Origin of the sequence: Methylobacterium sp. Leaf88 (genome assembly GCF_001422795.1) — a bacterium.
Classification (GTDB): Bacteria; Pseudomonadota; Alphaproteobacteria; order Rhizobiales; family Beijerinckiaceae; genus Methylobacterium.
In genome coordinates, this window is the sequence record NZ_LMMK01000019.1 from 2513 (window position 1) to 48850 (window position 46338).

At 69.1% G+C, this 46338-nt stretch carries 40 protein-coding genes; 20 read left to right on the top strand and 20 right to left on the bottom strand.

The genetic code is table 11. The features are described from left to right. The 6 genes from ASF20_RS11490 to ASF20_RS11515 all read left to right on the top strand — a co-directional run. A partial coding sequence (locus tag ASF20_RS11490; RefSeq protein WP_244476405.1) for a TonB-dependent receptor occupies window positions 1-1705 on the top strand: 1705 nt, incomplete at its 5' end. Between the two features lie 387 nt (window positions 1706-2092). Further along, a complete protein-coding gene (locus ASF20_RS11495; protein WP_244476406.1) occupies window positions 2093-3640 on the top strand; it encodes an ABC transporter substrate-binding protein in 1548 nt (515 codons plus the stop codon). A gap of 177 nt (window positions 3641-3817) precedes the next feature. Next, window positions 3818-4771, top strand: a complete 954-nt coding sequence (locus ASF20_RS11500) for an ABC transporter permease (protein ID WP_056221348.1) — start codon at window positions 3818-3820, stop codon at window positions 4769-4771. Further along, window positions 4771-5700 carry an ABC transporter permease gene (locus tag ASF20_RS11505; protein ID WP_082501296.1) on the top strand — a complete coding sequence of 310 codons (930 nt, stop codon included), beginning with the start codon at window positions 4771-4773 and terminating at the stop codon, window positions 5698-5700. The genes ASF20_RS11500 and ASF20_RS11505 overlap by 1 nt, the downstream gene beginning before the upstream one ends. Continuing rightward, the gene (locus ASF20_RS11510; protein ID WP_056274299.1) at window positions 5697-6758 is read left to right on the top strand and encodes an ABC transporter ATP-binding protein; all 1062 of its coding nucleotides are present in this window, start codon (window positions 5697-5699) and stop codon (window positions 6756-6758) included. The genes ASF20_RS11505 and ASF20_RS11510 overlap by 4 nt, the downstream gene beginning before the upstream one ends. Then, window positions 6755-7780: an ABC transporter ATP-binding protein gene (locus ASF20_RS11515; RefSeq protein ID WP_056274302.1), complete on the top strand. Its 1026-nt coding sequence runs from the start codon at window positions 6755-6757 to the stop codon at window positions 7778-7780. Before ASF20_RS11510 ends, ASF20_RS11515 begins: the two co-directional genes overlap by 4 nt. A gap of 49 nt (window positions 7781-7829) precedes the next feature. On the opposite strand, the gene ASF20_RS11520 is transcribed toward ASF20_RS11515, so the two are convergent. From ASF20_RS11520 to ASF20_RS11550, 7 genes are all read right to left on the bottom strand, one after another. After that, the gene (locus ASF20_RS11520) at window positions 7830-8153 is read right to left on the bottom strand and encodes a hypothetical protein (RefSeq protein WP_056274305.1); all 324 of its coding nucleotides are present in this window, start codon (window positions 8151-8153) and stop codon (window positions 7830-7832) included. Window positions 8154-8282: 129 nt separating this feature from the next. Further along, window positions 8283-9173 (bottom strand): ABC transporter permease, encoded by an 891-nt coding sequence (locus tag ASF20_RS11525; RefSeq protein WP_056274308.1) that lies wholly within the window; start codon window positions 9171-9173, stop codon window positions 8283-8285. Between the two features lie 2 nt (window positions 9174-9175). Continuing rightward, complete coding sequence (locus ASF20_RS11530; protein ID WP_082501297.1) at window positions 9176-10126, bottom strand: ABC transporter permease; 951 nt, start codon at window positions 10124-10126, stop codon at window positions 9176-9178. Between the two features lie 70 nt (window positions 10127-10196). Continuing rightward, window positions 10197-11471: an extracellular solute-binding protein gene (locus tag ASF20_RS11535; protein WP_056274311.1), complete on the bottom strand. Its 1275-nt coding sequence runs from the start codon at window positions 11469-11471 to the stop codon at window positions 10197-10199. Window positions 11472-11500: 29 nt separating this feature from the next. Beyond that, complete coding sequence (locus tag ASF20_RS11540) at window positions 11501-12493, bottom strand: ABC transporter ATP-binding protein (protein WP_056274314.1); 993 nt, start codon at window positions 12491-12493, stop codon at window positions 11501-11503. A gap of 124 nt (window positions 12494-12617) precedes the next feature. Continuing rightward, window positions 12618-14039, bottom strand: a complete 1422-nt coding sequence (hydA, locus tag ASF20_RS11545) for a dihydropyrimidinase (protein ID WP_056274316.1) — start codon at window positions 14037-14039, stop codon at window positions 12618-12620. 4 nt (window positions 14040-14043) lie between these two features. After that, window positions 14044-15150, bottom strand: a complete 1107-nt coding sequence (locus ASF20_RS11550; RefSeq protein WP_056274319.1) for a ring-opening amidohydrolase — start codon at window positions 15148-15150, stop codon at window positions 14044-14046. 388 nt (window positions 15151-15538) lie between these two features. Between ASF20_RS11550 and ASF20_RS11555 the strand changes: the two genes are divergently transcribed. From ASF20_RS11555 to ASF20_RS11615, 13 genes are all read left to right on the top strand, one after another. Continuing rightward, window positions 15539-16792: an ABC transporter substrate-binding protein gene (locus tag ASF20_RS11555; RefSeq protein WP_056274323.1), complete on the top strand. Its 1254-nt coding sequence runs from the start codon at window positions 15539-15541 to the stop codon at window positions 16790-16792. Window positions 16793-16800: 8 nt separating this feature from the next. Beyond that, a complete protein-coding gene (locus tag ASF20_RS11560; RefSeq protein ID WP_056221764.1) occupies window positions 16801-17673 on the top strand; it encodes a branched-chain amino acid ABC transporter permease in 873 nt (290 codons plus the stop codon). Next, entirely contained in the window at window positions 17670-18761 is a 1092-nt protein-coding gene (locus ASF20_RS11565) for an urea ABC transporter (RefSeq protein WP_056274327.1), read from the top strand. Before ASF20_RS11560 ends, ASF20_RS11565 begins: the two co-directional genes overlap by 4 nt. Continuing rightward, entirely contained in the window at window positions 18758-19501 is a 744-nt protein-coding gene (locus ASF20_RS11570) for an ATP-binding cassette domain-containing protein (RefSeq protein ID WP_056221390.1), read from the top strand. The genes ASF20_RS11565 and ASF20_RS11570 overlap by 4 nt, the downstream gene beginning before the upstream one ends. Next, window positions 19498-20211 (top strand): ABC transporter ATP-binding protein, encoded by a 714-nt coding sequence (locus ASF20_RS11575; RefSeq protein ID WP_056274330.1) that lies wholly within the window; start codon window positions 19498-19500, stop codon window positions 20209-20211. The genes ASF20_RS11570 and ASF20_RS11575 overlap by 4 nt, the downstream gene beginning before the upstream one ends. 40 nt (window positions 20212-20251) lie before the next feature. Beyond that, window positions 20252-21796, top strand: a complete 1545-nt coding sequence (locus ASF20_RS11580; RefSeq protein ID WP_056274333.1) for an amidase — start codon at window positions 20252-20254, stop codon at window positions 21794-21796. A gap of 440 nt (window positions 21797-22236) precedes the next feature. After that, window positions 22237-22989 carry a DeoR/GlpR family DNA-binding transcription regulator gene (locus ASF20_RS11585; RefSeq protein ID WP_056274336.1) on the top strand — a complete coding sequence of 251 codons (753 nt, stop codon included), beginning with the start codon at window positions 22237-22239 and terminating at the stop codon, window positions 22987-22989. After that, window positions 22964-24262, top strand: a complete 1299-nt coding sequence (locus tag ASF20_RS11590) for a Zn-dependent hydrolase (protein WP_056274338.1) — start codon at window positions 22964-22966, stop codon at window positions 24260-24262. Before ASF20_RS11585 ends, ASF20_RS11590 begins: the two co-directional genes overlap by 26 nt. After that, the gene (locus tag ASF20_RS11595) at window positions 24259-25221 is read left to right on the top strand and encodes a phosphotransferase (protein WP_056274341.1); all 963 of its coding nucleotides are present in this window, start codon (window positions 24259-24261) and stop codon (window positions 25219-25221) included. Before ASF20_RS11590 ends, ASF20_RS11595 begins: the two co-directional genes overlap by 4 nt. 28 nt (window positions 25222-25249) lie before the next feature. Further along, a complete protein-coding gene (locus ASF20_RS11600) occupies window positions 25250-26188 on the top strand; it encodes a phosphotransferase (protein ID WP_082501298.1) in 939 nt (312 codons plus the stop codon). Between the two features lie 47 nt (window positions 26189-26235). Further along, on the top strand, window positions 26236-27039 hold the full coding sequence (locus ASF20_RS11605; RefSeq protein WP_056221413.1) for an inositol monophosphatase family protein: 804 nt from the start codon (window positions 26236-26238) through the stop codon (window positions 27037-27039). 404 nt (window positions 27040-27443) lie between these two features. Beyond that, window positions 27444-29525: a PAS domain-containing sensor histidine kinase gene (locus ASF20_RS11610; RefSeq protein ID WP_056274348.1), complete on the top strand. Its 2082-nt coding sequence runs from the start codon at window positions 27444-27446 to the stop codon at window positions 29523-29525. Between the two features lie 258 nt (window positions 29526-29783). Further along, entirely contained in the window at window positions 29784-30047 is a 264-nt protein-coding gene (locus ASF20_RS11615; protein ID WP_056274351.1) for a hypothetical protein, read from the top strand. Window positions 30048-30387: 340 nt separating this feature from the next. Here ASF20_RS11615 and ASF20_RS11620 read toward each other — a convergent pair whose 3' ends face one another. Next, window positions 30388-31005 (bottom strand): TetR/AcrR family transcriptional regulator, encoded by a 618-nt coding sequence (locus ASF20_RS11620; RefSeq protein WP_056274384.1) that lies wholly within the window; start codon window positions 31003-31005, stop codon window positions 30388-30390. 69 nt (window positions 31006-31074) lie between these two features. Between ASF20_RS11620 and ASF20_RS11625 the strand changes: the two genes are divergently transcribed. After that, window positions 31075-31995, top strand: coding sequence for a DMT family transporter (locus tag ASF20_RS11625; RefSeq protein ID WP_056274354.1), 921 nt, complete (start codon window positions 31075-31077; stop codon window positions 31993-31995). Window positions 31996-32322: 327 nt separating this feature from the next. On the opposite strand, the gene ASF20_RS11630 is transcribed toward ASF20_RS11625, so the two are convergent. From ASF20_RS11630 to urtB, 12 genes are all read right to left on the bottom strand, one after another. Beyond that, window positions 32323-35268: a PAS domain S-box protein gene (locus ASF20_RS11630; RefSeq protein WP_082501299.1), complete on the bottom strand. Its 2946-nt coding sequence runs from the start codon at window positions 35266-35268 to the stop codon at window positions 32323-32325. Window positions 35269-35465: 197 nt separating this feature from the next. Further along, window positions 35466-36110: an NAD(P)-binding domain-containing protein gene (locus ASF20_RS11635; protein ID WP_056274357.1), complete on the bottom strand. Its 645-nt coding sequence runs from the start codon at window positions 36108-36110 to the stop codon at window positions 35466-35468. Window positions 36111-36266: 156 nt separating this feature from the next. After that, window positions 36267-36713 (bottom strand): Rrf2 family transcriptional regulator, encoded by a 447-nt coding sequence (locus tag ASF20_RS11640; RefSeq protein ID WP_056274360.1) that lies wholly within the window; start codon window positions 36711-36713, stop codon window positions 36267-36269. 127 nt (window positions 36714-36840) lie between these two features. Beyond that, window positions 36841-37893, bottom strand: a complete 1053-nt coding sequence (locus tag ASF20_RS11645) for an aliphatic amidase (protein ID WP_056274363.1) — start codon at window positions 37891-37893, stop codon at window positions 36841-36843. A gap of 83 nt (window positions 37894-37976) precedes the next feature. Beyond that, window positions 37977-39413, bottom strand: coding sequence for a carbohydrate porin (locus ASF20_RS11650; RefSeq protein WP_156648047.1), 1437 nt, complete (start codon window positions 39411-39413; stop codon window positions 37977-37979). Between the two features lie 184 nt (window positions 39414-39597). Further along, entirely contained in the window at window positions 39598-39921 is a 324-nt protein-coding gene (locus ASF20_RS11655) for a zinc ribbon domain-containing protein (protein WP_056221483.1), read from the bottom strand. Window positions 39922-40224: 303 nt separating this feature from the next. Further along, entirely contained in the window at window positions 40225-41454 is a 1230-nt protein-coding gene (gene fmdA / locus ASF20_RS11660; RefSeq protein ID WP_056221485.1) for a formamidase, read from the bottom strand. A 122-nt stretch (window positions 41455-41576) separates the two neighbouring features. After that, entirely contained in the window at window positions 41577-42593 is a 1017-nt protein-coding gene (locus ASF20_RS11665) for an alpha/beta fold hydrolase (protein ID WP_056274370.1), read from the bottom strand. Between the two features lie 11 nt (window positions 42594-42604). After that, window positions 42605-43294 (bottom strand): urea ABC transporter ATP-binding subunit UrtE, encoded by a 690-nt coding sequence (urtE, locus tag ASF20_RS11670; protein WP_056221777.1) that lies wholly within the window; start codon window positions 43292-43294, stop codon window positions 42605-42607. Window positions 43295-43369: 75 nt separating this feature from the next. Next, the gene (gene urtD / locus ASF20_RS11675; protein ID WP_056274373.1) at window positions 43370-44155 is read right to left on the bottom strand and encodes an urea ABC transporter ATP-binding protein UrtD; all 786 of its coding nucleotides are present in this window, start codon (window positions 44153-44155) and stop codon (window positions 43370-43372) included. An 8-nt stretch (window positions 44156-44163) separates the two neighbouring features. Continuing rightward, entirely contained in the window at window positions 44164-45312 is a 1149-nt protein-coding gene (urtC, locus tag ASF20_RS11680) for an urea ABC transporter permease subunit UrtC (RefSeq protein WP_056221495.1), read from the bottom strand. 14 nt (window positions 45313-45326) lie between these two features. After that, window positions 45327-46253, bottom strand: coding sequence for an urea ABC transporter permease subunit UrtB (urtB, locus tag ASF20_RS11685; RefSeq protein ID WP_056221498.1), 927 nt, complete (start codon window positions 46251-46253; stop codon window positions 45327-45329). Between the last annotated feature and the right edge of the window lie 85 nt (window positions 46254-46338).

Below are 46338 nucleotides of genomic sequence, written 5' to 3' on the forward strand. Positions count from 1 at the left end.
TCTGAGCAACTATTTCACGGTCGGCGGCGTCAGCGGTCCCGTCGAGATCAGCCTGTTCGCCAGCGACGTCCGCGCCGGCGGCTACCAGGATCACAGCGCCTACGACACGCAGACGATCAACCTGCTGGCCAGCTACACGCCGACGCCGGACAACCGCTTCACCCTCAAGGTGATCAACAACCAGCTGCAGGCGGACCTGCCGGCGCGCGCCTCCCTCGACCAGTATCGAATCAACCCCGAGCAGCGCGGCTGTGCCAAGGCGGCGACGGCCGCGCCGGGCTGCACCCTGACGAACCTGTTCGCCAACGGCGCGTTCGGCCGGACGGTGGGCGTGACCGCCACGGAGGGCGGGTTCGGACGCGACGACCGTCGCACCGTCGTGGCCCTGCGCTGGGAGCACGACCTCGACGCGCAGACCACCTGGCGCACCCAACTCGGCTTCGACGAGCGCAACTTCGACCAGCCGTTCTACACCTCCGCCGTCCGCGGCAGCTACCCGTCCCTGACCTTCCTCAGCGACCTCACCCGTCGCTACGACCTGATGGGCCTGCCGGCCGTGGGCTACGTGGCCTTCACCTCCGAGATCCTCGACAACCACGTGACCACGTTCAACCGGGCGCCGGGGGCGGGACGACCGGCCCTGGGCGCCCTGATCGGAGACTTGCGCGGCGACCAGACCAATCTCGGCGGGCGCGCCCGCACGGAGGTGGCACTTTCCGACCAGTGGAGCGGGCTCCTCGGACTCAGCGCGACGAACACCACGATCACCGGACGCAACAGCGCCTATACCTATTCGGAAGCCGGACGGACGGCCTCGGTGGTCGATGCCGCGCGCAGCTTCCTCAACGTCGCGCCGGAACTGGCCGTGGTCTATCGGCCCCGGGACGCCTGGAGCGTCCGCGGGCGCGTCGCCACCGGCTACGCCACGCCGACGGGCAGCAACCTGTTCGTCACCAGCGCGGGGCTGCCGGGCAACAACACGCAGCTTCAGGCACAGAAGAACCTCGGCTTCGACCTCGGCGTCGACTGGACGCCGGTGGACTCCCTGCGGATCAGCCTCACGGGCTTCTACGAGTTCTTCCGCAACGAACTCCTGTCGCAATCACCGGGTGGGGGCCGGCTGAGCTACTTCATCAACGCCCCGGCCTCGGAGCATCGCGGCGTCGAACTCGGCGGCGACTGGGCCTTCGCGCCGGGCTGGCGCGGAACGCTGGCCTACAGCTTCGACGATCAGATCTACACGCGGTTCACCGAGCTGCTGAGCGCCGGTGCCGTCACCGCCCGTTTGGACCGGGCGGGCAAGTCCATTCCCGGCGTCCCCGCGCACCAGCTCCTGGCGCGGGTCGGCTACGATCAGGTCGGCGGCCCCCTGGACGGGCTCGGCGCCTTCGTGGAGACCGTGGTTCAGGACGGCGTCCTCATCGACAACGGAAACCGCCTGAGGACCCCCGGCTACGCCATCCTCAACGCGAACGTCCACTACGCCACGGAGCTTACCGGGGGCTACGCCAAGCGCCTCAGCCTGTACCTGGAAGTCCGCAACCTGCTCGACACGACCTTCATCGCCTCCGCCCTGAACCTGACGAGCACCCTCAGCCGGACCACCGGTCTGGAGAACGGGGCAGCCACCCTGGCGGGCACGGCTGGATCCATCCTCGCGGGCGCGCCGCGCAACGTCGTTGGCGGGCTGAAGCTCACGTTCTGAGAACCTGCGGCCCGCGAGTCTGCGACTCCGGCGGGCAGAGCGCGGGATTGCCTATATATTAGGCGTGTGATGGGAGGTTTCTGGAGAGCGGCAAGGTCTCTGCGTGTCTTTGAGGCAATGCCTGGCCGCGTACCCGGCGACCCGGACAGCATCGTGGTGTCCTCGGCCGGTGCAGCACAGAATCGGGATCGTGGGCGGCAAGACATGATCAAGCGGCGTGTTCGTCTCGGGCGACCGGGAGCGGCGCGAGGGGTTGGCCGATGGATTGCATTCACGGTTCCGTCACGCCGTCTCCAGCCCATGGAAACCCGTCCGCGCATGTTTGCTTCCGTTTCCCGATGGTCGAAGTCCCGCCTTCTCGCCGCCGCCCTGCTGTCCGGGGTGCTGATGCCCACGGCCTTCGCGCAGGGCGTCCTCAAGATCGGCATGACGGCCTCCGACATCCCGCTCACCACGGGCCAGGCCGACAATGGCGGCGAGGGCATGCGGTTCATGGGCTACACCGTCTATGACGGGCTCATCAATTGGGACCTCTCCTCCGCCACCAAGCCCTCCGTGCTGGTGCCGGGTCTCGCCACGCGCTGGACCGTCGATCCCGCCGACAACACCAAGTGGACCTTCAAGCTGCGCGAGGGCGTGACCTTCCACGACGGCTCGCCCTTCACCGCCGAGTCGGTGGTGTGGAACCTCGACAAGCTCCTGAAGACCGACGCGCCGCAATTCGACCCGCGCCAGTCGGCCCAGGGGCGCTCGCGCATCCCGGCGGTGGCGAGCTACCGCGCCATCGACCCGACCACCCTCGAAATCATCACCAAGAACCCCGACGCGACGCTGCCCTACCAGATCGCGTGGATCATGATCTCGTCGCCGGCCCAGTGGGAGAAGGTCGGCAAGAGCTGGGACGCCTTCGCCAAGACCCCGGCCGGCACCGGCCCGTGGAAGCTCACCCTGTTCGCCCCGCGCGAGCGCGCCGAGATGGTGCCCAACACGGAGTACTGGGACAAGGCCCGGGTGCCCAAGCTCGACAAGCTCGTGCTCGTGCCGCTGCCCGAGGCCAATGCCCGCGTGGCGGCCCTCCGTTCGGGTCAGGTCGACTGGATCGAGGCGCCCCCGCCGGATGCCGTCGCGTCCCTGAAGGCCGCCGGCTTCGGCATCGTCACCAACGCCTACCCGCACAACTGGACCTGGCACCTCTCCCGCGTCGAGGGCTCGCCCTGGAACGACATCCGCGTGCGCAAGGCCGCCAACCTCGCGGTGGACCGCGAGGGCATGAAGGAGCTGCTGAACGGGCTGATGATCCCGGCGCAGGGCTTCATGCCGCCGGGCTCGGCCTGGTTCGGCCACCCGACCTTCAAGCCGACCTACGACCCCGAAGCCGCCAAGAAGCTCCTGGCCGAGGCCGGCTACGGCCCGAACAAGCCCATCGTCACCAAGATCCTGATCGCGCCGTCGGGCTCGGGCCAGATGCAGCCCCTGCCGATGAACGAGTTCATCCAGCAGAACCTCGCGGATGTCGGCATCAAGGTCGAGTTCGAGGTGGTCGAGTGGAACACGCTCATCAACCTGTGGCGCGCGGGCGCCAAGTCCGACATGTCGCGCAAGGCGACGGGGATGAATTTCTCCTACTTCATCCAGGACCCCTTCACGGGCTTCATCCGCCACCTCCAGTGCAACCTCGCCGCGCCCAACGGCACCAACTGGGGCCATTACTGCGACCCCGAGATGGACAAGCTGTTCGACCAGGTCCGCACCACCTTCGACCCGGCCGAGCAGACCAAGGTCCTGGAGAAGGTGCACGAGAAGTACGTCGACGACGCCCTGTTCCTGATGGTGGCCCACGACACCAATCCGCGTGCCATGAGCCCCAAGGTGAAGGGCTTCGTGCAGGCGCAGAACTGGTTCCAGGACTTCTCGCCGATCTCGATGGGCAAGTGATCGGGCAAGTGGTTGAGCAAGTGACGATGAAGGTCGCGGTCATGAACCCTCCCCCGCTGCGGGGGGAGGGTGGTCGCGCAGGAACCGGGGGAGGGGCATGCCGCATCCGGCAAAGTCGCCTCCGCTCCCGCCTGCTCCGCAGGTACCCTCTTCCGCAGAGGAGAGAGGGCTGAGAACATGCTGAAGTTCATCCTCAAGCGCCTGCTCACCGTGACGCCGGTGGCGCTCGGCGTGAGCGTCGTCTGCTTCATGCTGGTCCACCTCGCCCCCGGCGATCCCTTGAGCGCGGTGCTCCCGGTGGACGCCACGCAGGAGACCATCGACGCCATGCGGGCGGCCTACGGCTACGACAAGCCGCTGCCCGTCCAGTACGTGATCTGGCTCTGGCACGTGCTTCAGGGCGATCTCGGCATCTCCATCGCCACCGGCCGCCCCGTGGTGCAGGAGGTCGGGCGGGCCGTGGTGAACAGCCTGATCCTGGCCTCCGTGGCGACGCTGATCGGCTTCACCTTCGGGTGCCTGTTCGGCTTCGTGGCCGGCTACTTCCGCAACTCGGTCCTGGACCGGCTCGCCTCGGCGGTCTCGGTCTTCGGGGTGAGCGTGCCGCATTACTGGCTCGGCATGGTGCTGGTCATCGTGTTCTCGGCCCAACTCGGCTGGCTGCCGCCCACCGGGGCCGGGCCCGACGGCTCGGGCAACTGGCGGCCCGATCTCGACCACCTGCGCTACATCATCCTGCCGGCCCTCACGATGTCGGTGATTCCCATGGGCGTCATCGCCCGCACCATCCGGGCGCTGGTGGGCGACATCCTCGCGCAGGACTTCGTCGGTGCGCTCCGGGCCAAGGGCATGAGCGAGTTCGGCGTGTTCCGGCACGTCGTCAAGAACGCGGCCCCGACGGCGCTGGCCATCATGGGCCTGCAACTCGGCTATTTGCTGGGCGGCTCGATCCTGATCGAGACCGTGTTCGCCTGGCCCGGCACCGGCTTCCTCCTCAACGCCGCGATCTTCCAGCGCGACCTGCCCCTGCTGCAGGGCTCGATTCTCGTCCTGGCGATGTTCTTCGTCGCCCTCAACCTCATCGTCGACGTCGTCCAGACGGCGCTCGACCCGCGCATCGAGAGGGGCTGATGGCACGCGCGACACAGGCCGCCACACCGATCCTCGACATCGCCGGCGGGGCTGCCCCGGCGCCGACGGGGCCGGACGCCTTCGTGCCCTCGCGGGGGTTCTGGGGGCAGGTCGGCCACAAGCTCCTGCGCGATCCCGTAGCGATGGCCGCCGCCGGCATCATCCTGGCGATCGTGGCGGTGGCGCTGCTCTCGCCCTGGATCACCCCGATGGACCCCTATCGCGGCTCGATGCTGCGGCGCCTGAAGCCCATCGGCGACGCCACCTACCTCCTGGGCTCGGACGAACTCGGCCGCGACATGCTGAGTCGCCTGATGATGGGCGGACGCCTGTCCCTGTTCATCGGGGTCACCCCCGTCATCCTCGCCTTCGTCATCGGGTCCGGCATCGGCATCCTGGCCGGCTACGTCGGCGGCTGGGTCAACACCGTGCTGATGCGCACGGTGGACGTGTTCTTCGCGTTCCCCTCGGTGCTGCTCGCCATCGCGCTCTCCGGCGCCCTGGGCGCGGGCATCTTCAACTCGATCGTGTCGCTGACCTGCGTGTTCGTGCCCCAGATCGCCCGCGTGGCCGAGAGCGTGACCACCCAGATCCGCGCCCGCGACTACGTCGACGCCGCCCGCCTCTCCGGCGCCTCGACCCTGACGATCCTGCGCGTGCAGGTGCTCGGCAACGTGCTGGGGCCGATCTTCGTCTACGCCACCAGCCTCATCAGCGTATCGATGATCCTCGCCTCCGGACTCTCCTTCCTCGGCCTCGGCGTGAAGCCGCCGGAGCCCGAGTGGGGCCTGATGCTGAACACCCTGCGCACGGCGATCTACGTGAACCCGATGGTCGCGGCCCTGCCGGGGCTGGCCATCTTCATCGTCTCGATCTCGTTCAACCTGTTCTCCGACGGCCTGCGATCCGCCATGGAGGTGAAAGCATGAGCCAGCCCATCGGCCTCGCCACCGTCCCGATCGCCCGCGACCGGGGCGGCCCGGCTCAGCCCCTCCTCACCGTCGACCGACTGGTGAAGCACTTCCCCGTCAAGAAGGGCATCGGCGGCACCAAGGCGGTGGTGCGAGCGGTGGACGGCGTCGATTTCGAAATCCTGAAGGGCGAGACCCTCGGCGTGGTCGGCGAGTCGGGCTGCGGCAAGTCCACCACCGCCCGGCTCATCATGGGCCTGATCCGCCACGATTCCGGCGACCTGCTGTTCGACGGCGAGCGCATCGGCAGCCGGGCGCTGCCCCTGCGGGACTTCCGGGCCCAGGCCCAGATGGTGTTTCAGGACAGCTACTCCTCCCTGAATCCGCGCATGACCGTCGAGGGGTCCATCGCCTTCGGGCCGCAGGTGCACGGGATCCCGAAGCGCCAGGCCATCGAGCGCGCCCGCAGCCTGCTCGCCCGGGTGGGGCTGGAGCCGGCGCGCTTCGCGGCGCGCTACCCGCACGAGCTCTCAGGCGGCCAGCGCCAGCGGGTGAACATCGCCCGGGCGCTCGCCCTCGAACCCCGCCTCGTGGTGCTCGACGAGGCGGTCTCGGCCCTCGACAAGTCGGTGGAGGCGCAGGTGCTGAACCTGCTGATGGATTTGAAACAGGAGTTCAACCTCACCTACCTGTTCATCAGCCACGACCTCAACGTGGTGCGCTTCATCTGCGACCGGGTGGCGGTGATGTATCTCGGTCAGGTGGTGGAGATCGGCCCCGCCGACACGGTGCTGGCCGCTCCGGCTCATCCCTACACGGCCGCGCTCCTGTCCTCGATGCCCTCGATGGACCCGGATGCGCGGACCACGGTGGCGCCGCTTGCCGGCGACCCGCCGAACCCCATCGACCCGCCCGCCGGCTGCCGCTTCCACCCGCGCTGCGCCCTCGTCGAAGAGGTCTGCCGCGGCACGGTCCCGCCCCTCGACGGCCGCGATGCGCGCCACCGCGTCGCCTGCCTCGCCCGCCAGCCCGGCTCGGGCCATTCCACGTCGCCCAGCCTGACGGTGGCCGCATGAGCGTATCGGCACCCGAGCCGGCCGTCGCGATCCGCGGCCTGACGGTGGTCTTCGGCGGCGTGGTCGAGGCCGTGGACGGGGTCGACCTCACCCTGGAGCGCGGCCAGGCCGTGGCGCTGATCGGCGAGTCCGGCTCCGGCAAGAGCGTCACCCTTCGGGCGATCATGCGCCTGAACCCGGAGCGCCGGACGCGGATCGGCGGCACGATCCGGGTTGGCGGCGCGGACGTGATGGCCCTGTCGCCCAAAGCCCTGCGGGCCCTGCGCGGCCGGGCCGTGGCGATGATCTTTCAGGAGCCGCTCCTGGCCCTCGATCCCGTCTACACGGTGGGCCAGCAGATCACCGAGGCGATCCGCCAGCACGAGCGGATCAGCGCCGGGGCGGCCCGCCAGCGCGCCCTGGCCCTGTTCGAGCGGGTCCGCATTCCGAGCCCGGAGCGGCGCCTCGACGCCTATCCGCACGAGATGTCGGGGGGCATGCGCCAACGCGCGATGATCGCTCTGGCGCTCGCCTGCCGGCCGCAGGTCCTGCTCGCCGACGAGCCGACCACGGCGCTCGACGCCACCGTTCAGATCCAGATCCTGCTGCTCCTGCGCGAATTGCAGGCGGAGCTCGGCCTCTCGACGATCTTCGTCACCCACGACCTCGGCGCCGCCGTGGAGGTCGCGGACCGGATCGCGGTGATGTATGCCGGCCGCATCGTCGAGGAGGGCTCCGCCCGGGACGTGGTGCTCGCTCCCCACCACCCCTACACGATCGGCCTCCTGCGCAGCCGCGCCGTTGGGGCGCTCGCCAAGGGCACGCGCCTGAAGACGATCCCCGGCAGCCCGCCTGATCTGGCCAACCGCCCGCCGGGCTGCCCCTTCGCCCCGCGCTGCTTCCTCGCCGAGGCGCGCTGCCGGGTCGAGGCGCCTCCTTACGTCAACGTGAAGCCGGACCACCGCGCTGCCTGTTGGCGTACGGAAGCGGCGCACGCAGCGTTCACGGAGGACAAGGCGCAGGTGCTGGAAGCGGCTGTGTAGCGTCGCGCGTCGGCTCCGACCTTCGGGGGCCGCTTTGACGTCGGCTCGGCTAGGCCGCCGCACGAGTCAAAAGCACGAAGAGATAGAAGGCTTGGCCGCCCGTCACGATGACGATCGCGGGGAGAAGGTCTCTGACGGCCCGTGCACCGTCGTGATCGTATCGGCGTGGGATCAGGATCGATGCCATCACGAAGCATCCGATCATGGGACCGAAGCTGAGCGCCATCCACTTCGGGGCGTACCATGTCGGGCGACCGTCGATCCCCCACTGCATCGGGAGGAAGCTCGCCTCACTGAATCGAACGCTCGCGACCCAAGACAGGCAAGTGAGAACAGCGACCGTCGCCGCGACGATCAGATAGGCACGCCTCATCGGTTGGTAAAACTCCAGGCTTCATCGGCGACAGATGATAACCTGGAGGTGTTTCTTTCGAATGACCCAGGTGTGCGAGATTCGAAGGTTGTCCGAAATCGCCGGTCTGACGAAGCTCCCGGACTGACGTCACCCCAGCCGCAAGCCCGCTTTCGCCTTGCGCCGCTGCAGGTACAGGCTCGTCCCCAGCGCCAGTCCAATTACCGCAAGGGACAGGCCGGTGGTGAGGGTACCGAGCGCATAGATCTCCGGCGTGGTCACGGTGGTGGTCAGGCCCTGCAGCTCCAGTGGCAGGGTGTTGCGGCCGCCGATGGCCTGGCTGGTGCGAGCGAGCTCGTCGAAGGACAGGGTGAAGCCGAACAGCGCGACGCCGACCAGCGAGGGGCCGAGGATCGGCACCACCACGTGACGCAGGGTCTGAGACCCGGTGGCGCCGAGGTCGCGGGCGGCCTCCTCGTAGGCCGGGTCGAACCGGTTGAAGACCGCGAACATGATCAGGAGGCCGAAGGGCAGAGTCCAGGTGAGGTGGGCGCCCAGCGCCGAGGTGTAGAGCCCCATCAGGGTACCGTGCTCCTGCAGCCAGCCCCATCCGGTCTCGGCGGCGGCCCATTTCACCGCCTCGTCGAGAAGCCGGAATTCCAACCCGATGCCGAGCGAGACCACGATCGAGGGGACGATCAGGCTCGCGACCGCAAGGGTGAACAGCGCGCCCTCGCCGCGAAAGCGCTTGCGGAAGGCGAGGCCGGCGAAGAACGCGATGACGACGGTGAGCCCCATCACCACGAGGCCAAGTCGCAGGGAGCGCCAGAGGGCGCCCCAGATGTCGACGATCCCGAGCCCGGCCCAGAGCTTGCCGAACCAGTGCGTCGAGACCCCGTTCATCGGGAAGGTGAGGCCCCCCTGCGGCCCCTGGAAGCTGAGGACGAGGATGGTCAGCGTCGGCCCGTACAGGAAGGCCACGAAGAGGGCGAAGAACGCCGCCAGGGCGTAGAAGGCCGGGGAGCGGGGGCGGTCGCTCACGTCTAGAGTTCCTTCCGCAAGTCAATGAGCCGGGTCATGGCCACGATCATCAGCATCACGGCGCCCAGCAGGACCACCGCGTTGGCCGCGGCCGCCGGCAGCTGCAGGGCCGACATCTGGACCTGGATGACCTTGCCGACCGAGGCGATCTGCTGGCCGCCCATGACGCCGACGGTGACGAAGTCGCCCATCACCAGGGTCACCACGAAGATCGACCCGATGGCGATGCCGGGCTTGGCCAGGGGCACCACCACGTTCCAGAGGGTCTGCCAGCCGGTGGCGCCGGAATCATAGGCCGCCTCGATCAGCGACCGGTCGATGCGCGCCATGCTGTTGAAGATCGGCACGATCATGAAGACCGTGTTGAGGTGCACGAAGGCGAGCACCACCGAGAAGTCGGAATAGAGCAGGCCCTCGATGGGCGTCCTGATCAGCCCCATCCCCATCAGGGTGTCGTTGACGAGGCCGTTGCGGCCCAGCAGCGGGATCCAGGAGATCATCCGGATCACGTTCGAGGTCCAGAACGGGATGGTGCAGACGAGGAACAGCGCCATCTGCATGGTGCGCGAGCGGACGTGGAAGGCGACAAAGTAGGCCACCGTGAAGCCGATCCCCAGGGTGAAGGCCCAGGTCAGCGCGCAGAATTTCAGGGTCGAGAGGTAGGTCCGCACGGTGGTGCAGGCATCCGCCGTGTTGAGGCAGCCCTCGAACACGTCGATGTAATTCTGCACCGTGAAGGCGGGAATGATCTCGTACTCGTTGTACTCCCAGAAGCTGACGATCAGGGTCAGGCCCAGGGGCACCACGAAGAACACCAGGAAGACGAGCGCCATCGGCGCGGCCTGGAGGTAGGCCAGCGCCTGCCGGCGGCGGGTCCTCGTCGTGAGGCTGACGGCGGGGGCCTTGGCGGGCGGCGCCTCCGTCACGGCGGCGGGAAGGGCGATGTCGGTCATGGCGCAACCCTCGTGACAGGCGAAACCCTCCCCCCCTCTGCGGGGGAGGGCGTTCGCATCGTCGCCCCGCTTACGCGGCGATGAACTCGTTCCACTTGCGGACCATGTAGGTGTTCTCGTCCATCACGGCGTTCCAGCAGGCGACGCTGCCCATGCGGGTCTCGAAGGAGCCGCCGTCGCGGGTGGCGCCGGCCTTCTCCAGCACGCTGCCGTCCGGTCCCTTGATGTCCTTCTCGGCGGGCTTGCCCTCCATCCAGTACGCCCACTCGTAGGGCTCCATGTGCGCCTTGGCCGTCTCCAGCACGGCCGAGTAGTAGCCCTGTCGGTTGAGGTAGGCGCCGGCCCAGCCAGAGAGGAACCAGTTGATGAAGTCGTAGGCCGCATCCAGCTTGCGGCCCGTCAGGGTCTTGGGCAGGCCGAAGCCGGTGGCCCAAGCCCGGTAGCCCTCCTTGAGGGGCTGGTAGGTGCAGGCCACGCCCTGGCTGCGGACCTTGGTGACGGCGGGCGACCACATCGACTGGATCACGGTCTCGCCCGATGCCATCAGGTTCACGGATTCGTTAAAGTCCTGCCAGAAGGCGCGGAACTGACCGGCGCGCTTGGCCTCGATCAGCACCTTGATGGTGCGATCGATCTCGGCCTTCGTCATGTTGCCCTTGTCGGGATAGGTGTAGTCGCCCGTGGCCTCGATCACCATGGCGGCATCCATGATGCCGATGGAGGGGATGTTGAGGATCGAGGCCTTCCCCTTGAATTCGGGGTTCAGGAGTTCCTTCCAACTCGCGATCGGGCGCTTGATCAGGTCCGGGCGGATGCCGAGCGTGTCGGCGTTGTAGGTGGTCGGGATCAAGGTGATCCACTCGGTGGGCGAGCCCGCGAAGGTCTTCGCGTTTTGCCCCTCGAGATAGAAGACCTTCTTGGGCGCCGTGCCCTGGTTGCCGATCGTCTTGCCCCCGACCTGGCCCTTGGTGAAGACCGGGGTGATGTTGTCCGCTTGCTTGATTCGGCGAGCGTCCATGCCCTGGATGTTGCCCGAGGGGATAAGCTTCTTCAGACTGAAGAACTCGGTGTCGAGGAGGTCAAAGGAGTTCGGCTGCGTCACCACGCGCTTCGTCACCTCGTCGGTGACGACGGGGATGTACTCGATCGTGATCCCGAGATCCTCCTTCACCTTGCGGGCGATGTCGCCGGACTGGTTCACGGCGGTGCCGAGGTAGCGCAGGGTCACGGGTTCGGCCGCGATCACGTTGGGAAAGCCGGTGATCGGACCGGCGCCGAGGGCCAGTCCGGTGGCACCCGCGCCCTGGAGCAAGGTGCGGCGGCTCAGCTTGATCGTGGTCGTCATGCAGGCTCCTCTGAGGAAACGCGGTCGGGTCAGGCGCTCAGGCTATGGGCGGCGTCGGCGTCCCAGCCCAGCGGCACGGTCTGGCCGAGGGCGAGGGGGGCGCCCGCATAGGCCGCGTCGTCGATCACGGCCGTGAGGGCGGTGGCGGGCGCGCCGCCGAGGCCCTCCGCCTCGAAGCCCACATGCACGCTGGTGCCCTGGTACTCCACCGAGACGACGCGGGCCGGCACCGCGTCCGGGCCGGCTTGCGCGCCGAGGCGCATCCGGTCGGCGCGCACCGCCACCTCGCTCGCGTCGGCCAGGCGGATGACGTTGTGGCCGCCGATGAAGCGGGCGACGAAGGCGGTGGCCGGGCGTTCGAACACGGTGCGGGGGGCGGCCGCCTGCTCGATGCGTCCACCATTCATCACCACCACGAGGTCGGAGAGCGCCATCGCCTCCTCCTGGCTGTGGGTGACGTGAATGAAGGTGATGCCGAGTTCGGCCTGGAGCCGCTTCAGCTCGGTCCGCATCCGCACCCTCAGGAACGGATCGAGGGCCGAGAGCGGCTCGTCGAGGAGCAGGACCTTGGGTCCGGTGACCAGCGCGCGGGCGAGCGCCACGCGCTGCTGCTGGCCACCGGAGAGTTGCGCCGGCAAGCGCTCCGCCAGATGGGCCATCTGAACGAGGTCGAGCATCGCCATCGCCTTGGCGCGGCGCTCGGCCTTCGCGATGCCGCGCATCTTCAGGCTGAAGGCGACGTTGTCACGGCAATTCAAGTGGGGGAACAGGGCGTAGCTCTGGAACATCATCGCCGTGCCGCGCTCGGCCGGCGTGGCATCCCCCACGGAGCGCGGGCCGATGACCACGTCGCCGCCGGACACGGTCTCGTGGCCGCCGATCATCCGCAGGGTCGTGGTCTTGCCGCAGCCCGAGGGGCCGAGCAGGCAGCAATAGGCGCCCGAGCGCACCTTCAGATCGATGCCGTCCACGGCGGTCGTGTGGCCGTAGCGCTTGGTCAGGCGGATCAGCTCGACGTCCATGCGTTGTCTCCCCGCCCGATCCCCAGCAAAGGACGGGCCAGACGATCCCCGTTTCGCCACCCAAACCGTCTCCGGTCGACCGCAACCGGGCTGGCGCGCGCCAGCCCGGAGGCGGCCGGCCGGATCAAGAGGCAGTCCCCGGCCCCGGCGTCCGGTCGAGGACGCGTCCGCGCCCGGGCGGCCCGGTCACCCGCCCATCCTCGGCGACGACCTCGCCGCGCGTGAGGGTCATCACCGGCCAGCCCGTCACGGAAAACCCCTCCCAGGGGGTGTAGTCCGCCCCGTGGTAGAGGTTGGCCTGCCGGATCGTCTCGCGGCGGTTCGGGTCCCACAGCGTCAGGTCGGCGTCGAAGCCGATTCCGATCGAGCCCTTGCGCGGGTAGAGCCCATAGAGCTTGGCGTGGTTGGTGGCGGTGAGTTCCACGAAGCGATTGAGGGAGATGCGCCCCGCCGAGACGCCTTCCGAGAACAGGATGGGCAGACGGGTCTCGATGCCCGGGATGCCGTTGGGCACCCAGCGGAAGGAGGTCCGGCCCTTCGGGTTCAGCTTGCCGGCGGGATCGTCGTAGCGGAAGGGGCAATGATCGGAGGAGACCACGTCGAACAATCCGGTCTGGATCCCGCGCCAGATCGCGGCCTGGTTGGAGGCATCCCGCGGCGGTGGCGAGCAGACGTATTTCGCCCCGGCCATCGGGTCGTCGGAGCCGAGGCCCTTCATGTGGTCGGCGGTCAGGGTCAGGTATTGCGGGCAGGTCTCGGCGTGGATCTTGAGACCGCGCTCCCGGCCCCAGGCGATCTGCTCCATGGCCTGCTCGCCGGAGACGTGGACGATGACGATCGGCAGATCGACGAGTTCGGCATGCGAAATCGCCCGGTGCGCCGCCTCGCGCTCGACCACCTGCGGCCGGGACAGGGCGTGGCCGAAGGGGCGGGTCTCGCCGGCCTTCTCCAGTCGCTCGGTCATGTAGCGGATCGCGTCGTAGCCCTCCGCATGGACCATGACGCGGGCGCCTTCGCGGCGGGCCAGATCGAACACGTCGAGGATCTGGCGGTCGTTCAGGACGAGGTCGTCATAGGTCATAAATACTTTGAAGGAGGTGTAACCCTCCGTGATCAGGGCTGGCAGCTCCTGGCCGAGCACCGCCGGCGTCGGGTCCGAGACGATGAGGTGGATGGCGACATCGATGTGGCACTGCCCCTCCGCCAGCGCCCGGTAGGCATGGGTCGCCGCGCGGAGCGACGCGCCCCGGGGCTGGAGCGCGAAGGGCATCACGCAGGTGTTGCCACCGGCCGCCGCCGCGCGGGTCGCCGAGGCGAAGTCGTCCGCCATGACGATGCCGGGGCCGGACGCCTGCGCGATGTGGACGTGGCTGTCGATGCCCCCGGGCAGGACGAGGAGGCCGGAGGCGTCGATCGTGCGGGCCGCATCGGCGATCCGCTCGCCGATCGCCGCGATGCGACCGCCGCGGATGCCGAGATCGGCGGCGAACGTGTCGGTGGCGGTGACCAGCGTGCCGCCCCGGATGGCGAGGTCGAAGTCGGGCATGGCGTCAGTCCCTCACACGGGCGATGATCGCCACCGGGCCGCCGCCGTCCGGTCCCTGATGCTCGGCACCGCCCGAGACGAACAGATCGGTGCGCCCGATCGCGGCGGCGGCGACCCCGCCCACGAGGGCGCGGGCGTGCCGGGTGGCGTTGATGTCGCTGTCGTCGTTCATGATGTGGCGCCGGCCCCGGATCAGCCCGTCATGCGAGGGCTCAGCCTTGGCGAGCAGGGCGACCACGCGCTCCGACATCCCGGGAGCCAGCTGACCCGACGAGGAAAACCCGAGATCCGCCAGGACACCCTGGATCGCGCCGAAATCGATGCCGTCGCGCATGACGCGGTGGGCGATGGCGTGGGGGCCGGACCAGCCACGGGCATTGCCGAGGACGATGACCTCGTTGTGCATCAGCTCGATGCCGGCGGACGCACTGGCGCGCCCGGAATAGAGGTCGCGCCGCATGCCGATGGCCGCGTCCGAGAGATCTTCGCCCGAGACTTCGCCCAGGGCCAGGGCGATGCCCAGCGCCGAGGCGCCCCGCGACAGACCCATGGAGGCGTAGGTGTCGTGGGTGGCCACACTTTCCCCGCGCTCGGCGGCCTCCTGGATGCGGGCGCTGGTGAGGAGCGGGCACTTCACCTGCACGAAGTGGACGTCCTCCGGCGTGTCCAGCCCGGCCTGGACCATGGCTTCGCCGACCGCCGCGGCCGTCGCCCGCACCTGTGCCGTCCGGCCGATCGCCTCGGGCCGGAAATCGGCCGTGAACGCGGTGCCGATCGCCAGCGCCGAAGCACCCTCGACTTCGGGACCATCGCGGCGCGCCAGCACGAGGAGGTGGGGAGAGAGCCCGCCCTCGGTGCCGCCCGACATGACCAGGGCAACCCGTGCGCCGACCGCCGCGGGCGTGCAGCCCATCGCGCCGGCGAGGGCGGTCTCCAGCGCCATCACGGCGAGCGGGCGGGTGAAGTCGTTGACGCAGCCGTTGCCCTCGGTCTTGCCGAAGATCGCCACGATCTCGTCCGCCGTCACGGCGCCGGCGGCGATGAGGTCCATCACCCCCGAGACGTCGGCGGGATGCCGGGTCGGCACGCGGAAGACGAGGCATTCGGGCATGGCGGGTTCGCGTCTGGATGAGAGGACGGGCCAAGCTAGGCCGCGCGTCCGGCCCGCGCGAGTGCTGGTTTGCGCACGCCGCGCTCCCGAACGGGCAACGGTCGGGATGGACCGAACGGTACGGCTCTTGCCGGGCCGGGGGCGACAGGGTGGTCGATGCCAGCGCGACCCGGTTTGGAGCTGCACGATTTGTGGCTTTCTGCCCCCGAGGGTGGCGCTCAATTGTCCGATCTGACCAAGCGGACGGCAATCGCGCCCTCGATCGACGGCGATGACCGATCTGTGGGTTTTGTTGGCATTGCTTTTGCCAAGCTGGGTTTCGCGAGGCCCTGACAGCGTCCGGCGGCGGACACGGCCTCCCGCCGGCAATCCTGAGGAGCACGAACGCATGACAGACCCGACGATCAGCCGGCGCGGCGCGCTCAAGCTCGGCACGGCCGCCGCGGCGGGCGCCCTCGCGACGCCGTTCCTCGCCCGCCACGGCCTCGCCGCCGAGGAACCGATCAAGCTCGGGAGCCTCCTCGACGGCAGCGGCGCCCTCGGCCTCGAGGGCAAGCGGATGATCGAGACCACCGAATACGCGGTGGAACTGATCAACAAGGCCGGCGGCCTCCTCGGACGGCCGATCAAGATCATCGCCTACGACACCCAGTCGAGCATGCAGCTCTACACGCAGTACGCCCAGCAACTCGCACTGAAGGAGAAGGTCGACGTCATCCAGGGCGGCATCACATCGGCCTCGCGCGAGGCGATTCGGCCGATCTTCGGCCGGTCCAAGACCCTGTACTTCTACAACACCCAATACGAGGGCGGCGTCTGCGACCGCAACGTGTTCTGCACCGGCACGACGCCGGCCCAGACCGTGAATCACCTCGTCGACTATGCACTGAATACCTGGGGGAAGAAGGCCTACATCATCGCGGCCGACTACAATTACGGCCATATCACCGCGAGCTGGATGACGAAGTTCATGAAGGAGGGCGGCGGCTCGGTCGCCGGTACCGACTTCTTCCCCCTCGACGTGACGAATTTCTCCTCCGCGATCAGCCGAATCCAGCAGGCCCAGCCCGACCTCGTGCTCTCGGCCCTGGTGGGCGCCAACCATTCGGGCTTCTACCGCCAGTGGGACGCCGCCGGGATGAAGGGCCGGATTCCCGTGGCTTCCTCGGTCTTCGGGCTCGGCGACGAACTCACCACCATGGATGCTTCGACCACCACCGGCATCGTCACATGCTACGGCTGGTACAACGACCTGCCCGACGCCCGGAGCGTCGCATTCGTCAAGGGGATGCAGGCCAAGTTCGGCGCCGACGTCACCGACCTCAGCGAACTCGACACCGCCACCTACGACGGCATCATGCTCTGGGCCGCGGGGGTGAAGAAGGCCGGCTCCCTCGACCGCGACAAGGTCATTGCCGCCCTGGAATCCGGCATCTCCTACGAGGGTCCGACCGGCAAGGTGACCATGGACGGGGCGACCCACCATACCATCCGCAACACCTACCTCGCCCGGCCCAAGGACAAGAAGTGGGAGATCCTCGCGAGCTTCCCGGAACAGTTCCCCGCCGACACGGCCGGCGCCTGCGACCTCCTGAAGAATCCGAAGACCAACAAGCAGTTCACCCCCGACCTGAAGGGTTGAGGGTGAGCATGGCGCCCGATCTCGTCGGCCTCCTCGCCTTCAACGTCCTGGCGGGCATCGCGACACTTGCGCTGATCACCCTCGGCCTCGGGGTGATCTACGGAATGATGCGGATCATCAACCTCGCCCATGGCGAGTTCATGATGCTCGGCGCCTACACGGCGGTGGCAGCCTCCGATGCCGGCCTCAACATCTGGGTCGCCATGCTGGTGCTGCCGCCCCTCGTGGTCGGCCTCATCGGCCTCGTCCTCGAGCGCACCGTCATCCGCTTCCTCTACGGGCGCATGATGGACACGATGCTGGCGACCTGGGGGATCAGCCTCGGGCTGATCGGCCTCGTCACGTCGATCTACGGCAACGTGGTCCGGGGCGTGTCCACGCCGGTCGGGAGCTTCGAAATCGGGCGCTACGGCGCGAGCCTCTACAGCCTGGTCATCGTGGCGGTGGCCTGCGCGGCCCTGGCCGGCCTTTACCTGCTCCTGCGCCTGACGAGGTTCGGGCTGATCCTGCGGGCGACGATGCAGAACCCGCGCATGGCGGCCTCCCTGGGGGTTTCGCCGGACCGGATCTACATGGCGACCTTCGCCCTCGGGGCCGGCCTGGCGGGTCTCGCCGGCGGCGTGCTCGCACCGATCTCCGGCATCTCGCCGGCCATGGGGGCGGCCTACATCTCGCGCGCCTTCATCACGGTGCTGGGCGGCGGCCCGGCGATCCTTACCGGCACGGGTCTCGCCTCGACCCTGTTCGGGGTCATCAACGAGCTTGTCTCGTTCAAGACCACCCCCGTCATCGGCGACGTGGCCCTTCTGGTCGCCGCAGTCCTGCTCATCCGCGTGCTGCCCCAGGGCATCACCGGCCGCTACCTGAGGCGCAGCCTATGACCCGTCCCCCGTCGCCGCTCCGAGCCCTGGTCCGTCCGGCGGCCCTGAGCTTCCTCGCCATGGTCGCCTCGGGCCTCGTCATCCTGTTCGGAGCCCCCCACCTCCTCGACACCTTTGGCCTCGTGCAGATGACCGGCTTCGTGGCCATGGCGATGTTCGCCCTCAGCCAGGGCTTCATCTGGGGCTATGGCGGCGTGATGTCGTTCGGGCAGGCCGCCTTCCTGGGCCTCGGCGGCTACGCCTACGCCGTCGCGGTCCTGAACCTCGGTGACTCGACCCTGCCGGTTCTGCTCGCCATCGTGGTGCCGATGCTGTCCGCGGGATTGCTCGGCTACTTCATGTTCTACGGCCGAATCTCGGACGCCTATATCGGGGTGATCACCCTGACGGTCTCGGTGATCCTGTTTCAGCTCGTGAACACCACCTCGGGCAGCCAGTACCGGATCGGCGAGGCCGAACTCGGCGGCTTCAACGGCATCCCGGCCATCCCGGCCCTCAACCTGCCGGGCGATGCCGGCAACCCGCTCGACCCCGAGGGGATCTGGTATGCCGCGATGGGGAGCCTCATCCTCGTCTACGTGGTCCTGCGCGCCATCCTGGCGAGCCGGTTCGGCCGCGTGGTCGTGGCGATCCGCGAGAACGAGACCCGGGCGCAGCTCATCGGCTACGATCCGCGCCTTTACAAGCTCCTGGCCTTCATGATCTCGGCCGGCATCGCGGGCCTCGGTGGCTGCCTATTCGCGAATTGGGGCGGCTTCATCAGCCCCACGGTCTTCGGCCTCACCATGTCGGCCCAGGTGATCATCTTCGTTCTCGTCGGCGGACTCGGCACCCTGCTCGGCCCGATCCTCGGGGCGGTACTGATCCAGTGGCTGACCATCGAGGCCGGCGCCCAGAGTCTCATCGATTCCAACCTCGGCCTCGGCGCGATCCTGGTCACCTTCGTGCTGCTGATCCCGCAGGGTCTGGTGCCGGTGGCCCGCAACCTCTTCCTACGCCTCGGCACGGCGCTCATCGGCCGGCGGATGCGGGCCAAGCCCCTCGGGCCCGCCCCGGGCGCGGCCCTGGCCGGGGAGGTCCGTCGATGAGCGTGTCCCCCGCGGCGAAACCCCTCCGCCCCCTGCTGGAAGCCAAGGGCGCCACCATGCGCTTCGGCGGCGTCACCGCCGTCAACGCGGTCGACTTCGTCCTCGGGGAGGTGGAGCTGCGCTGTCTCATCGGTCCGAACGGCGCGGGAAAGAGCACCTTCTTCAAGATGCTCACCGGCCAGCTCACGGCGAGCGCCGGGCGCATCCACTTCCGCGACACCGACATCACGGCCGCGCACCCGCACGAGATCGCCCGCCTCGGGGTCGGCATCAAGACGCAGGTTCCCAACGTCTTCAACGGCCTGTCGGTGCGCGAGAACGTCTTCGTCGCGGCGGGCCGCAAGAAGTCGCTCGCCCGCACCCGCGCCATCGTCGAGGAGACGCTGACCCGCCTCAAGCTCACCGAGATCGCCACCCGCCTCGTCGGGCAGCTCGCCCACGGCCAGCGTCAATGGGTCGAGATCGCCACGGTCCTGGCCCAGGAGCCGGAGCTGATCCTCCTCGACGAGCCCGCCGCCGGGATGACGAAGGAGGAGGTCGAGCGCACCGCCGCCCTCATCCGCGAGATCAACCGCACCCATGCGGTCATCGTGGTGGAGCACGACATGCCGTTCATCCGGATGATCGCCAAGACCGTGACCGTGTTCAACCAGGGCCGCATCCTGATCGAGGGCGATGTCGACACGGTACTGTCCGACGCCCGCGTCCGCGACGTCTATCTGGGCAAGCAGGCCGCATGACCGCCCCCCTCCTCGCCGTCGACGACCTGCATTCCGGCTACGGCCGCATCCCGATCCTCGGCGGCGTGTCGCTGCAGGTGAATGAGGGCGCGTTCGTCGGCATCCTCGGCCATAACGGCATGGGCAAGTCGACCCTGCTGCGGACGCTCACCGGCAACCTGCCCGCCACGGCCGGATCGATCACCTTCGACGGGCGCGACATCACCCGGCTCTCCCCGACCGCCCGGGCCCGGGCCGGCATCGGCTACGTGCCGCAGGGGCGCGAGATCTTTCCGGCGCTCAGCGTCCACGAGAACCTGCGGATGGGCTGCCTTCTGTCGCGCGACAGGGAGGAGGCGGTGATCGCCGACATCCTCACCCTGTTCCCGCGCCTGAAGGCCTATCTCGACCGGCCGGGCGGTGCCCTCTCGGGGGGCGAACAGCAATTGCTGGCCCTGGCCCGCTGCCTCTGCGGGGCCCCCCGCATCATCCTCCTCGACGAGCCCACCGAGGGCATCCAGCCCTCGATCATCGAGGAGATCATCGAGACGCTCCGGGCGATCGGCCGGCAACGGGGCCTCGCGGTGCTGCTGGTGGAGCAGAACCTGAACTTCATCGCGTCCCTCTCGCAGCGCGTGCTGATCCTGCAGAAGGGCCGCATCACCCGCGAAGTCCCGCCCGATGTCGCCCGCGACCGGGCGATGATCGACGAGTTCGTCGGCATGGCCTGAGGGCCACACCCCCGTTTTTTCCAGTCAGGAGACGTCCGGCATGGATGCCACGACACGCAGCCCCTTCGACGTGGTCGAGATGACCCTGGCCGATGCGGCCGACGCCTTTGCCAGCGGTGTGACCTCCGAGGCGCTGACGCAGGCCTTCCTCGATCGCATCGCGGCGCACAACCCGCACTACAACGCCCTCATCGTCATGAACCCGGACGCCCTGGCCGATGCCCGCGCCATCGATGTCCGGCGCGCGGCCGGCGAGGCCCTGGGGCCGCTGGCCGGCGTGCCCGTGGTGATCAAGGACCCGATGGACATGGCCGGGCTGCCGACCACCGCCGGCTGGCACTTCCTGAGCGCCCGGACCGGCGGCGTCGACCTCATCCCGGAGACCGACTCGCCCGTGGTGGCGCGGATGCGGGCCGCCGGCTGCGTCATGCTCGGCAAGACCAACGTGCCGGTGCTGAGCGCTACCGGCAGCCACGCCAACGACAGCTGGGCCGGCCCGACCTTGAACGCGGCCGCGCCCGAGAGCCTGCCCGGCGGCAGCAGCGCCGGGACGGCGACTGCCGTCGGCGCCAGCTTCGCGGTGCTGGGCCTCGCCGAGGAAACGGGCGGGTCGATCCAGAATCCCGCTTCGGCGCAGGGGCTGGTCGGCATCAAGCCGACCTTCGCCCTGGTGCCCAATGCCGGCGTGGTGCCGCTCGCCGGCAGCACCCGCGACGTGGTCGGTCCCATCGCCCGCTGCGTACGCGACGCCGCGCTGACGCTCGACGTGCTGGCAGGCTACACCCCCGCGGATCCGAAGACCGTGGCGGGCATCGGCAAGCGCCCGCGGGGCGGCTACACCGCCCACCTCGACACCGGAGCGCTGAAGGGCAAGCGCCTCGGCCTGTTCGGCCCGGGCTGGCGAGACCTGCCGCTCTCCCCGGAGGCGGGCACGCTCTATGCCCGCGCACAGGACGAGATCGCCGCCCGCGGCGCCACGCTGGTGGCCGATCCCTTCGCCGGGACCGGCTTCGCGGCGTTGGGCCGCCCCACGCCGGGCCTGAATCACTTCGATGCCCGCGGCATGGAATCGGTCCCCTACGACCTGCACCTCTATCTGCAGCGCCTCGGCCCGAGCGCCGCCATCCGCAGCGTCGAGGCCTTCGCCGCGGCCACCGAGGCCGAGGACGCCTTCGGCCCCATCGGCGTGCTGCGCTACCTGCATGCCATCCCGGCCTTCGCGCCGATCCTCGCCAACCCGACCGTGCCACCGGATCTCTCCGCCTTCCTCACCCTGCGGGAGGCCTACCTGGCGAACTTCGACGCGGTGATGGACGCGAGCGGCCTCGACGGCCTCGTCTTCCCGCAGATGCGGAACGAACTTCCGCCCCTTCACGGCGACGAGGCGATCAACGAGACCACGGTGTGCGAGATCAACATCGCCGGATTGCCCGGCGTGACGGTCCCGGCCGGATTCTACGCCTCGGGGTCGCCGTTCAACCTGATCTTCGTCGGCCGGATGTGGAGCGAGGCCGACCTCCTCGGCTTCGCCTACGACTACGAACAGGCGACGTGTCACCGCCGCGCTCCCGACCTGGTCGGCTGAGGCTCGGACGCCGGTATCCCGCGGGCAGGACTGCCCAAGGGATCGGCAAACGGCCCCGGCAATGAGCAGTAAAGCCACAGAAACCACAAAACCCAGATTTCCCGATTGACCCACCTCGCCAGTCGCGGCGTAATCGAAACGCGGAACGTTTTCCTTGGGAATTCCGGCAGACATACGCGTCGGGCGACGTGCGGACCATGCCGGGGTGGGGGTTCGATTGCATCCGGCGATGCCGCAGGATTTCGGGAAACGACCTGTGTCTGTGGTTTTTGACCGACCGGTCACACGCGCCGACGGCGCAAGGCGAGATTCGATGCATCATTCCAGTTGCAGGACAACGCGAACGAGCATGGGATACCGGATGCCGCGTCCGCATTCCCGCGCGACCGCGGCCACAGATCACCGTTATCATCGGGTGAACGGTAGGACGGCCATCGAGCATGCTGACGGATCATCGCCACCAGGAAATCCTGTCCCGCCTCCATGGGACGGGCCGGGTCGGCGTCGCGGATGTGGCCCTCTTCCTGAAGGTGTCCGAAGAAACCATCCGCCGCGATCTGAAGATGCTGGAGGAACGCGGCCTGCTCCGGCGCATCCACGGCGGCGCGGTGCCGCCGCGCCTCGATCAGGAGCGCCCCCTGCAGGAGCGCGGCAAGCTCAACACCCGCGAGAAGGGGCGCGTGGCGGTTCTGGCCGAGACCCTGGTGCTGGACGGGATGTCGGTCTTCATCGACACGGGCACCACCACGCTCGCCCTCGCCCGGCGGCTCACCGGGCGCAATCTCACCATCACGACCAACTCGGTGGACGTGGCCCTGCATCTCGGCAGCGGCCCGGCCCGGGTCAACCTGACGCCCGGCACCCTGCGGAGCAACGACAACGCGCTGGTGGGCTACGAGACCGTGGCCTACGCCCGGCGCTACTTCTTCGACATCGCCTTCATGGGGATCGCCGCCTGCGATCTCGAGCACGGCTGGATGGATTACGAGGAGCACGAATCGGTGCTGCGCCGGACGCTGAAGGGTCAGTCGCGCAGAGCCGTCCTGCTCGCCGATTCCCGCAAGTTCGGCCGGCAGGCCAATCTCTGCACCTTCGGTCTCGGCGAGAAGCTCAGCATCGTCACCGACAAGCCGCCGCCGGAGGCGTTCCAAGACGCGTTCGCCCGGCATGAGATCGAGACCATCCATACCTGAGGCCGGCGAGGCGCGGGCCCTCGCGGACCTGCTCGACCGGTTCTCCGCCTGCGGCGCCACCCCCGGGGGCGGCGTGACCCGCCTCTGCGCAAGCCCCGCGGACGGCGCCGCCCGCGCCGTGTTCGCGGAGATGGTCCGGGCGGCCGGCGGCACCCTGCGGGTCGACGCGACGGGCAACCAGTTCGGCCTGTTTTCGCTGACGGATCAGGAAGATGCGCCCCTCGTCATGATGGGCTCGCACCTCGACAGCCAGAGCCGCGCCGGCCGCCTCGACGGTACCTACGGCGTCGCCGCCGCCCTGCGGGTGGGTGCCGGCCTGATGGCTTCCCGGCGGGCCGGAGGGCGCTTCAACGCCGATTTCTGCGCCGTGAACTGGACCAACGAGGAGGGCGCCCGCTTCCGGCCGAGCCTCCTCGGCAGCGGTACCTATGTCGGCCGACACACGGTGGCGGAGGCGCTGGCCTGCCGCGACGACGACGGCATCCGCCTGGGGGCGGCTCTGGCGGCGATCGGCCAGGCGGGCGGCGACGCACCGCCACCGCAGCCGGCCTGCTACCTCGAGATCCACGTGGAGCAGGGCACCGCGCTGGAGGAGGCCGGACGGACCATCGGCATCGTCACCCGCAACTGGGGGGCGACCAAGATCGAGGCGGCCTTCACCGGCGTCCAGGCCCATACGGGGCCCGGGCGGATGGAGCGCCGGCGCGACGCGCTGCTCGCCGCCGCCTATGCCATCGCGGACATCCGGGCGCTGGCCGATGCGTGGCCCGGCCTGCTGTATACCGCGGTGGGTCGTGTCGAGGTCGCGCCGAATTCCGCCAACGTGGTCGCCGCACACGTCGCGATCTCGGTGGAGCTCCGGTCCGCCGACGACGCCATCCTGGCCGAGGCCGGGCGCCGGGCCGACCGCCTCCTCGCCGGGGCCGCCGACCGGGCCGGCACCGGGCTGACGATCACGAGCCGGGGCGAGCGCCCGATCCGGGCGATGCCCGAGGCGGTCTGCGACCTCGTCGCCGCCTGCGCCGCGGCGCAGGGCCTCGAATCCTTGCGGATGGACACGGTGGCGGGGCACGACGCCCTGAGCTTCCTCGGGATCTGCCCGACGGGACTCGTCTTCGTGCCGAGCATCGACGGCATCGCCCACAACGAGGCCGAGGCCACCGACCCGGCCGATCTCGCGGCGGGCCTCGCCCTGATGCGGGAGGCGGCCAGGCGCCTGTGCCGCCGGGGCGGCGACCCGGTGCGGGCCGCGCAACCGGAGCCGACAGGATGATGGCCCCCGAACCGGACTTCGCGACGCGCATCGCCGACGCCCTGGCGCGCCTCCCGGGCTGGGAGGCCGGGGCGGCGCAGATCGCCCTGGCGGCGGCGCCGGTCGCCTCCCCGACCCACCGGGCGGTGGCCTCGGACTGCGCCCGGGTCCGGCGCGACGGCGCCGATCCCGTCTTCGTCAAGCGGCGCCACGCCGACATGGCCGCCGACATCCGCCCCGCCATGGCGGAGGCGACGCGCCGGGCCGGGGCCCTCGGCCTCGGCCCGGCCCTGCTGGCCCAGGGCGAGGACGTGGTCGTGCTGGCCGACCTGCCCGAGCCCTGGCGCTACGCCCGGGTCGGCGACCTGCAGGAGGCGAACACGATGGCACAGGTCCTCGGCGCCCTGCGGCGGCTGCACGGGGCGGAGCCCCTCGGCCAGAGCTTCTGCCCGTTCGGGCGGATCGCCGCCCTCGCGGCGGAGGCCCAGGCCTGCGCCGCCCCGGTGCCCGACGACTTCGCGGTGCTCCTGGCGGAGGCCGAGCTGATCCGCGCGGCGATCGCGGCGGCGGGCTTCGACCAGCGGTTCTGCCGCAACGACGGCACCGCCTCGAACCTCATGCTGCGCTTCGACGGGGGCGGCCTCGCGCCCGACGGCGTCCGCCTCGTGGATTTCGACCTCGCGGGCGATTTCGACCCCTGGTTCGAGATCGGCGCGCTCCTCAACGAGGCCTATGTCTTCGAGCCCGAGCGCCGCCAGGCCATCGAGACCTATGCCGGGCGCTGCACCGACGCCCTGCTCGCCCGCTGCCGGCTCTACGGCGCGGTGGACGACCTGATGTGGGGCCTCTGGGGGATCACCCGGGCGGTGACCTCGCGCCGGCCCGGCATCGAGTTCTTCAAGTACGGCCAGTGGCGGCTGCGGCACGCGCGCACCACGATGGCGGCGCCGGACTTCGAGCTCTGGCTGCGCCGGCTGTGACGGACCGGACGGCTGCGGGGAGGACGCGATGAGCTGGACACGGATGGGCGAGGGGCGGGGCGCCCCCGAGCAGGCCCTGGAGGCGATCCTCGCCCGGGTGCCGGCCTGGGCCGGCACGCCCCTGCGCTACCGCGCCGTCTCGGGCGGCATCAGCAACACCAACTGGCGGGTCCAGGCGGGGGAGGGGATCGACGTCTTCCTCAAGGTGCCCGGGCGCGGCACCGAGATGTTCATCGCGCGGGACGCCGCCCACGAGGCCAGCCGGCGGGCCGAGGCCTGCGGCTTCGGGGTGGCGGTGCTCGACTACCTGCCGGAGGACGGCGTCGAGATCTTCGCCTTCCTGGACGACTTCCGGGCGTCCTCGAACCTCGACTTCCTGCGCCCGGTCGTGCGCCAGAACGCGGTCCGGGCCCTGCGGGCCTTCAACGACGCCCCGGCCCTGACCCTGACCAAGACGATCTTCGACATGATCGAGGAGCATGTCGGGCAGGTGGAGGCCGTCGGCGGCCGGGTGCCGCAGGATGCGGCCTTCCTGATGCGGCGCTATGGCCAGGCCAAGGCCGCGCTCCTGGCCTCGGGCCTCGACCTCGTGCCCTGCATGAACGACACCCTGGCCGGCAACTTCATGCTCGACGGGCAGGACCAAGTCCGCCTCGTCGACTTCGAGTACGCCTCGAACAACGAGCGCGCCTACGAGCTCGCCCTGTGGTTCGACGAGATGGCGTTCCCGGCCGCGGTCGAGCGCGAGATGATCGAGGCCTATTGGGGCCGCTGGACCCCGCAGATCGACGCCCGCACCGCGGTGCTGAAGGCGCTGGGCGACCTCAAATGGGCGACCTGGGCGATGATCCAGGAGCGCGTCTCGACCCTCGACTTCGACTATTACAAGTACGGGACCTGGAAGCTCGCGCGGGCCCGGACCCTGTTCCACCATCCCGACTGGCCGCGCTGGCTGCACTTGCTGTGACCGCCGCCTTCTCGTTCCCGCGTTCCCCGTCGCCCAAGGCCGATCCCATGTTCCCGACCCTCGCCCCACCGGCGGGCTTCGACGCCACGCCCGACGGGCTGATGGCCTTCGCCCACCACCTCGCCAACAGCGTGCGCCCCCTGGCGCGCCGCCACTTCCGCACGCCGCTCGCCGTGGAGGCCAAGGCCGATGCGAGCCCCGTCACCGAGGCCGACCGCGGCATCGAGGCCCGCCTGCGGGCCGAGATCCGCCAGGCCTACCCGGCGCACGGCATCCTCGGCGAGGAAGAGGGCGGCGACTTCAGCCACGACCTGACCTGGGTGGTGGACCCCATCGACGGGACCCAGAGCTTCATTACCGGCATGCCGCTCTTCGGCACCCTGATCGCCCTGGTGCGGGGCGGGCGGCCGCTCCTCGGCCTGATCGACATGCCGGCCCTGGCCGAGCGCTGGCACGGCAACGGCAGCAGCGCCTGGTTCGGCGGCAAGCCGATCCGCACCAGCCGGCGCGCCCTCGCCGAGGCCCGGCTGTTCGCGACCTCCCCCGACCTGTTCCGGGGGGCCGACGCCGAGGCCTTCGCGGCCCTGAGCGCCGCCGTGGGCCTGCGCCGCTTCGGCGGCGACTGCTACGCCTACGGCCTCCTCGCCTCGGGCCATTGCGACCTCGTCGTCGAGGCCGGCCTCAAGGTCTACGACGTCATGGCCCTGGCCCCCGTGGTGGAGGGCGCCGGGGGCGTGATGACCGACTGGGCCGGTCGCCCGCTCACCCCGGATTTCGACGGTCGCGTCATCGCCGCCGCCAACCCGGAGCTGCACGCGGCGGCCCTGCGCCACCTGACGGGATTTGCCTGAGGGGCGGAGCTCGGAGGGTCGGCGAATCCCGGGAGCGCGCCCTCCGCCTGGTCATCGGGGGGCCGGTTGCGACCCAAGCCGGTCGCTCACATCGTTGTCGGCGCTGCCTGTAAGCAGCCGTTCGTCGCCCCGAGGGCGACTTTGGTTCGAAGCGAAAAGCAGGCACCATAGCCCGGCGGAGGAGCAATCCCTCGGCGACCACTGAAGGCGCGTGTGTCATAAGGGGGCATGGCCCCTGAAATGTCCTCCGATAAGCCGAAGCGCGCGATCACGTCTTTCGGCGACTGCGAAAATTACGACCGCACGGTCTTCGACACGCTCGATGAGAGGTGTCACCGATCCAGCAAGAAGACGTCCGGGCGCAGCCATTGCCGCTTCGTACGGCGTCCGCTGGGCATGACACGGTGAGCGACGCGACAGCGTTCCTGGCTGGGGGCGGCGAGGCCGCGCGCCTCATCCGCGAGCGCGACTGGTCTGCCCATCCTCTCGGGCAACCCGAGACGTGGCCGCAAGCTTTCAAGACCGCGCTCTCGCTGGTCCTGAACTCGCCCGAGAGCATGATCCTGGCCTGGGGGCCGGACCTGCACTTCTTCTTCAACGACACCTATTCCCGCCTGCTCGGCCCCCGGGTGGCCTGGGCCACGGGCGAGCGTTTCGACAGAGTCTGGGCGGATGCCTGGGAACAGGCCAAGCCCATCATCGAAGACGCCTTCGCCGGGCGCAGCCACCGCTTCGAGGACCTTCCGTGGACGCTCGATACCGACCGGGGGGCGGCGGAGACGTGGTTCTCCTTCTCGTATTCACGGGTGCTCGACGCCGACGGCAGGATCGCGGGCCTGTTCATCTTCACCAACGAGACCACGCAGCGAGTGCTGGCCGATGCCGCGCTGAAGGACAGCCAAGAGAGCCTGGAACGGGCACTCGGCGAGGTGCGCAGCCTGAACGCGACCTTGGAGCGGCGCGTCGAGGAGCGCACGAACGAACGAGACCTGATGTGGGACACCGCGCCCGACCTGATGCTCATCATCGACTTCGCGGGCGTCTTCCGGCGGGTCAACCCGGCATGGACCCGCCTTCTCGGCTACGAGCCGCACGAACTGGTCGGTCACCACGTCAACGAGTTCGTCCTGGCGGAGGACCACGGCGAGACGGTCGACGCCTATACCGAGGCGTCCGAGGGCGGGATGCCCCATATCGTCAACCGCTACCGGCACAAGGATGGCTCGACGCGCTGGATCTCATGGACCGCCGCCCCGGCCGGAACGCTGACCTACGCGACCGGACGTGACATCACCGAGGCCCGGGAAAGGCAGGCCGAGCTGGAGCAGGCCCAGGAGGCCCTCCGCCAATCCCAGAAGCTGGAAGCCGTCGGCCAGCTCACCGGCGGCGTCGCGCACGATTTCAACAACCTGCTGACGATCATCCGCTCGTCCGTGGACTTCCTTCGCCGACCGGACCTGCCAGAGGCGCGCAAGGATCGCTACCTGAACGCCGTCTCTGATACGGTTGAGCGCGCGGCCAAGCTGACCGGCCAGTTGCTCGCCTTCGCACGCCGGCAGGCCCTCAAGCCAGAGGTGTTCGACGTCGGCGAGAGGATGCGTGGGATCGCGGAAATGCTCGATACCGTGACGGGCGCACGCGTCCGCGTGGTCGCGGAGGTGCCCCACGCGCCATGCTTCGTCCGGGCGGATTTAAGTCAGTTCGAGACCGCACTCATCAACATGGCCGTCAACGCACGCGATGCCATGGACGCGGTAGGAACACTCACCCTGCGCCTCGGATGCCGGACAACCCTTCCCGTCATCCGCGGCCATGCCGGCTCGCGCAAAGCCTTCGCCGCGGTCTCCCTCGTCGACACGGGTTCAGGCATCCCCCCGGACCTGCTCAGCCGGATCTTCGAGCCGTTCTTCACCACCAAGGAGGTCGGCAAGGGCACCGGACTCGGCCTGTCGCAGGTATTCGGCTTTGCAAAGCAATCGGGCGGCGACATCGATGTGGCCAGCACGGTAGGGGAAGGCACAACCTTTACGCTCTACCTGCCGGAAGTCGAGCAAGAGGAGGTCCCGGCCCGTGTCCGCGGGCCCGACGGGGGCGTGACGCCTCTTGGCACGGGGCAGCGCATCCTCGTTGTCGAGGACAACATCGGGGTCGGTCAGTTCGCGACCCAGATCCTTGAGGACCTGGGTTATCGACCGACCTGGGCGGCCAACGCCGAGGAGGCGTTGGACCGATTGGGCGGCGACGGCGCCGGCTTCGACCTGGTGTTCACCGACGTGGTGATGCCAGGCATGGGTGGCGTAGAGCTCGCCAAGGCACTGCAGCGGCGGATACCGCACCTGCCGGTGGTCCTGGCATCCGGCTACAGCCACGTGCTGGTGCAGGAGGGCACGTACGGGTTCGAGCTACTGCAGAAACCGTATTCGGCGGTGCAACTGGGCGACGTCCTGCACCGGCTCCTCGGCTTCCGTGCGAGGGGTTCGGTCTAATCAGGCCCGGCCTCAACTTGGTCGGTGCGTTCGAAACCCCACGATGTCCGCTTAGATGCACTTGCCGTCCGAAAGCAGACCGGCGGAAAGCCATCCATTGCAGACGGCAGCCGCAATGTTCCAATAGGTGTTGCTCGATGGAACGGATCCGCTTGAACAGGGCTGCCGAAAACCTGTGATGGAAGTTCACTTTGGCACTTCCCTAATAAACCTTCGTTGAGTTTCGCATCGGACAATGACGGCGCTTGGAGTCATACGATGCCCTCAAACTGGAAAGTTTTCTGGTTTTATCCAATCGCCTTTGCATCTCAGATGCTCGTCAGGGCTTGCTATGGGAAAATCTACGCTGTTGAAACCGAATTCCTCTTGCTTGCGATAGGCTGGGTCCTGGTCTTCTTCACGTCCATCTGGCTCGATCGTCTTTTCGGGCGCGTTTCCACAGGCGAGATGGCTAAGGAGAAAGAAGTCATCCGCCGGTTTATCGAAGGCGACAGGGCCGGCACGCGCCGACGCGAGCTTTGAACCCGACGCATCAGGTCCGTACCCCCTCCTCAACGGCCGTTCACACGGTCACCCGCCGCAGCCGGATGCCGAGCACCGGCGCGTCACCCGTGATCGCCCAGTCCGCGATCCGCCGGCAGAGTGGACCACGCAGCCCGCGCCACCTGACGGGATTTGCCTGAAGCGCGCGGCGCAGCGGAAGGTCGGCGAAGGGTCGGCGGATTCCGGGAGCGCCCGCCTCCGCTGGACCATCGGGGGCAGGTTGCGACCCGGGGAAGCCGCAGAGACAGCCGCCGGCGCTTCCCGGACGCGGTCGTTCATGGGCTTTCGGCCAGTCCGGCGCGGGGCGGAAAGCGGACCCTCATGGAAGGGACGGGCGCGAGCCGAGGGCATCGAGAAGGCTGCGGAGGCCATCCAGTGCCGCAGCCGCGGAAGCTTCGCCGAACTGCGCGTTCACAGCCGCTCCGTCCAGGGCCAGAGTGGCGGCCCAGGCGATCTCGGCGCGACCCCTCGCGGTCGGGGGCAACAGCGCCGCAATCGCATCCCGCACCTCGTGCTTGTGCTGCGCCGCGATGCCGGCGAGTGGCAAGGCGGCCTCCCCCGCCTCCGCGACCGTGTTGGCGAAGGCGCACCCCCGGAAGTCGGCGAGGCCGAACCACGCTCGCGCGGCGTCGAGCACGGGCACCAGCGGTGCCTCCCTGCGCTCTTCCTCCGGCTGGGCGGCGCGGGCGGACGAGAGCGCCGCGCGGAACCAAGCCATCCAGGCCACGTGCCGCCGCTCCAGATAAGCCCGGATCAAGACGTCCTTGGAGGGGAAGTGCCGATAAAAGGTCACCTTCGTCACCCCCGCCTCCGCGATGATCCGGTCGATGCCGGTGGCGCGGATGCCTTGTCTGTAGAAGAGATCCTGTGCCGTCCGCAGGATGCGATCCCGGGCCGGGATGGGAGCGGATGCCGCGGTGCCTGGGTCTGATGTCATCCCGACCATGTAGACAGGCCGTCCCATGTGAGACAGTGTAGACAGACCTGTCTACATGAGGCCGCCGCGATGCCCGCACCCACTGCCGCTCTCCCCGCCCAAAAGCGGGATTCGGCCTCTGCCCTCTCCACCATCGGCCTCTTCGCCTTCGTGGTCCTGGCCTGGAGCCTCAACTGGGTCGTCATGAAGCTGGCGGTACGGGAGGTCACGCCGCTCTGGGCAGTCGCCATCCGCACTGCGCTGGCCGCTCTCGTCCTGTTCCCATCCCTGTTTGCGGCCCGACAGCTTGTCTTGCCGTCCCGGGCCGACCTGCCGGTCATCCTCGTGATCGCGCTCTTTCACATGGTCGCCTTCGCGAGCCTCATGACGGCGGGGCTCGTCTTCGTTCCGGCGAGCCGCGCCATCGTGCTGGGCTACACCACCCCGCTCTGGGTCGCGCCCGCCGCCTTCTTCTTCCTCGGCGAGCGCGTGTCCGCGCGGCAAGTCGCCGGCATCGCGGTCGGCATCGCCGGCCTGCTGGTGCTCTTCGAGCCGGGCAGCTTCGCGTGGGGGGACGCGGCGGTCCTTTTCGGGAACGGCTTGGTGATCGTGGCCGCGCTCTGCTGGTCGGTCAGCATCGTCTACACCCGGGCCCATCGCTGGGAGGCGACGCCGCTCCAGCTCATGCCCTGGCAATGCCTGCTCGCGACCATCGTCCTTGTGATCCTGGCGCTCACGGTCGAGGGTGCACCGCCGACGCGGATCGGGACGCCCGCGCTGCTGGCGCTCACCTACAACGGCGTCATCGGAACAGCGCTCGGGTTCTGGGCCATGACGGTCGTGAACCGGCGCGTGCCGGCGACCACCGCATCTCTCGGTGTTCTTGCGACGCCTGCCGTGGGGATCGGTCTGTCGGCTGTCATCCTGGCCGAAGGGCTGGATCCGCGGCTCGTCGTCGCGGCGCTCACCATCCTGGTCGGAATCGCGCTCGGTGCGAAAGGACGGGGATGAACCGGCGATTCCCGTTTTGGTGGGGGGGACTCACTCAGCCGCCTGCGATGACACCGGCAACGCGGGCGACGGCGGCCGGATCGTTGCCGTCCGGGCAGTTACAGCCGGTTGCGACGCGCCGCGAGTTCGGGAGACGGCCGAACAGGCGTTGGACCCGGACGGGGCCCGCGGCAGCGATCTCGGCGGGCCGTCGCTCTCCGGTGTGGGAAGGGGTCGGGGTGAGGGGCGTGGCCCATCCGACGCGGTCCCGCACTTCACCCTGTCCCTCTCCCTCCCGGAGGGGACCCGCGCGTGCGAAGCGCCCGAGGAATCAACCGGCGAGGGTTATCACGCGGTGCCCTCGATCAGGCCGCGGATGCGGGTGGCCAGGGCCTCGAGCGCGAAGGGCTTGACCAGCACCTGCATGCCGGGGGCGAGGTGGCCGTGGTTGAGGGCGGCGTTCTCGGCATAGCCGGTGATGAACAGCACCTTCAGGCCCGGGCGGGACACCAGGGCCGCCTCCGCCATCTGGCGGCCGTTCATGCCGCCGGGCAGGCCGACATCGGTGACGAGGAGGTCGATGCGCACATCGGATTGCAGCACCTTGAGGCCCGAGGCACCGTCGGCCGCCTCGATGGCGGCGTAGCCGAGATCCTCCAGCACCTCGGTCACCAGCATCCGGACGGTGGGCTCGTCGTCCACCACCAGCACCGTCTCGCCGACCTTGGCCCGGGCCGCCTCCGACAGGTCCGGCACCGTCTCCACCCCCTCCGCCGCGCCGAGATGGCGCGGCAGGTAGATGCACACCATCGTGCCCGCGCCGGGCTCGGAGTAGATCCGCACCTGGCCGCCCGACTGCTTGGCGAAGCCGTAGATCATCGACAGGCCGAGGCCGGTGCCCTCGCCGAGGGGCTTCGTGGTGAAGAACGGGTCGAAGGCCTTGGCGGCGACGTCGGGCGTCATGCCGGTCCCGTTGTCCGAGACGCAGAGGGCGACGTACTGGCCCGGCTCCAGGTCGCGCTCGCGCGCCGCGCGGGCATCGAGCCAGCGGTTGCCGGTCTCGACCACGATGCGGCCGCCGTCCGGCATGGCGTCGCGGGCGTTGATGCAGAGGTTCAGGAGGGCGTTCTCGAGCTGGCTCGGGTCCACGAGGGTCGGCCACAGGCCGGCCGCGCCCACCACCTCGACCGATACCGCCGGCCCGACCGTGCGGCGCACCAGCTCCGCCATGCCCTCGACGAGGCGGTTCACGTCGGTGGGTTTCGGGGCCAGGGTCTGGCGGCGCGAGAAGGCGAGGAGGCGGTGCGTCAGGGCGGCGGCCCGGCGCGCCGCCCCCTGCGCGGCGCCGATGTAGCGCTCCAGGTCGCCGACCCGGCCCTGCAGCATGCGGGTCTGCATCAGCTCGAGGGACCCGACGATGCCCGCCAGCATGTTGTTGAAGTCGTGGGCGAGGCCGCCCGTGAGCTGGCCCACCGCCTCCATCTTCTGCGACTGGCGCAGGGCCTCCTCGGCCCGCATCAGCTCGGCCGTGCGCTCGGCGACCCGCTGCTCCAGGGTCTCGTTGAGGCTGCGCAGCTGCTCGGTGACCCGCGCCCGCTCGGCCTCGCCGGCCCGGCGCTCCTCCACGTCGATGAGCACGCCGGGAAAGCGCAGCGGGGTGCCGTCGGGGCCGTGGTCGACGCGGCCGTTCGCCTCGAGCCAGTAGTAGCGGCCGTCCACCCGCCGGGTGCGGTACTGGTGCGCGTAGGCGCCGCCCCGGGCGATGGCGGCCTCGATGGCCTCGGCGAGGCCGGCGCGGTCGTCCGGGTGCACAGTCTCCACCACCTGGGCGAGGCTCAGGCCCTCGCGCCCGGCGGCGGGATCGAGGCCGAAGCTGCGGGCGAAGGCCTCGTCGACGCTGAAGCGGTCGGTGGGCAGGTCCCAGAGCCAGGTGCCGATGATCGCCCCGGCGGCCAGGGCGAGCTGCACCCGCTCGATGTTCTCCCGGGCCAGGGCCTCGCTGGCGCGCAGGGCGTCCTCCGCCCGGCGGCGGGCCGAGATGTCCCGGAACAGCACCGAGACCTGGCGCCGGCTCGCCGGTTCGATCCGGGCGGCGGAGACCTCGATGTGCCGGCCGGCCAGGGGAAAGGCGCGCTCGAACCGGATCGCGGTGCCGGTGCGCAGGACGCCGCCGTAGAGCTCGAGCCAGCCCTCGGCCTCCGCCGGCGCGAGGTCGCGCAGGGTGCGGCCGACGATGTCCGGGATGCCGGTGTGGCGCTCGTAGCCGGCATTGGCCTCGACGTGGACGTAGTCGCTCAAGGGGCCGTGCGGCCCGTCGAAGAACTCGATGATGCAGAAACCGTCGTCGACGGCCTCGAACAGGGCGCGGTAGCGCGCCTCGCTGGTGGCCAGGGCGTCGCGGGCGGAGCGCGCCTCGGTGACGTCCCGGGCGACGCCGGAGAACCGAAGCGGGCGCCCCGCGGCATCGCGCTCGATCTCGCCCCGGCGGGCGATCCAGCGGCGTTCGCCGGTGTCGGGCCGGCGAATGCGGTACTCGACGTCCCGGGGCGGCTCGCCCCGCCGGCGGCTCTCCGCCGTGGAGACGAGGTGCGAGTCGTCCGGAATGACCAGGCGCTCGAAGACCGAGGCCGGATAGGTCGCGGCCACGGGCAGCCCGTAGAGGCGGCAGAATTCCGGGGTCGGGTGCAGGATGCCGTCGTCGATGCCCACCGAGAACACGCCGATGCCGCCGGCCTCCTGGGCGCGGCGCAGGCGCATCTCCGCGTTCTGTAGGGCGTCCCCGGCCCGGTGCTCCGCGGTGCGGTCGCTCACGACCTTGACGTAGCCGATGTGCCGGCCGTCGCCGTCCCGCAGGGGCATCATCTCGCCCGAGGCCCAGAAGCGCGTGCCGTCGGCGCGCAGGTGCCAGCGCTCGTCCTCGGCGCGGCCCTGCTCCAGGGCGAGGCGCATCTCGATCCCGGGCCGGTCGATCGCGCGATCCTCGGGGGTGAACAGGCAGGCGACGCCGCGGCCACGGATGGCGGCGGCGGGCCAGCCGAAGAGGCGGGCGGCGCCGGCATTCCAGTCGGTCACCACCCCGTCGCGATCCGTGCCCAGGATGGCGAAGCGGGTCGTGCTGTCGAGGATCGCCTGCCGGTGTGGGATCGGGTCGGCCTCCGGCCCATCCGGCCCGGCCTCATCCGGCCCGATGCCCGGCCCTTCGGCGGAGCGGCGGGCCTCGGCCCGCAGGCGCGCGGCCTCCCGCTCCAGCTCCGCGGCGCGGCGCAGGCGCGCGTCGGTCTCGGGCTGGCTCATGCCGGGACGTCCTCCTTCCGGGGTATCGATCAGGGGCGACGGGTCTCGGCAAGGGCGGTAGAGGCGCCGCCCGCCCGGGTCAAACGGCGGCGGCGCGGCCCCGCGGCGCAGAACGGCGAGAGCCGGCCCCGCGGCAACGGAACCGGCCCTCGATCCGGGCTTCGCGGTCCAGCCCGAATCGTAGGCGGGACCGCCGGTCAGACCTTGACGAAGTTGATGGCCGCGAGGGGGCCGAAGGGCAGTTCCGCCAGCGGGCCGCCGGTGTCGAGGGCGCCGAGGTCGACGGGGAAGAACCGCATGGCCTCAATCAGCGCGCGGATCTCGGCCTTCGCGGCCGCATCGTCGCCGGAATAGAACAGCACGCGCTGACCGCCGGAGAGTTGGGGCTGGGGCAGGGCGTTGACGTCGAGGTGATTGAAGGCCTTGACCACGCGTGCGCCGGGGACGAGGGCACGGATCAGGCTGCTCGACGCGCGGCCGCCGAGATCAACGGCCTTGATACCGTAGGCGGCCAGCGGGTTGGCCGGATCGTTCGCGGCGGGCGAATTCGGGTCGAGGAACTCGACCGGGTTGGTGCCATCGACCACGATGCGGTTGTTCCAGGCCGGCAGGCGGCTCAGCACCGTCTCGGTGTCGGTCCAGCGCAGCGCGACGAAGACGATGTCGGCGCTGGCCGCCTCCACGACGGTGCCCGCCGTGATCGAGGGACCGAGTTCCGCGACGAGGGCCGCCAGCGAGGCCGCCCCCCGACTGTTCGCCACCGTGGCGGCGATGCCGTTGCGAGCCAGTGCCCGCGCCAAGTTCGAGCCGAGGCCGCCGGAACCAAGGATACCGATGCTCATGGTGTCGCTCCTGTCATGAAGGGGGTTGCTGCCGGGGGCTTTGCGTCTTCGAGCCGTCCGCGCCCCGGTGGCGAACAATCCGCATTCAATGCCGGCCGCATCCAGCTCGAATGTTGTTATGTCGACGACGCGATTACACTTTAGGGTAAAAAACGATCACCAGGAGAGGGGGATCGTGAACTTGCCGAGGCGCGCCACCTCGGCGGCGATGTCGGCGATGGTGACGGTCGCCAACTCGTCCTCCAGGGCCTGCCGGGCTCGCCCGAGGATCGGGCTGAGGGCGGCCTGGATCTGTCCGCCGACCGCGCAGGCCTCGCAGGGCGGGGTCCGGTGCAGGGTGAACAGCGCCGTATCCTCCACCGCGCCGTAGACGTCGAGGAGGCGGATGCGTTCGGCCGGTCGGGCCAGCAGCGCGCCGCCGCCCGCCCCCATCTGCGAACGGGTCAGCCCCGCCTCGCCGAGGCGGGACAGAAGCCCCCGGATCACCACCGCGCCCGTGTTGACGGAATAGGCGAGATCCTCGGACCGGAGCGGCTTGCCGCCGCTCACCGCCAGGGCGGCGAGGATGTGGACGGCGACGGCGAAGCGGGTGGTGGTGGGCATAATCGATTTCGCTTGTGTGTCGACGACAATACGACACATCTCGCGCCTGTCAACCGGGTTCCCGCGCATCGTCGCGCCGTCGCTGGCCGAGGCCCCTCGAGGCCTCACACGGGTGAGGGGCGCCGGATCAAGCCGGGTCGGGCGGGCCCTCGCCCTTGCCCACGAAGGGGATGCCCTCGATCGGGCATTCCGGGGTGCCGACGCTCGGCCGGGTGATCGCCCGCACGGCCTCGCGGGTGGCATCGGGGTCCTCGATCCAGCGGCGGTAGAAGTCGTAGGGGCATTCCGACAGGCCGTGCCGGTTCTCCTTCGAGGCGATCATGCCGGTGTAGCCGCGATGCAGCAGCTTGAAGAGGTGGTTCTCCGATTGCCCGTGGGCGCGGGCATCGCGGATCAGGAACTTCGACAGGGCGGCGTACTGGATGCCCATCTCCTCCTCGCCGCACTCGCCCAGCGTCCGCCCGTCGAAGCCGATGATCGCCGAGTGGCCGAAGTAGCTGTAGACTCCGTCGAAGCCGGCGGCGTTGGCCACCGCCACGTAGGTGTTGTTGGCGAACGCCATCGCCTTCGACATCAGGACCTGCTGCTCTTTCGCCGGATACATGTAGCCCTGGCAGCGGACGATGAGCTCGGCGCCCCGCATGGCGCAGTCGCGCCAGATCTCCGGGTAGTTGCCGTCGTCGCAGATGATGAGGCTGATCTTGAGGCCCTTGGGGCCGTCGGAGACGTAGGTCCGGTCGCCCGGATACCAGCCCTCGATCGGCGTCCAGGGCATGATCTTGCGATACTTCTGCACGATCTCGCCCTGGTCGTTCATCAGAATGAGGGTGTTGTAGGGCGCCTTGTTCGGGTGCTCCTCGTGGCGCTCGCCCGTGAGGGAGAACACGCCCCAGACCTTCGCCTTGCGGCAGGCGGCGGCGAAGATGTCGGTCTCCGGCCCCGGGACCGTGGTGGCGGTCTCGTACATCTCGGCCGCGTCGTACATGATCCCGTGGGTCGAGTATTCGGGGAAGATCACCAGGTCCATGCCGGGCAGGCCGGACTTCATGCCGACCACCATGTCGGCGATCTTGGCGGCGTTCTCCAGGACCTCGTCCCGCGTGTGCAGGCGGGGCATCCTGTAGTTCACGACGGCGACGCCGACGCTGTCCTGGCTCGACGAAATGTCTCCGTGCATCATGGCGCGATCCTCCGGTTTCGAGACGTGGCGCGTGCCGCGGTGTTTGGCGGCACGCGTGGGGGGAGACGGGGTCCCCCGGGCCCCTAGCCCGGCGCGAGGCCGAGGAGGGTTCCGAGGGGAACCACGAGGGTGAAGCCGCCATAGACGCCGTCCTTCGGCCGCCGGGCGGTGTAGGGGTTCCAGAACGAGTTCGGATTGACGACGTACTGGACCACGGGCTCGAGGATCACGCCGGCCCCGACGTCGATGTGGGCGTTGGCCTCGAAGATGAACTTGTCCCGCGAGAACGGCGCGCCCGAGCCGCCCGAGATGAAGTTCGCATCCGCCAGGAAGTCGGCGTAGTTGGCGTTGATCCGCTGCCAGTTGGCCTTCAGACCGTAGGTGTCGTTGGGCCGGGACTGGTCGGGCGACTGCAGAAGGATTCCGGCGAAGGAATTGAACCGGATCGGGATCGTCGGGTCGAAGGCGTAGCCGGTGCCGGTATAGACCGAGACCGAGGCCGGGTGCGGGTTGGCGGCCTCCGCGCCCCCGTCGGCCCGCCAGACCGTCTGCGAGGCGGTCAGCACCACGCCGGAGGTGCCGGATTTCTGCAGGGCCGGATCGCCGGGGAACAGACCCTTGGAGCGGCCGAGCGCCGTCTTGAAGTTATCCTCGTGATCGGCGGTGTTGTAGAAGCCGGTGAGCGAGACGCGCCCCGGATAGGCCTCCTGGGAGAAGTCGGTCTTGCGGCCGATCTCGGTCATCACCACCGCGCCGGCCAGGCGCTCGTAGCCGAAATCATAGCCCGACAGCCCGTTGGTGTTGGGGTTCACGCTGAAAGCGCCGGCCTGGACGTAGGTGGTCGGCGAGAGCTTGTAGGCGACGTTGGCGCCCCAGACCCCGTAGAGCGGCGAGGTGAAGCCGGCGTTGAAGTAGAACATGTCCTGGAAGCAGGAATTGATCGAGTTGCACGGTGGAAGGCCGTAGTACCGGTCCGGATGGGTGCGGCCGACCTCGACCACGAGGCGGTCGTCGAGCAGCTTCTGCTGGTAGGTGAACAGCGACAGCCGGGCGAAGTTGGGGTTGAACGGCGGCTGGTAGCCCACCGTGGTGTCGCCGATGTCGGCGGCCATGTTGAGGTTGCGCACCAGGCCGAAGAAGGTCTGGGTGAAGTTGATCGTCCCGCCCGAGATGCCGGCGATCTTCTGCATGTCGGCCGTCATCGACAGGACGAAATAGGCCGAGTTCGACTGCTCGCCGGGCCGCAGACCCATGGTCGGGTTGGCCTGGTAGAAGTCGTAGACGTTGACGTCGAAGGTCAGGCCGCGGGCCGCCATCTCGGTGGCCCAGGGCGCGAGCGGGCCGACCCGGACCGGGTCCTTCGGCTTGTCGGCGATGGCCGGGTCGGTGCGCGGCTGCGTCTGGTCGTTGAACTGGCCCACCGGCGAGGCCGTCTGCGCCAGGGCCGGCCCATCCACCAGGACGCCGGCGGACGCGACCGCCGCCGACAGGAGCGCGCCCCGGGCCGCCCCCCATCCCATCCGGCGCCTCGGCACCGGTCCCCGTTCGAATCTCTGGATCATCGTACCACCCCACGCTCCAGCATCGATCCCGCCTCGGACCCATCCCATCCACTTCAGCTGTGGAATTATATCTCGATAGGCCCAGACACTGTGCAGATCTGCTGTCGGGTAATACTTTGCAATTGCAGTGCCAGTGCTTAATTTAGTGGCTGATCATCCAGGGGCGCGCCGATGGAAAGCTTTTGGCGGCCGGCGTTGCTTGCGTTTTGGTCTTCGCCGACCCGCTGCAGCAGCCGCAGCCGGCGCCGTGCCCCGAAACCTTGCGGGGGGCATGACGGCTGCGCTCGTTGGTGGCGTGCGCCTTGCGCAATCCCGCATCCATGGAGGCGAGGTTCGGCGCGGTGAGGAAGGCGCGGCCGCAGGCGGTCCCGCAATCCGGGCAGTCGTGGGGATCGCGGAACTCGGCCATCGGGCGCAGCACCGTGAACGGGCCGCAGCCCTCGCAGGCGTAATCGTAGACGGGCATGGGGACCTCTCGGTGCTGTCTGCTGGGTGGAGCGCGGCGAGCGGAGTGCGACCCACGACTCTGGACATTCGCGCGTTCGCATGCGGCCCGCCGCGTCATTCCGGGGCGCCGCAGGCGAGCCCGGAATCCGGACCCGCCGACGGCATGCAGTCTCGAACCGCCTGTGCGTCTGGATCCCGGGCTCCGCTGCGCGGCCCCGGGATGACATGGTGCGACGGGAGACGTCTCGGCGCGCGAACCGGCATCTGCGGTCCCCCTGCCAGGAGGAGGGGGATGCGCGCCGGATCGGGCGCGACCCGATCTTCAGAGGTCTGGCGACAGGGGCATCTGGATCGAGCCGTCGAGGAACTTCGTCGGTCCGTCGGCGCCGGGATTGATGTCGAAGTCGAAGATCTTCGTCGGAATCCACAGGGTGGCGCAGGCGTTCGGGATGTCGACGACGCCGGAGATGTGGCCCTGGACCGGCGCGGTGCCGAGGATCGAGTAGGCCTGGGCCCCCGAGTAGCCGAACTTCTTCAGGTATTCGATCGCATTGAGGCAGGCCTGGCGGTAGGCCACCGTGACGTCGAGGTAGTGCTGCTTGCCGTACTCGTCGACGGAGACGCCCTCGAAGATGAGATGGTCGTCGAACTTCGGCGTGATCGGCGACGGCTTGAAGATCGGGTTCTTGATCCCGTACTTGGCCATGCCGTCCTTGATCAGGCTGACCTTGAGATGGACCCAGCCCGCCATCTCGATGGCGCCGCAGAAGGTGATCTCGCCGTCGCCCTGGCTGAAATGCAGGTCGCCCATCGAGAGGCCGGCGCCGGGGACGTAGACGGGGAAGTAGATCTTCGAGCCCCGCGACAGGTCCTTGATGTCGCAATTGCCGCCGTGCTCGCGGCCCGGCACCGTGCGGGCGCCCGTCGCCGCCGCCTTGTCGCGTCCCTCGCCCTTGAGCCGGCCCATATGGGCGGTGGGGGCGAAGGGCAGGGTGGCTAGGGCCGGGACCCGGTTGGGGTCGGTGTCGAACAGCGCCTTCTCGCGGGTGTTCCAGGTCTCCAGCATCTTCGGATCGGGCAGGCAGCCGATCAGGCCGGGATGGATCAGGCCGGGGAAGCGCACGCCGGGAATGTGGCGCGACTTCGTGAACATGCCCTCGAAGTCCCAGATCGATTTCTGGGCCTGGGGGAAATGCTCGTCGAGGAAGCCGCCGCCGTTCTTCTTCGAGAAGAAGCCGTTGAAGCCCCACTGGCTCTCGGGCTTGGCGCCGATGTCGAGGAGGTCGACCACGAGGAGGTCGCCGGGCTCGGCACCCTCGACGCCGATCGGGCCGGACAGGAAGTGCACGATCGACAGATCGATGTCGCGCACGTCGTCGGCCGAATCGTTGTTCTTGATGAAGCCGCCGGTCCAGTCGTAGGTCTCGACGATGAAGTCGTCGCCGGGCTTGACCATCGCCACCATGGGGATGTCGGGGTGCCAGCGGTTGTGCACCATGTCGTTGTCGTAGGCCGATTGGGTCAGATCGACCTTGATCAGGGTCTCGGGCATGTTGCGTCGGTGCTCCCTTCCCAGACAGGGGACATGCGTCCCCGTTCGCGCCGGCGGTGAGATCCGCCGGCGGGTGATGTGGCGGTGATCGTCGGGCCGGCGCGCGCCGGGCCCGGTCGCCGTCAGCGTGCGAGCAGCTCCTTCAGGGCCGCATCGAGTGTGGCGATGTCGTCGGGGCTCGTCCCCGGTCCGCCCGCAAAGTGGCCCCACCAGGTGTCGAGGACGCGCAGGTCCGCGTTCGGCATGGCCGCCGCCTCGATGGCGTTGTCCTCGGGGGGGAAGTAGAGGTCGGTGGAGGCCGGCATCAGGATCGCGTCGGCACGGATCGCTCCGAGCGCGGCGTCGAGATCACCGTTGAAGCGGTCGTTGGCGCTGATGTCGCCGTTCTGCCAGGTCCACAGCATCGCCAGCAGGTCGTTGGCGTCGCGGGTGTAGAACAGCCCCTCCCAGAACCCGACGAGGAAGTCCTCCAGGGACGCGTAGCCCATGTGGGTCCGGTCCGCCTCGATCCGGTAGAAGGTCTGCGACAGGCCCCAGCCGGCATAGACCCGGCCGAAGGCGCGCAGGCCCCGGTTCGGCGGGCTCGTGTACCAGCCCTCCGCGTAGGCGGCGTCGGCCTGCAGCGCGGCCTTGGCGCCCTCCAGGAAGACGAAGTTGTGCCGCGAGCACTTGGCCGAGCCCTGAAACGGCAGGATGCGGGGCACCATGTCGGGGTAGAGCGCCCCCCAATGGTAGGTCTGCAGCGCGCCCATGGACCACCCGGTCACGAGGACCAGCGTGTCGATGCCGAAATGCTCGGTGACGAGGCGGTGCTGGGCCGTGACGTTGTCGTAGGCGGTGACGTTGGGAAAGCGCGGCCCGTTCCAGGGGGGCGGCGTGTTGCTCGGGGAGGACGACAGCCCGTTGCCGAACAGGTTCGGGACGATGATGAAGTAGGTGTCGGGATCGAGCGCCTTGCCCGGCCCGATCAACCACTCGTTCTCGGTGTGCTGGCCCGAGTACCAGGTCGGGTAGACGATGGCGTTGTCCCGGGCGGCATTGAGCGTGCCGAAGGTCTTGTAGGCGAGCCGGGCGTTGCGCAGCGTCTTGCCGCCCTGGAGGACGAAGTCGCCGAGCTCGAAGATCTCGTAATCGACCATTCTGACCTCCATCAGACCGAAAGGAAGCGGGCGACCTGGGCCTCGTCGATGTCGGCGCGCAGACTCTCGTGCACGATCACGCCGTTCTCGATCACCAGCACCCGGTCGGCGACGTCGAGGGCGAAGCTCAGAACCTGCTCGGAGACCACGATGGAGAGGCCGCGCTCGTCACGGATCTTCTTCAGGGTGCGGCCCATCTCGCGGATGATCGAGGGCTGGATGCCCTCGGTGGGCTCGTCGAGGAGGAGGACCTTGGGCCGGCTCGCCAGGGCCCGGGCGATGGCGAGCTGCTGCTGCTGGCCGCCCGACAGGTTGCCGCCGCGCCGGCCCTTCATCTCGAGGAGGACCGGGAACATCGTGTAGAGGTCCTGGGGCACCCGGCGTTCGCCGGTGACGGTGAGCCCCGTCTCGATGTTCTCCTGCACGGTCATGGCCGAGAAGATCATGCGGCCCTGGGGCACGTAGGCGAGGCCCTTGGCCACGCGCTGGTGGCTCTTGAGGCCCTCGACCGCGGCCCCGTCGACCCGGATCGTGCCGGACTTCACCGGCACGATGCCCATCAGGGTCTTCATCAGCGTGGTCTTGCCCATGCCGTTGCGGCCCATCACGGCGACGATCTCGCCGGGCGCCACCGCGATGTCGAGGCCGTGCAGCACCTCGCTCTGGCCATAGGCCGCGTGAAGGTCGCCGATCGCCAGCATCGGCTGGAGCCCGGCCTGGATGGGCGGCACGGCGGCGGGAGAAGGCGTGGTCTGGAGCATGGCGCCGTTTCCCCGTCAGTGGCCGAGATAGACTTCGATGACCTTCGGGTCGTTCTTGACCCGCTCCATCGAGCCCTCGGACAGGACCTTGCCCTGGTGCAGCACGGTGACCCGGTGGGCGATGTCCTCGACGAACTTCATGTCGTGCTCGATCACCAGCACCGAGCGGCCCTTGATGATCTCGTTCAGGAGTTCGGCGGTCTTGATGCGCTCGCCGACGCTCATGCCGGCCACCGGCTCGTCGAGCATCAGCAGCTCCGGGTCCTGGATCAGGAGCATGCCGATCTCGAGCCACTGCTTCTGGCCGTGGCTGAGGAACTCGGCCCGCTCCAGGAGCTGGTCCTTGAGGAAGATCATGCTGGCGACCTCCTCGATGCGGTCGCGGACCTGGGCGTCGCGCTTGAAGGTGAGCGCCCCGAACACCGAGCGGCCGCGCGGAAAGGAGATCTCCAGGTTCTCGAACACCGTCAGGTCGTCGTAGATCGACGGCGTCTGGAACTTGCGGCCGACACCGGCCAGCACGATGGCGCTCTCGGACAGCCGGGTCAGCTCCTGGCCCTTGTACTTGATCGAGCCGGAGCTGGCCTTGGTGCGGCCGCAGATCAGGTCGAGCACCGTGGTCTTGCCGGCGCCGTTGGGGCCGATGATGACCCGGATCTCGTTGGGGTCGACGTAGAACGAGACGTCGTTGACCGCCTTGAAGCCGTCGAACGAGACGGTGAGGGATTCCACCGCCAGCAGGAAGTCCTTTTCGGCCGGATCGGCGCCGATGCGGTGCGCGTGCAGGAGGGCTGCGTTCATCGGAGGTCCTACTCGGCCGCGTGGGGCAGGGCGACGGCGGGCGCGGGCTCCAGGGCCTTCACGCGCCGGGTCAGGCGGGGCTCGACATGGGTGCGGTAGATGCCCGCCAGACCGTTGGGGAAGGCCAGCACCACCAGGATGAAGAGCCCCCCGAGGCCGAACAGCCAGAGCTCCGGAAAGCTCTCCGAGAAGCTGGTCTTGGCCCAGTTCACGAGGAGCGTACCCCAGACCGCGCCGAACAGGGACAGGCGCCCGCCGACCGCGGCGTAGATCACCATCTCGATCGAGGGCACGATGCCGACGAAGGAGGGCGACATGAACCCGACCTGGAGGGTGAACATCGCGCCCCCGATGGCGGCGAACACAGCCGCGAGGCAGAACGCGAAGGTCTTGAAGCTCGCCACTTGGTAGCCCGAGAACCGGACCCGGTCCTCCTTGTCGCGCATGGCGAGCAGGATGCGCCCGAGCTTCGACTTCTTCACCATCTGGGCGAACAGGATGCAGGCGACGAGCAGGCCGGCGTTGACGAAGTAGAGGATGTTGTGGGCGCTGTCGGTGCGGATGTCCCAGCCGTGCAGGGTGCGCAGGTCCGTGATGCCGTTGATGCCGCCGGTATAGCCCTGCTGCCCGACGATGAGGATCGTCAGGATGGCGGCGATGGCCTGGGTGATGATGGCGAAGTAGGTGCCGCCGACCCGGCGGCGGAACATCGCCGTGCCGATGACGAAGGCGAAGAGGGCCGGCACCACCAGCACCGCCAGGAGGGTGAAGGGCAGGCTCTCGAACGGCTTCCAGAACCAGGGCAGGGCGGTGATCTGGTTCCAGTCCATGAAGTCGGGGATGCCCGGCGTCGACTGAATCTTCGTGTTCTCGACGCTGGAGGCTTCGAGCTTGAGGTACATGGCCATCAGGTAGCCGCCGAGGCCGAAGAACACGCCCTGGCCGAGGGACAGGATGCCGCCGAAGCCCCAGCAGATGACGAGGCCGAGGGCCACGAAGGAATAGGTCAGGTACTTGCCGACGAGGTTGAGCCGGAAGGCGTCGAGCAGCATCGGCAGCAGGACGAAGATGACGCCGACGAGGAGCGCCAGGCTCACCCACTCCATCGGCTTCATGAAGGGGTTGTCGTTGACGACGGGGGTTTTGGAGCGGGTCATGACGTTCGGGCTCCTCAGCGCCGGACCTTGAGGGTGAAGAGGCCCTGGGGCCGCAGCATCAGGATGCCGACCACCGCCAGCAGCGTGAGCACCTTCGCGGTGGAGCCCGAGAGGAAGAACTCCAGGGTCGACTGCGTCTGCGAGATCGAGAAGGCCGACGCGATGGTGCCGAGGAGCGAGGCGGCGCCGCCGAAGACCACGATCAGGAAGGTGTCGACGATGTAGAGCTGGCCCGAGGTCGGCCCCGTGGAGCCCACCATGGTGAAGGCCGAGCCGGCGATGCCCGCGATGCCGCAGCCGAGGCCGAAGGTGAGGCGGTCCACCCGCTCGGTGTCGATGCCGACGGCGCCCGCCATGGCGCGGTTCTGCACCACGGCGCGGACCTGGGCGCCGAAGCGCGAGCGGTACATCAGGAGGGCGACGCCGACGGTGATCAGGGTGGTGACGCCCATGACGAACATGCCGTTGATCGGGATCTCGATGGTGTCGGTGACCTGCACCGAGCCGATGAGCCAGGACGGCAGCTCGACGCCGACCTCGCGGGCGCCGAAGATCGTGCGGTAGGCCTGCTGCAGGATCAGGGAGAGGCCCCAGGTGGCCAGCAGCGTGTCGAGCGGGCGCTTGTAGAGGTGGCGGATCAGGGCCCATTCCACCAGCATCCCGAGGGCCCCCGAGGCCAGGAAGGCCAGGGCCATCGCCACGAAGAAGTAGGCCGGGAACAGGGCCGGCAGCTGGGTCTGGAAGAAGCCCGAGCAGAGATAGGTCATGTAGGCGCCGAGGATCATGAACTCCCCGTGCGCCATGTTGATCACCCCCATCTGGCCGAAGATGATCGCCAGCCCCAGGGCCATCAGAACGTAGACCGAGAACAGGATCAGCCCGGCGAAGCCCTGCATGACGAAGATCGAGCTGAGATCCCCGAGCGAATAGTCACCGAACATGGGTTCGTTCTCCGAAGGATGCCGCGAAGGTCGTGCAAGCATCGGGCCGAGTTAGGCCTCAGATTTCCCCTCCCCCTTGTGGGTG

What these genes read in the sequence shown, in the direction of transcription:
- ASF20_RS11495 (WP_244476406.1), top strand. Translation starts at nt 2,093, where the DNA reads ATGCCCACGGCCTTCGCGCAGGGCGTCCTCAAGATCGGCATGACGGCC.
- ASF20_RS11500 (WP_056221348.1), top strand. Translation starts at nt 3,818, where the DNA reads ATGCTGAAGTTCATCCTCAAGCGCCTGCTCACCGTGACGCCGGTGGCG.
- ASF20_RS11505 (WP_082501296.1), top strand. Translation starts at nt 4,771, where the DNA reads ATGGCACGCGCGACACAGGCCGCCACACCGATCCTCGACATCGCCGGC.
- ASF20_RS11510 (WP_056274299.1), top strand. Translation starts at nt 5,697, where the DNA reads ATGAGCCAGCCCATCGGCCTCGCCACCGTCCCGATCGCCCGCGACCGG.
- ASF20_RS11515 (WP_056274302.1), top strand. Translation starts at nt 6,755, where the DNA reads ATGAGCGTATCGGCACCCGAGCCGGCCGTCGCGATCCGCGGCCTGACG.
- ASF20_RS11520 (WP_056274305.1), bottom strand. Translation starts at nt 8,153, where the DNA reads ATGAGGCGTGCCTATCTGATCGTCGCGGCGACGGTCGCTGTTCTCACT.
- ASF20_RS11530 (WP_082501297.1), bottom strand. Translation starts at nt 10,126, where the DNA reads ATGACCGACATCGCCCTTCCCGCCGCCGTGACGGAGGCGCCGCCCGCC.
- ASF20_RS11535 (WP_056274311.1), bottom strand. Translation starts at nt 11,471, where the DNA reads ATGACGACCACGATCAAGCTGAGCCGCCGCACCTTGCTCCAGGGCGCG.
- ASF20_RS11540 (WP_056274314.1), bottom strand. Translation starts at nt 12,493, where the DNA reads ATGGACGTCGAGCTGATCCGCCTGACCAAGCGCTACGGCCACACGACC.
- hydA (WP_056274316.1), bottom strand. Translation starts at nt 14,039, where the DNA reads ATGCCCGACTTCGACCTCGCCATCCGGGGCGGCACGCTGGTCACCGCC.
- ASF20_RS11550 (WP_056274319.1), bottom strand. Translation starts at nt 15,150, where the DNA reads ATGCCCGAATGCCTCGTCTTCCGCGTGCCGACCCGGCATCCCGCCGAC.
- ASF20_RS11555 (WP_056274323.1), top strand. Translation starts at nt 15,539, where the DNA reads ATGACAGACCCGACGATCAGCCGGCGCGGCGCGCTCAAGCTCGGCACG.
- ASF20_RS11560 (WP_056221764.1), top strand. Translation starts at nt 16,801, where the DNA reads ATGGCGCCCGATCTCGTCGGCCTCCTCGCCTTCAACGTCCTGGCGGGC.
- ASF20_RS11565 (WP_056274327.1), top strand. Translation starts at nt 17,670, where the DNA reads ATGACCCGTCCCCCGTCGCCGCTCCGAGCCCTGGTCCGTCCGGCGGCC.
- ASF20_RS11570 (WP_056221390.1), top strand. Translation starts at nt 18,758, where the DNA reads ATGAGCGTGTCCCCCGCGGCGAAACCCCTCCGCCCCCTGCTGGAAGCC.
- ASF20_RS11575 (WP_056274330.1), top strand. Translation starts at nt 19,498, where the DNA reads ATGACCGCCCCCCTCCTCGCCGTCGACGACCTGCATTCCGGCTACGGC.
- ASF20_RS11580 (WP_056274333.1), top strand. Translation starts at nt 20,252, where the DNA reads ATGGATGCCACGACACGCAGCCCCTTCGACGTGGTCGAGATGACCCTG.
- ASF20_RS11585 (WP_056274336.1), top strand. Translation starts at nt 22,237, where the DNA reads ATGCTGACGGATCATCGCCACCAGGAAATCCTGTCCCGCCTCCATGGG.
- ASF20_RS11590 (WP_056274338.1), top strand. Translation starts at nt 22,964, where the DNA reads ATGAGATCGAGACCATCCATACCTGAGGCCGGCGAGGCGCGGGCCCTC.
- ASF20_RS11595 (WP_056274341.1), top strand. Translation starts at nt 24,259, where the DNA reads ATGATGGCCCCCGAACCGGACTTCGCGACGCGCATCGCCGACGCCCTG.
- ASF20_RS11600 (WP_082501298.1), top strand. Translation starts at nt 25,250, where the DNA reads ATGAGCTGGACACGGATGGGCGAGGGGCGGGGCGCCCCCGAGCAGGCC.
- ASF20_RS11605 (WP_056221413.1), top strand. Translation starts at nt 26,236, where the DNA reads ATGTTCCCGACCCTCGCCCCACCGGCGGGCTTCGACGCCACGCCCGAC.
- ASF20_RS11615 (WP_056274351.1), top strand. Translation starts at nt 29,784, where the DNA reads ATGCCCTCAAACTGGAAAGTTTTCTGGTTTTATCCAATCGCCTTTGCA.
- ASF20_RS11620 (WP_056274384.1), bottom strand. Translation starts at nt 31,005, where the DNA reads ATGACATCAGACCCAGGCACCGCGGCATCCGCTCCCATCCCGGCCCGG.
- ASF20_RS11625 (WP_056274354.1), top strand. Translation starts at nt 31,075, where the DNA reads ATGCCCGCACCCACTGCCGCTCTCCCCGCCCAAAAGCGGGATTCGGCC.
- ASF20_RS11630 (WP_082501299.1), bottom strand. Translation starts at nt 35,268, where the DNA reads ATGAGCCAGCCCGAGACCGACGCGCGCCTGCGCCGCGCCGCGGAGCTG.
- ASF20_RS11635 (WP_056274357.1), bottom strand. Translation starts at nt 36,110, where the DNA reads ATGAGCATCGGTATCCTTGGTTCCGGCGGCCTCGGCTCGAACTTGGCG.
- ASF20_RS11640 (WP_056274360.1), bottom strand. Translation starts at nt 36,713, where the DNA reads ATGCCCACCACCACCCGCTTCGCCGTCGCCGTCCACATCCTCGCCGCC.
- ASF20_RS11645 (WP_056274363.1), bottom strand. Translation starts at nt 37,893, where the DNA reads ATGATGCACGGAGACATTTCGTCGAGCCAGGACAGCGTCGGCGTCGCC.
- ASF20_RS11650 (WP_156648047.1), bottom strand. Translation starts at nt 39,413, where the DNA reads ATGGGATGGGGGGCGGCCCGGGGCGCGCTCCTGTCGGCGGCGGTCGCG.
- ASF20_RS11655 (WP_056221483.1), bottom strand. Translation starts at nt 39,921, where the DNA reads ATGCCCGTCTACGATTACGCCTGCGAGGGCTGCGGCCCGTTCACGGTG.
- fmdA (WP_056221485.1), bottom strand. Translation starts at nt 41,454, where the DNA reads ATGCCCGAGACCCTGATCAAGGTCGATCTGACCCAATCGGCCTACGAC.
- ASF20_RS11665 (WP_056274370.1), bottom strand. Translation starts at nt 42,593, where the DNA reads ATGGTCGATTACGAGATCTTCGAGCTCGGCGACTTCGTCCTCCAGGGC.
- urtE (WP_056221777.1), bottom strand. Translation starts at nt 43,294, where the DNA reads ATGCTGGCGATCGGCGACCTTCACGCGGCCTATGGCCAGAGCGAGGTG.
- urtD (WP_056274373.1), bottom strand. Translation starts at nt 44,155, where the DNA reads ATGAACGCAGCCCTCCTGCACGCGCACCGCATCGGCGCCGATCCGGCC.
- urtC (WP_056221495.1), bottom strand. Translation starts at nt 45,312, where the DNA reads ATGACCCGCTCCAAAACCCCCGTCGTCAACGACAACCCCTTCATGAAG.
- urtB (WP_056221498.1), bottom strand. Translation starts at nt 46,253, where the DNA reads ATGTTCGGTGACTATTCGCTCGGGGATCTCAGCTCGATCTTCGTCATG.